We start from the raw sequence: 57,181 nt of genomic DNA on the forward strand, positions 1-57,181 counted from the left end.
CCCGTATAGCCCGGCAAGGCCGAGTTCGTACCCATCTGTTCCTGGGCGGAATACGCTTTCACCAGCGCCTGCGCCTGGGCCGTCAGTGCCTTGGCCAGCACGGCTTTCTTGTTGGTCAGCGTGGTGATGTCCTTGCCCACCGATTGCACTTCCTTGCGGATGATGCTCGTTTCGCCCGTCAGTTCACCGATCTTGCTGGAAAACTGGTCCGCCACGCCCTTGCCGTTATTCGTAAACAGCTTGCTGACGGCGTCCGGATCGGCTGCGATGGCCGCCTTGAGCTTTTTATCGTCGAGCACCAGCTCGCCGCTCTTGCCCAGGGTCACGCCAGCGGTGCCCAGGATGGAAGCGGGCACGCCCGTGCTGGCTGTGCGCAGCACTTGCTCCATCTGTGTACGCACCTGGCCCAGGGCCGTGTCGGACTTCAAATCACCCTGCTGCAGGCTTTGCAGCTTGCTGTTGAGCTCATTGTAGGCCGTGACGAAGCTGGCCACGTTGCTGGCGATCTGGCTGCTGTCCTTGGCGATGACGAGGTCGGTCGTGCCTGTTTTCTTCAATTCGATGGTGGCGCCCTCGACGGCCGTCGTCAGGGTATTCGTGGCGCTTTTGATGTCCTTGCCGTCGACGGTGAGCAGCGCGTCCTGTGCGGCGGCCGTCTGTTGCAGGCCCTTGCCGGCGCCGGGCGCATAGCTGAGCAGATTGCTCACGGCCGCGTCGCCGGACACGCTGATGCGCATGCTGCTGTCGGCGCCGCTCTTGCCGTTCAGGGCCAGTGAATAGCCATCCGCGCCCTTCACCACGCTGGCGTCGATGCCCTGCTGCTTCAGCGCGGCAGCGATGCCGTCGAGGCTATTGTTGCTGCTGTCGATGGTCAGCGAAATGATCTTGCCGCTGCCGGGGGTAAATTGCTTGCCGTCAGTCGCACCCACTTCGATCTTCACCAGCGCCGGCGCCCCCGTGCCGATCGCCGCGCTCGAGGATTTCTGCGCTCCGCTGAGCAGGGTCTGTCCCTGCGCCAGCTGCTTGACGTTCAATTCATGACTGCCGCTGACAGCCTTGTCGGTGGTGGTGGCGCTCAGCACATCCTTGGCGCTGGACGTGGCCGCCGTGGCCAGGCCGCTGCCGGCCATGTTCTTGGCCACGGTCTGGAATTTCGCCAGTGCCGATTGCAACTGGCCCAGGCCCGAGAATTTGGCCTGGTCGCGCGCCAGATTGGCATTGAGCTTGACGACGCCCGTGTTCTGCGACTGCATCTGGCGCTCCACCTTCGCATACACATCGGCCGAGATATTGCCCTGCGTCGTTTGCTGCGTGTTGTTGGTGTAGGCCCTGCTATTGATGGTCGAATTAAACATGGTAGGCATTCCCGTCGGGTGTAAGGTCATGGCACACGGTTCAGGTCTTGACCGCGCTGCGCTGGAAACGGACGGCAGGCGCGCGTGGCGCGGCAAGGTCCCTCTTCTGGTTGATAATTATGCAGTATTACCGGAATATCAAAACAGCGAACAGAACAAGTTTTTCCTGACTGCAAACCCATATGCACCATTTTAGCGCAATTACTTGCCACCCCTCTCCGGGCGTGCCTCAGCGCATGAATTTGGAAATGGCGCTGCTGACGGCCATGTCCAGTTGCAGGAAAGTGAGTCCCACCTTGAAACCTGCACTGCTGAAAATACAGTGCGAGACGGACGCGCGCGCCTCGATGATGTGCGCCGAACCATCGTAAAACAACTCGAACAGCACCTTGCCCTGCTTGCCTGTCGGCACCGGTTCAGCGATGACGGCCGCCATGCCGCCCGGCCCCACATCGAGGGTGCGCGCCGCCACGGGACCCGCGCCATCGATTACCAACATTGCCTTGGCACGCAAAATCTTGCGTGCGCCCTGCCTTTGTTCAACTGACACTGTATTCCGCTTCTCTAGCTATGCATTGTCGATGCGGATTCATGAAACGAATCCATCGGACAAATATTATAGTTCTAAACGGAAATTCTGTTTGACTTGTCTCAAGCTTGGCATTTAAACCATACCAACTTTTACTCCAAATCGCGCAGTTTGTTGAACGCCTCGTCGATGCGCTCGACGCCGATGACCTTGAGGCCCTCGATGGCTTGCTTGGGCAAATTGGACTTGGGCACCACGGCCAGGGTAAAGCCCAGCTTGGCCGCTTCGCGCAAACGCTCCTGGCCCCGTGGCGCGGGACGGATCTCGCCGGCCAGGCCCACTTCGCCAAACACCACGAGTCCCCGTGGCAAGGGCTTGTTGCGCATGGACGAGTTAATCGCCAGCAACACGGCCAGGTCGGCCGCCGGTTCCGTGATCTTCACACCACCCACCGCGTTGATAAAGACATCCTGGTCGAACGCGGCGATGCCCGCGTGGCGGTGCGCCACGGCCAGCAGCATGGCCAGGCGGTTCTGTTCCAGGCCGACGGACAGCCGGCGCGCATTCGGCAAGTGGCTGGTATCGACCAAAGCCTGGATTTCCACCAGCAAGGGACGCGTGCCTTCCTGCGTCACCATCACGCACGAGCCGGGCACTTGATTGTCGTGCTGCGACAGGAACAGGGCGGACGGGTTCGACACGCCCTTCAAGCCCTTTTCCGTCATGGCAAACACGCCCAGTTCATTGACGGCGCCGAAACGGTTCTTGATGGCGCGCACCAGGCGGAAGCTGGAATGGGCGTCGCCCTCGAAATACAGCACCGTGTCGACGATGTGTTCGAGCACGCGGGGGCCGGCCAGCGCACCCTCTTTCGTCACGTGCCCCACCAAAATGATGGTCACGCCCGTCTGCTTGGCCGCCCGCGTGAGCTGCGCCGCGCATTCGCGCACTTGCGCCACGGAACCGGGCGCCGAGCTGAGCGCGTCCGAATACACGGTCTGGATCGAGTCGATGACCACCACTTCCGGCTTCAGGTCGGCCAGGGTGCCGAGGATTTTTTCCAGCTGGATCTCCGCCTGCAATTTCAGTTCCTTGGCATCGATGAGCAGGCGCTTGGCGCGCAGGGCGATCTGCGCGCCCGATTCCTCGCCACTCACATATAGCACGCGCTTGTGGTGCGACATGTTGGCCAGCGCCTGCAGCAGCAGGGTCGACTTGCCGATGCCGGGATCGCCACCGATCAGCACCACGCCGCCGGCCACCATGCCGCCGCCCAGCACGCGGTCGAATTCCTCGATGCCCGTGCCGAAGCGCGGCACGTCGATGGCGTCGATATCGTCGAGCGACAGCACGGGCGCCGTCTGCGCCAGCGACATGTGCTGCGGGTTCGAATAGCGGTTGTTGCCGCCCGTCTCGGGCAGGGTTTCCACCATGGTGTTCCACTGATTGCACGAGGTGCATTGCCCCATCCATTTATTACTGATGGCGCCGCAATCGCTACAGGTGTAGATGGTCTTGACTTTTGCCATGGTGTATTTTGCTCGGGTAAGGTGAAACCGCTGTTTATATGTACAGTGAATTCACAGTATATACAAACGGCGGGCCGGCGTCACTGTGTCGCTTCGACCACGGGCACGCGGGGCGCCAGTGCGCACATCAGCTCGTAGCCGATGGTGCCGGCGGCCAGGGCCACCTCGTCGATCGGCATGCCCTGGCCCCACAAGGTGACCGAACTGCCCACTTTTGCGCCCGGCACGTGGGTCAAGTCCACCATCAGCATGTCCATCGACACCCGGCCGATGAGCCCCGTGCGCACGCCGTCGACCAGCACGGGCGTGCCTTCGGGCGCTTGGCGCGGGTAGCCATCCGCATAGCCGCAAGCCACCACGCCCACCTTGACGTTGCCGGCCGCTTCGTAGCGGCTGCCATAACCCACCACCTCACCGGCGGCGATATCCTGGATGCCGATGATGCTGCTGCGCAAGGTCATGCTGGGCAGCAGGCCGAACGCCTGCGCCGACGTGCCGCCGGGCGCGCCGCTGGGCGTGCCGCCATACAGCATAATGCCGGGGCGCACCCAATCGCTGTCCAGATGGTGCAGCAGCAAGCCGGCCGAATTGCACAGGCTGCGCGGCAAGGCCGTACCGATGCTGGCCGCCCCGGCCTCGAAGCGCAGCATCTGCTGGGTCAGCGGCAAGCGCGTGGGCGCCGCCTCGTCCGCATTGGCGAAATGCGTCATCACGGTGATCGTGCCGATATGTGGCATGGCGCGCAGGCGCGCATACGCGGCGGCGATGGCTTGCGGCGTAAAGCCCAGGCGGTTCATGCCCGTGTTCATCTTCAGGTGCACATCGATGGCGTGCGGCAGACGCGCCGCTGCCAGCATGGCGATCTGTTCTTCGCAATGCACGCTGCCATTCAAGCCGTATTGCGCCATGACAAGTAAATCGCTGGCGTCGAAAAAGCCTTCCAGCAGCAGGATGGGCTTGGTCCAGCCCAGTTCGCGCAAGCGCACGGCATAGTCGACCTCGACCAGCGCCAGGCCATCGGCGCCGGCAAAGCCCCGCATGGCCCGCTCCAGGCCGTGGCCATAGGCATTCGCCTTGACGACGGCCCACACCTTGGCGCCGCGGGCGCAGGTGCGCGCGCGCGCCAGATTCTGTTGCATGGCATCCAGATGGATGGTGGCGATGAGGGGCCTGGGCATATGCGTCGTTCACGGCGGGTGGGAAAGCCGTATTTTACCGGATGGGCACGATGCGGGGCGGCAAGCCTGCAAGGTGGACGGGCGCGGTGGTTCGCGATAGTCACCCACGACAGCATGTATAAAATGCTCACATGTGTGTGTATTTTTCTACGGCAGAAAAATTAAGCTTCGCTTAGGCAAGACTATGCAAAGCGACCCCGCCCAAACTTGGGGTTTGCCGTTTTTTCGTGGTATAAAGCAAGCCAGATATGATTTCAGGCAATCCAGAATGAATCGTGGTTTTTATACCATCATGGCGGCGCAGTTCTTTTCCTCGCTGGCAGATAACGCCCTCTTTTTTGTCGCCGTCGATTTATTGGTGTCCATGAAATCCCCGGCGTGGATTACGCCGCTGCTCAAATTGTCGTTCGTGCTGTTTTACGTGCTGTTAGCCGCTTTTGTCGGCGCCTTCGCGGATGCATTACCGAAAGGCAAGGTCATGTTCATCGCCAACATGGTCAAGATCTTCGGCTGCGCCCTCGTCTTCTTCCATGTACACCCGCTGCTGGCCTACGCCGTCGTGGGTTTTGGCGCGGCCGTGTATTCGCCCGCCAAGTACGGCATCCTGACGGAACTGCTGCCGCCGGAAAAACTCGTGGCGGCGAATGGCTGGATCGAAGGCTTGACCGTCACCTCCATCATCCTGGGCACCGTCATGGGCGGCGCACTCGTCAGCGGCCACGTGTCCGACATGCTGCTGTCCATCGACATCCCCCTGATCGACACGGGCATCACCGGCAAGACGGAAGCGGCCTTGTGCGTGGTGGTGGGCATTTATGTGCTGGCAACCCTGGCCAACCTGAAGATTCCCGACACGGGCTGCGTGTATCCGCACCAGGAACGCAATCCTATCAAACTGATCACCGATTTTGCCAATTGCTATTCCATCCTGTGGAAAGACAAGCTGGGCCAGATCACCCTGGCCGTGACCACCCTGTTCTGGGGCGCTGGCGCCACCTTGCAACTGATCGTGCTGGAATGGGCCAAGCAGTCGTTGAACATGCCGTTCGACAAGGCAACCAGCCTGGTGGGCGTGGTCGCCATCGGCGTGGCCGTCGGCGCCGTGCTGTCGGCGCGCTTCATTCCGCTGCGCAAGTCGCTGACCGTCATTCCGCTGGGCATCGCCATGGGCGTGATCGTCATGATGATGACGCAAGTACACTCCGTGTGGATCGCCTACCCGCTGCTGATACTGATCGGCGCCCTGTCCGGCTTTTTCGTCGTGCCCATGAATGCCTTGCTGCAACACCGCGGCCACGTGCTGATGAGCGCAGGCCATTCCATCGCCGTGCAGAACTTCAATGAAAACCTGTCGATTCTCACCATGCTGGCCGTGTATTCCATCATGATCCGTTTGCACCTGCCGCTCAATATCATCATCACCCTGTTCGGCCTGTTCGTCGCCGGCACCATGTACATGATCATGCGCAGGCACAAGCTCAACCAGGCCGAGCACGACAATCTGTCCTTGATCGGCGAGCATAAACACTAAACCCAAGCAAGGGCTGGGGTCAGACGGGGACGCCGAGTCCCTGAGGGTCTGAGCCCGGATTTGGTTTTGGGTTGAGAATTTTCGACCTACGCAGGTAGCGTGCCAGCCAGCCGCCGCGCGGCAGCCTGCTGCGTCCAGTCATGGGGCACGACAAAGCCGCGCGTGCGCTCCACTTCCCAGCCGTCGACATGCTCCACCGTGGCCACCATTACCGGTTGCGCCAGATCAAACAACTGCGAGCGCAAGGCATCGAGGTCCAGCACTTCCACGCCTTGCCCCTTGAACGGCGCCAGCCATTGCAAGCGCGGCAGCACAATATAGCGCTGCTCCGACAGTTGGGCTGGCGTGCACCAGAAGCCGTGTCCATGTTCCGGGGAAATGCCGTCCATGCCGGGCGTGGCGCCCGCCGCATAAAACAGCCAGCCCTTGACCAGCGCCTGCGCCGCGCGCACGGGGTGCGCCAGCAGGCTTTGCGCGGCCGGATGGCGAGACAAGGCAAGTTGCTTGTCGAGAATCTTGCGCATCTTCAAGCCCAACGTATCGGCCAGGTTGGGGCCGATCAAGTGGTTGAACACGCCGGGATCGGGCGCGCCTTCGAGCAGGTAAAACTTGGTGGCAAATTCCCAGTGCAGCAAGCCATCTCCGTCACGCAGCAAAAAATCGAACTCGCCCACCGTGTCGTTGCGGTTCACCTGCACTTGCAAGCCATGCGCTTGCAATACCCCACGCTGCTCAAAATAAAAGGCCAGCAGCTTTTCAGCGTACAGGCCCAGGCGGGAATAGAATCGGGGACCGAGCGCCGCATCGAGCGGTGATGGGTCATCTTGCAGCGCTCCCAGCCAGGCCGCCACGGCAGGCGTGACGGGTTCCAGGCTGGCGATGCGCCCGCCCCAGTGGGCGCTGGCCGGGTCCAGCAAATCGGGCGAATCGAGCAGCCAGGCCAGCGCACGCACGCGGGGGTGCGTCAAATGCCCCCAGCGGCGCTCGAAACGGGCCTGGAAGGTGCCGACGGCCGTATCAATCACCGTGCGTGCTTTTCGCCAGGCACAGGTCGGCCCAGGCGCGCGCCTTGGCCTGGCCCGTCTCATCCTGCAGCAGCATTTCCGGGTGGAAGGTGGCGACAAGCGAGGCATGGCCCAGCTTGCGCACCTTGCCGCGCACGGGTTTTTCACCGGGATTGATGCCGGCGGCGGCCATCGAGCCCAGTGTGACGATGGTGCGCGGCTGCAGCAGGGCCAGTTCGCGCTCGAAGTACGGGCGACAGGCGGCGGACTCTGATGCGGTGGGCAAACGTTCCTGGCCCACCTCGTCGAGCGGACGGCATTTCAGCAAGTGGGTGATGTACACGTCGCTGCCCGCATCGACAGCAATGGCTTTGAGCATATTGTCGAGCAATTTGCCCTGCTCGCCCGGCAAGGCTCGCCCTTCGCGTTCTTCCAGGCGCGAGGGGCTGCTGGCCAGCATCAGCCAGGCGCCCTGGCGGTCGCCACGGCCCATGACGACGCCCTTGCGCGTCTTGCACAAGTCGCAGCGCGCGCACTTGGCCACGGCGGCCGTCAAACCATCCCAGTCGAGGACGGCGATCTCGGCATCGCTCAGCTGTTTGGCCGCTGGCGGTGGCGGCGCGTCGTCGAACCAGGCCGTGTCGTCAGGCACGGCGGCAGGGGCAGCAGTAGCAACTACTGGCGTAGCGGCGACGGCGACAGCGACGGGCGCCTCGGCCTTCACCTCGGCGACTACCTCGGCAACGACCTCAACCACTGCTTCAACGGCTTCGGCCACAGGCTCCGCCACGGCGACTTCCATCTCCACAGGGGCCTCGACAACGGCGTCAACGGGCTCGGGCGCAGCCCCCTGGCGCAAACGCCACAGGGGACCGACGCCCATCTCATCGAGGAAAACGGCGCTGCGGCTCATAAGGTATAACGCATCACGATGGCGTCCTCACGTTGCGAGTTGCTGGCCGGATAGTATCCCTTGCGCCGGCCTATCTGTTCAAATCCATAGCGCTGGTAAATATCGAGCGCGCGCACATTCGACGGGCGCACTTCCAGCAGCATCGACTCCATGCCCAACTGGCGCGCGCAGGCGCACGACTGGTTCAGCAGGAAACGGCCCAGGCCCTGCCCCTGAATGGCGCCCTCGACGGCCACGTTGAGCAGGTGCGCCTCATCGACGACCAGCATCAGCAGAAAATAGCCAAGCAGGGTGCCGTCCACGTCGCGCAGCACCCAGGCCGGGTAGCCGCTCTTGAGCGAGTCGACAAAGTTGCCGTGCGTCCAGGGATGCGGATACACGCGCTGCTCCAGCGCCAGCACTTCGGCCAAGTCCGCCTCACCCATCGGCTGATAGTCGAGGCGCAGCAAGTCCCAGTCTGCCGCGCTGTCGTCCTGCGTCACTGCGTCCTTGCCCTCCTCCATCATTGCGCCGACTCCGCAGCGGCCTTGGCCAGTTGCATCTCGTGCCGTTCCGCGCTCGTGTAAGCGATCTTGTTGCGCAAATACAAAGGCTGCGCCTCGGCCGCCGTCACAAAATGGCCGGCCGCAAAGGCAATGCGCGCCAGTTGTCCCACCTGCACGGCGTGCGGCATGATGGCGACGTCGGCCGTGGCGGCGCACGGCAGCGCGGCCAACGCCTCGGCATACGCGCCAAAGCCGTTGCCACAGCCGACGACGTCGCCTTGCGGCGCCACGCCGGCCGGCGCACTCAGGGCCGGTGGCAGGACAGCCTGCAAGCCATTTTGATAGTCATATTGCGCCCAGTACACTTCGCCCATGCGGGCGTCGAGCACGGTCACGATGCGCTGCGCGCCATGCTGCTGGTGGCACGCCAGCGCCATCGCGTCGAGGGTGACGACGGGCACTACGGGCAAATTGGCGCCGTAGGCCAGGCCTTGTGCGATGCCGCAGGCCGTGCGCACGCCCGTAAATGAGCCGGGGCCGGAGCCGTAGGCGATGGCGTCCACGTCGGCCAGGGTCACGCCCGCTTCGGCCAACAATTCCTGCACCATCGGCAGGATGGACTGGGAATGGGTACGCACGCCCGACGAGGCGCGGGACAGGACGACATCGCCGCGCAACAAGGCGCAGGAGGCGAGTTCGGACGAAGTTTCAATAGCAAGCAGGGTGGGAAGTAAGGTAGGCATGGCGTATTTTACCTTGCCGCGCCATGGCGCGGCACTCCCCGCTGCGGCATGCCGGCACCAGCCTGGCAGCGATCAGGCCGATGCGGCTTGCACAGCGGGCCCGCGAGGACGGCTATAATGAAAGACGCAACTGATTATTTGACCGGCATCAAGTCTGCCGCGCCAAGCAACTGTTCAGTAATCACGTAGCAGCAATCACTTAACAACATCGTCTTACCACTCTTGCCCTGGTCCGTTCCGTGAATCCACTTCTTGCTAAACTGCAACCATATCCATTCGAAAAGCTGCGCCAGCTGTTTGCCGGCGTGACGGTCAATCCCGAATATGCACCCATCAGCCTGGGCATGGGCGAACCCAAGCACCCGACGCCAGCCTTCATCGAGCAGGCATTGGTCGACAATATCCACGGCCTGGCCAGCTATCCGACCACCATCGGCTCGGAAGCCTTGCGCAGCGCCATCGCCGGCTGGCTGGAGCGCCGCTATGACATCCCCAAGCTCAATCCTGCCACGCAAATCCTGCCCGTGAACGGTTCGCGCGAAGCGCTGTTTGCGCTGGCGCAAACGGTGATCGATCCGTCGGCCGGTTCGCTCGTGATCAGCCCGAATCCGTTTTACCAAATCTACGAAGGCGCGGCCTACCTGGCCGGCGCCGAACCGTATTTCGTCAATTCCGACCCGGCGCGCAATTTCGGCTGCGACTACGACGCGGTGCCCGCGTCCGTGTGGGAAAAGGTCAAGCTGCTGTTCCTGTGTTCGCCAGGCAACCCGACGGGCGCCGTGCTCACTCTGACGGACTGGGAACACCTGTTCGCCCTGTCCGAGCGCTACGATTTCGTCATCGCCGCCGACGAGTGCTATTCCGAGATTTACCATGGCGATACGGCCCCGCTGGGTGCACTGCAGGCGGCGCACATGCTGGGCCTGTCAACCATCGAACGCCCGTATGCGCGCCTGGTGGTGTTTTCCAGCCTGTCGAAACGCTCGAACGTGCCGGGCATGCGCTCGGGCTTCGTCGCCGGCGACGCGGAAGTACTGAAAAAATTCCTGCTCTACCGAACCTACCACGGCGGCGCCATGAGCCCCGCCGTGCAGGCGGCCTCCGTCGCGGCCTGGAACGACGAAACCCATGTCGAGGAAAATCGCGCCAAGTACCGCGCCAAGTTCGACGCCATCACGCCGCTGCTGCAAGCGGTGATGGACGTGCAATTGCCGGACGCCGGCTTCTACCTGTGGGCCGACGTCAGCCGCACGGGACTGTCCGACACGCAATTCGCGCAACGCCTGTACGCCGAATATAATGTCACGGTACTGCCTGGCAGCTACCTGGCGCGCGACGCGCACGGCATCAATCCGGGTCGCAACCGCATCCGCATGGCCCTGGTGGCCGAAACGGCCGAAGGGCTGGAAGCCGCACTGCGCATAGTAAAATTCTGCCAGCAGCTTTCCGCATCCGCATCAACTCACTAATTAATAAGACATCATCATGAGCCAACAACTGCAAACCATCATCGACCAGGCCTGGGAAAACCGCGCCGAGATCAATCCGCGCAATGGCACGGCCGAACTGCGCGATGCCGTCTCCCACGTCATCAATGGCCTGGACAACGGCAGCATCCGCGTGGCGGAAAAAACCTCGGGCGACTGGGTCGTCAACCAGTGGGTCAAGAAAGCCGTGCTGCTGTCGTTCCGCCTGGAAGACAACGTCGTCCTGCCATCGGATGGCACGATGCAGTTCTACGACAAGGTGCCGACCAAGTTCGCCAACTACACCGCCGAAGACTTCGCCAAGGGCGGTTTCCGCGTGGTGCCGCCAGCCGTCGCCCGCCGCGGCAGCTTCATCGCCAAGAACGTCGTGCTGATGCCGTCCTACGTTAACATCGGCGCCTACGTCGATGAAGGCGCCATGGTCGACACCTGGGCCACCGTCGGTTCCTGCGCCCAGATCGGCAAGAACGTCCACCTGTCCGGCGGCGTCGGCATCGGCGGCGTGCTGGAACCGATGCAAGCGAACCCGACCATCATCGAAGACAACTGCTTCATCGGCGCCCGTTCGGAAATCGTCGAAGGCGTGATCGTTGAGGAAAACTCGGTCATCTCGATGGGCGTGTACATCGGCCAGTCGACCAAGATCTACGACCGTGCCACGGGCGAAGTCACCTACGGCCGCGTGCCAGCCGGCTCCGTCGTGGTCTCGGGCAACCTGCCATCGGAAGACGGCAAGTACTCGCTGTACTGCGCCGTCATCGTCAAGCGCGTGGATGCAAAAACCCGCGCAAAAACAGGCATCAACGAGCTGCTGCGGGGTATTTAATCACTGCGCCGCAAGGCGCGCGCAACACCCTGAATGTCCCGCCCCGGCGGGACATTTTCATTTCAAAATCGCAACTTCAATCGTCCCGCTGCCCTCTTCCATCCTGTCCTATACTGGATGGCATGAATACTCCTCCCGTATTGATCGTCGGCGCCGGTCCTACCGGCCTCATGCTTGCCTTGCGCCTGGCGCGCCATGGCGTCGATTGCCGCATCATCGACAAGAATAGCGGTCCGGGCCAGGCGTCGCGGGCCATGGCCGTGCATGCGCGCACGCTGGAGTTTTACCAGCAACTGGGCTTTGCCGATGAGCTGGTCGGCCTGGGCATCAAGATCAATGCCATGCACATCCACGAAGGGGGCGAGGAGCTGGTGAAACTGGCGCTGGGCGAGATCGGCGAAGGGCTGAGCCCCTACCCTTTCGTGCTGAGCCTGCCGCAGGACGAGCATGAACGCTTTCTCATCAGCAAGCTGGCGGCGGCCGGCGTGCATGTGGAATGGAATGTCACGCTGGACCTGTGGACGCAGGACGATAGCGAAGTGCAAGCCATCCTGCTCAACAATGACGAAAGGCAATATTGCACTTTTGACTATATCTGCGGCTGCGACGGCGCCCGCAGCGCCGTGCGCGAGATCGCCGGTTTCGACTTTTCCGGCGGCACCTATGACCACCTGTACTACGTGGCCGATGCGCAAGTGGCTGGCAACAATACGGATTTGCACGCCCACCTGGGCGCGAACGCGTTTGCGCTGATGTTGCCCATGCGCACCAGCGGCATGCAGCGCCTGATCGGCATCCTGCCCGACCGTCCAGACGGCGCGCCGGCGCCCGTGTTTGACGACGTGCGCGGCGACGTGGAAACCCTGCTAGGCATCCAGGTTGAACACGTGAACTGGTTTTCCACCTATAAAGTGCATCACCGGGTGGCGGGCCAGTTTCGCGAACGACGCTGTTTCATCCTCGGCGATGCGGCCCACCTGCACAGCCCCGTAGGTGGCCAGGGCATGAACACGGGCCTGGGCGACGCCGTCAACCTGGCCTGGAAACTGGCGCAAAAGCTGCACGGCCAGAGCAACGACGCCCTGCTCGACACCTATGAAAGCGAGCGCATCGTGTTTGCCCGCAAGCTCGTCGCCACCACCGACCGCGCCTTCCAGGCCATCGTCGCGCAAGGCATGGCCGGGCAATTCCTGCGGCGCTGGCTGGTGCCGCATGCGCTGCCCTTCCTCTCCGGCTTCGGGCGCGCGCGCCGTTTGCTGTTCCAGACCGTGTCGCAAATCCAGATCAGCTATGAAGACAGCGTCCTCTCTGCGGGCCACGCGGAATATTTGCGCGGCGGCGACCGCCTGCCGTGGTTCTCGGATGGCACGCAAGACAATTTCACGGCCTTGCGCAGCATGGATTGGCAATTGCACATTTATGGCGTGCCGGCGCCCGAACTGCTGGACGAGGCGCGCGTGCTGAAGCTGCCCGTGCATTGCTACACCTATAACGTGGCCGCCAAGCTGGCCGGCCTGGGCCGCGACGCGGCCTACCTTGTACGCCCCGACGGCCATATCGCGCTGGCCCTGCACCTGCAGGAAAGCGGCGGCTTACGCGCCCTGGCTCTGCGTCTGGGCCTGCATTTCGGCCCGGCAGAAATAGGCAAGGCAGCGCCACGGCCCGTGTAGAGGAAATCGCTGGGCCGTGTTGCAGCGCCGCATCGACTGCCGCATCAACTGTATAATGGCGGCTAACATCGCATTTTGCTCCGGCGCAAGCGCCGCGATCAAGCGAACCGCATTCATACCCCCTTAGCCCTACCCATGACGACCATTACACTCTACGGTATCCCCAATTGCGATACCGTCAAAAAGGCCCGCACCTGGCTGGCCGCGCAGCAACTCGACTTCACCTTCCACGACTTCAAGAAGCAGGGACTGGAACGCGCTACTGTCGAAGCGTGGCTGCAGCAATTGCCGTGGGATGTGCTGGTCAACAGGAAGGGCACGACCTGGCGCGCCCTGTCCGACGAGCGCAAGGCATCGATCACGGATGCCGCCAGCGCTGTGGAACTGATGCTGGAAAACCCCTCCATCATCAAGCGCCCCGTACTGGACAAGGATGGCAAGTTCAGCGTGGCGTTTTCGGATGCACAGTACGCAGCCATTTTCGGGCTGTAATTTTTACTTAAACAGAAGCACCCCGCTCTACACCATGACCACCTCCAAAACCCTCGCCCTGACCGAAAAACTGATCGCCCTGTCTTCGGTCACGCCCGATGACAAGGGCTGCCAGCAGCACCTGATCGACCTCCTCACGCCGCTGGGCTTTGTCTGCGAGACGATACAGTCGAACGACGTCACCAACCTGTGGGCGCGCCGAGGATTGACCTCGCCCGTGTTTGTCTTTGCCGGCCATACGGACGTGGTGCCCACCGGTCCCGTCGAGCAATGGCGTTCGCAGCCGTTCATCCCCACGCAGCGCGACGGCAAGCTGTACGGCCGAGGCGCGGCCGACATGAAGACCTCGATCGCCGCCATGGTGGTGGCCTGCGAGGAATTCATCGCCGCCACGCCCGAGCACACGGGCTCGATCGCCTTCCTGATTACCAGCGACGAGGAAGGTCCGGCCACGGACGGCACCGTCATCGTCTGCGAGCAATTGAAGGCGCGGGGCGAGCAGATCGATTATTGCCTGGTGGGCGAGCCGACGTCGAGCGCGCAACTGGGCGACATGATCAAGAATGGCCGTCGCGGTTCGCTGTCGGGCCGATTGACGATCAAGGGCGTGCAAGGCCATATCGCCTACCCGCACCTGGCAAAAAACCCCATCCACGAAGCGGCGCAGGCGCTGGCCGACCTGGTCGAGGAAAAGTGGGATGCGGGCAACGAATACTACCTGCCGACGTCGTGGCAAATGTCCAACATCAATGCGGGCACGGGCGCCAACAACGTGATTCCGGGCGACATGGTGATCGACTTCAATTTCCGCTTTTCCACGGCCAGCACGGCGGAAAGCCTGCAGGAGCGCGTGCATGCCATCCTCGACCGGCATGACTTGCAATACGATTTGCAGTGGACCCTCAGCGGCCTGCCCTTCCTCACGCCGCGCGGCACCCTGTCCGATGCGCTGTCGTCCGCGATTCACGCGGAAACGGGCATTGTGACGCAGTTGTCGACCACGGGCGGCACCTCGGATGGCCGGTTTATCGCGCAAATCTGCCCCCAAGTGATAGAATTCGGGCCGCCCAATGCAAGTATTCACAAGATCGACGAGCACATCGAACTGCGCCACATCGATCCCCTGAAGAATATTTACCGGCGCACGCTGGAGCATTTGCTGCCCGTCTGAACCAGAATACCGAGGCCCGTCACGGCGGGCCAGAACACCGTCTTTTCGAGAATGCCATGACCCCGAACCCGTTTTCCACGCCACGCGACCTGCTGCGCTACGCCGTTACCCGTTTTAATACCGCCAAGCTGTTTTTCGGCCACGGCAGCGCCGAAGCGTTCGACGAAGCGGCCTATTTGATCCTGCACACCTTGAAGTTGCCACTCGACAAGCTCGAACCGTTCCTCGACGCCAAGCTGCTGCCGTCGGAAATCGCCAGCGTGATGACGGTCATCGACCGCCGCAGCATCGACCGCGTGCCAGCGGCCTACATCACCAAGGAAGGCTGGCTGGGCACGTACAATTTTTATGTCGACGAACGCGTGATCGTGCCCCGCTCCTTCATCGCCGAGCTGATCCCTGAATACTTCTCGCCGTGGGTGGCGGAACCGGAAGCCGTGGAAAACATCCTGGAACTGTGCACCGGCTCGGGCTGCCTATCCATCATGATGGCCGACGCCTTCCCGAACGCCACAGTGGACGCGGTGGACATTTCAGCCGACGCGCTGGCCGTGGCCAAGCGCAACGTCGACACGTATAAATTGCAAGACCGCGTCAACTTGATCGAATCGGACCTGTACACCAACGTGCCGGCCAAGAAATACGACTTGATCATCAGCAACCCGCCGTACGTGAATTCCGCGTCGATGGGCGCCCTGCCCCAGGAATACCTGGCCGAACCGCAAATCGCCCTCGACGGCGGCAGCGACGGCATGGACCTGGTGCGCAAGATCATCGCCGGCGCGGCCGAACGCCTGACGGACGACGGCATCCTGATGATAGAAATCGGCAACGAACGCGCATACGCGGAAGCGGCCTTCGGCGAGCTGGGCCTGACCTGGCTGACGACGAGCGCCGGCGACGACATGGTATTCCTGCTGACGGCCGAGCAGCTCAAGCTGGCATAAGCGCTGGCGTAAGCGGCGCAGCGCCTTAATTTACAACACAAAGAAAAAAATGATACGTTTCCTACAAGTAAGCCTGATGCGCGGCATCAAACCGTTGCTCGAACAAGTCGATGTCACGCTCAACCCAGGCGACAAGATCGGCCTGATCGGCGCCAATGGCGCGGGCAAATCGAGCCTGTTCGCCATGATGCGTGGCGAACTGCACCCTGACCAGGGCGAGATCGATTTCCCGGCCAAGTGGCGCGTGGCTTACGTGGCGCAGGAAACGCCGCCGCTGGACCGTGCCGCGCTCGACTACGCCATCGACGGCGACGCCACCTTGCGCAAACTGGAAGCGGAACTGGCGCATCTCGAGTCGCAACCGGAAAGCACGGAAAACGGCATCGCCATCGGCAACATGTACAGCGCGCTGGCCGATGCCGACGCCTACACGGTGCAGTCGCGCGGCGAGCAGTTGCTGCTGGGCCTGGGCTTCACGCTGGACCAGATGCAGCAACCGGTAGCCAGCTTCTCCGGCGGCTGGCGCATGCGTTTGAACCTGGCGCAAGCGCTGATGTGCCCGTCCGACCTGCTGCTGCTCGATGAACCGACCAATCACCTGGATCTGGACGCCATCATCTGGCTGGAAGACTGGCTCAAGCGCTACGCCGGCACCTTGCTGATCATTTCGCATGACCGCGACTTCCTCGATGAAGTGGTCAACGTCGTCGTGCATATCGACGAACGCAAACTGAAACGCTACTCGGGCAACTACTCGAGCTTCGAGCGCCAACGCGCGGCGCAGATGATCCTGGCCGCCGGCGCGCTGGAAAAGCAGCAGCGCAAGCGTGCCCACCTGGAATCGTTCGTGAACCGCTTCAAGGCGCAAGCCTCGAAAGCCCGTCAGGCGCAAAGCCGCATGAAGGCGCTGGCGAAAATGGAAGAACTGGCGCCATTGCGCGCCGCCGCCGAATTCTCGTTCGAGTTCCGCGAGCCGCTGTCGGCACCGAATCCATTGATGGTGATGGAAGACGTCGATGCGGGCTACAAGATCGAGAACGAAGCGACGGGCGAGATCACGCATAAAACCATCGTCAACGGCATCAAGTTTTCGCTGCAGATCGGCCAGCGCATTGGCCTCTTGGGCCAGAACGGCGCCGGCAAATCGACCCTGATCAAGACCATCGCCGGCGAACTGATGCCGCTGACGGGCGACGCCACCATGGGCAAGGGCCTCAACATCGGCTACTTCGCCCAGCACCAGGTGGAAATGCTGCGCCATGACGAATCGCCGCTGTGGCATCTGGCCAAGATCGCCCCGACCGTGCGCGAGCAGGAACTGCGCAACTTCCTGGGCGGTTTCAACTTCCCCGGCAACATGGTCACCGCCTCGATCGCGCCGTTCTCGGGCGGCGAAAAAGCCCGTTTGGCGCTGGCCCTGATCGTCTGGCAGCGTCCGAACTTGCTGCTGCTCGATGAACCGACCAACCATTTGGATCTGGAAACGCGCGAAGCGCTGACGGAAGCGCTGGCCCAGTTCGAAGGCACCCTGGTCGTCGTATCCCATGATCGCCACTTGCTGCGCGCCACCACGGACGAATTCATCATCGTTGCCGACGGCAAGCTGCAGCCGTTCGACGGCGACCTGGACGACTACAAGGATTGGCTGTTCAAGACCAAGCTGGGCAAAGGCACGGACGTGCTGCCGGCCGCCGGCAAAGCCAACAAGACCGACTTCCCTGTGACTTCTTCCGTACCTTCGCCGGTAGCGGCCGCCCCTGCAGCGCCCGTGCGCGACAAGCGCCAGGAAGCGGAAGACCGCCAGAAGGCAGCCGCCTTGCGCAAGCCGATCGAAAACAAGATCAAGCGCCAGGAAGAGCAGATCGCCAAGCGCAACGCGCAAAAGGCGGAAACGGAAGCCAAGCTGGGTGAACCGACCATCTACGACGCGGCCAACAAGGCCAAGCTCAAGCAATTGCTGGCCGACCAGACCTTCTTCACCAAGGACCTGGCGCAGCTGGAAGCGGAATGGCTCGATTTGCAGGATCAGTTAGAGAAACTCGGCTAACGCACAACACAAAGACGACCCCAGGGTCGTCTTTTTTTCAGGCTGCCTGCATGGGGCTGGGGCTGCGAATCGCCATCAGGCGGTCGATGTCGACGAGGATCAGCCTGCGCCCGGCTACCGTGCCCAGGCCCAGCAAATAATCGGCTTCCGCCTCGCCCAGGCCGGGCACGGCGGCGATGTCGGCGGGCGCCAGGCTGACGATATCGGTGACGCCATCGACCACCATGCCCATCACGCCATTGCTCAGCTGCAAGATGATCACGTCGGTGGACGGATCGGGCACGCCCCGGGCGCTGCCGAAAGCGGCGCGCATGTCGACGATGGGGATGATCACGCCGCGCGAGACAGCCACGCTGTGCAGCACTTCCCCTTCCGAGGAAAAACGGTCGAGCTCCTTCAGCGGGCGCAATTCCCGCACGCAGCGGTAATCGAGGCCGTATTCCAGGCCGCCCAAGCGGAAGCTCAAGTACTGCGTCAGGTATTGCGCGGTGCTACGTTCCGCCGTCGCTGCGGTGCCAGGCGTCGTCGTGGGCTGCATGATGTTCCTTTCATCCGGTAAGTGCTGCCAGGATGCGCAGTGGCGCAACGTTGGCCCCATGCTAACCAGCATCGCCGCAGGCGGCGTTGAGAAACATCAACTTTCCAGGAAGACATCATCGGCCGACCGGCCCAGCCTTGCGCCGGCGCAGCCATCTTCCCTTACAATACGGGCATCGTTTCCCCACAGGCAGGCCATGCAACACCTCGTCAATCCCGCTGAAGTTGAATTCTCCGCCATCCGCGCCCAGGGCCCGGGCGGGCAGAACGTCAACAAGGTATCCAGCGCCATCCATTTGCGCTTTCCCATCGCCGCTTCGTCGCTGCCGGAAGCGTACAAGGAACGGCTGCTGGCCCTGCGCGACAGCCGCATCAGCAAGGATGGCGTGCTGGTGCTCAAGGCGCAGCAGTCGCGCAGTCAGGAACAGAACAAGGAAGAAGCCTTGCGGCGCTTGCAGGAAATCATCGACAGCGTGACCTTCCTGCCCGCCGTGCGCCGCGCCACCAAGCCCACGCGCAGCTCGCAGCGGCGCCGCCTCGACAGCAAGAGCACGCACAGCGTGCTCAAGCAATCGCGCGGCAAAGTTATGGACTGATCAGGGTGGCGGCTGGTAGATCCAGTCCAGGCTGCCACTGCTGTCCGCAAACACGGGCTGCGTGGCCGGCGTGGCGCTGCGCAACAGCGCCTTGATCTCTTTCGGCGGCCGGTCGTAGACCTTGGCCGGCCCGGGCGGCACGACCATGGCGCGCACCGCCGTTTCGCCGTCGACCAGGCCCAGGCTGCAGCGCGACTGGCCGGCCGTCGCTTGCCGCTGCTGGCGCAGTTGCTCCACCAGCGCCAGCATTTGCGCCTGCAGGATTTCCGACTGTTTCACCTCCACGCGCAGGCGCGCCACTTCCTTCAACACGGGGCCGATACGCGCGGCCAGCTTGTCGTACTGCAGTTGCTGCGCCGGCTGCAGCTGCAACTCGCCGCGCCGCAGCTGGCCCGCCAGGGCCAGGTAGTTGCGCACCTCGGGCAATTGCGCAATGGCATCAATTTCCTGCTGGCGCTTGTGCTGCGCCTGCTGGTGCTGCGCCGCCTTCTCCAGGCTTTCCGCAATTCTCTGCTCCAGCGCGCTCAAATCGGGCACCAGCGGGAACAGCAGCATCTCCACCTGCTTGCGCGGACCGGCGCTGCCGATGCGGATGGTGCGTGCCGCCACGGCGCAGCCTTCGGCCAGCTCGATGACGACCTCGTCGGCGATGATCTCGCAATTGCTGGCATGGTCGATCACCACGCGCTTGCCGGCGATGACGCAGCTTTCCGCGCGCTTCACGTGGACTTCGCCACTCAGCGCCTGCAGCACGGAACCGGAAGCGACACCCTCGACGCGCACGTCGCCATACTCATTGAAGGCCGTACCGCCCACCAGATTACGCTGCAGCCATATTAATCCGCCATGCGAGTGCAGATGGCCATACACATCGCCATGGATGGTGATGTCGCTGCCGTCGAGCTGGCGCTGCTCCTGCACTTCGCCATATTCTTCGTACGCGGCGCGCAGCTTCAAATTGCCCGTGGTGCGGCTGCTGACGCCTTCGCGGCTGACGATCTTGTTTTCGATGGAAATCTTGCCGTGTTCATCGACATTCACATAGCCATCCTGGGTGGCCACGACGTAATCGCCATCGCTGAAGCGCTCGACCACCGTGCCCGGACCTGCCACCGCCACCGGGTCCAGCTCCAGCGGCGCGGGGGGCGGCAGCAGCGTGCCGGCCAGGTCGTAGCCGGGCAAGCCGGGCGCACCGGGCAGCAGCCGCAGCAGGCGCGCGCGTTTTTTCACTTGCGGAAAACGGTTCTTGAAACTGAGCAAATCCAGGCGGCCATCGTAGCGTTCGCGCGGCGCGTCGTTGCGGTGGATGCCTTGCGACACTTCCAGCAGCTGCGCGTCGCGCCCCGGCTGCGGTGGCAGTGCGCGCGCCACCGTGATGCGCTCGGCTTTGCCGCTGCCCAGAATGGCGCGCACGGCCACGCCATCGATGCCATAGTGCACGCCCTTGCACCACAGGTCGGCCACCAGCTCGTCAAACTCGCGGCGGGCCGGCACCTGGCCATCCGCGTCAGGCGACAGCGCTTCGAAGTAAAACTCGGCGCTGTCGCCGCAGATCTTGATTTGTTTATACAGCGCGCGGCGCTGGGGCGGGAATGGCGCCACGCGGGCGGCGATGCGCAGCAAGGCGTCGCCCTTGGGCGCGGCGCGGGGCGCGGGGGTATGGAACAGGGTCAACAGGAACAAAGCGTAATCGAGACCCGCCAGCAACTGCCCCGACTGGAACAGCTGGTCGACGGCGGCACGCAACTGTGCGGGCGCCAGGGACAGGTCGAGCCACACGCCCTCGTCGCGCTGGACGAAGCCGTGCGGCAAGCTGCCCGCTTGCGCAGCATCAGGAACGGGTGTGTCGTCGTCGCTCACCACTTGCCTCCCCCAGCAACACATTCAGAGAATTGCCTCAGTGCACTGGAACAATATCACGGGGCGTGGCGGCGTGCCTGACTCGGCAAAAATGTGCTTGCCAGATGCAAACAGGGCCATGTCTTGCGAGATGGCCCTGTCGGATGGGGTGCGCGATGCCCAAGTAACTAGCGGCGCGGGGGATTCGAATAAATATCCTGGCCCACTTCGTTGATCTGGCGGCGCAGGTCGCGGCGCTCGTCGGGCGTCATGCGGCCCGTGCGGCGCGAGGCGTCGGCGCCCTCGTTGGCGCGGCGCTGCTCTTCGGCGCGCGTGTCGAAACTGCGTGCGTCACGCTGTTCGCGCAGTCGCGTATCATTGCTATTGCTGCGCTGTACCTGTTCATAGCGCTGGGCCTGCACTTGCGGCTGGTCGTCACGGCGTGGCGGCGGCTGGTTTTGTGCCAGCGCCAGGCTGGCGGCAAACACGGAGCAAACGGCAAATGCGGACAGTACAGTCGTACGTGCGGCAATAGCTGCGCTGGGAGCGGCGTGAATTTTTTTAGTAAAGATATTCATTGAGTTCCTCTTCCGCGATGCCGTATAAACTTAAAGCTGATTTCCACTGTGGCCCCAGTGTATGATGCTTTACACGGTGCAGTAAGAGTAATTGGGTAAAGTTTGTAACACTTTGTAATGGGTCGCCACAGCCCCTTGCCGACGCTGCGCGAGGCGTTACTATAGCAACTAATATAAGATAACACGACACCTTAAATGACCACAACCTCCACTTCCGGCAGCAATACGACTACGCAATCGATCCACGGCCACCAGGCAAAAATCATGGTGGTCGATGACGATGTGCGACTGCGCGATCTGCTGCGCCGCTACCTGACTGAACAGGGTTTCAATGTCTTCACGGCTGAGAGCGCTACGGCCATGAACAAGCTGTGGCTGCGCGAACGCTACGACTTGCTGGTGCTCGATTTGATGCTGCCCGGCGAAGACGGCCTGTCGATCTGCCGCCGCCTGCGCGGCGCGGGTGACCAGACACCGATCATCATGCTGACGGCCAAGGGCGAAGACGTGGACCGCATCGTGGGCCTGGAAATGGGCGCCGACGACTACCTGCCGAAACCGTTCAACCCACGCGAACTGGTGGCCCGCATCGGCGCCGTGCTGCGCCGCAAGGGTCCCGATGAAATCCCGGGCGCGCCGTCGGAAACGCCGCAAACCTTCGAATTCGGCGACTTCGTGCTGGACCTGGGCACGCGCACCCTGAAAAAGAATGGCGAAACGGTGCCCCTGACAACAGGCGAGTTTTCCGTGCTGAAAGTGTTTGCCCGCCATGCGCGCCAGCCGCTGTCGCGCGAGAAACTGATGGAACTGGCGCGTGGCCGCGAATACGAAGTATTCGACCGCAGCCTGGACGTGCAAATCTCGCGCCTGCGCAAGCTGATCGAACCCGATCCGTCGAGCCCGCTGTTCATCCAGACCGTGTGGGGCTTGGGCTACGTCTTCATCCCGGACGGACAGCCGCGCTGATCGCAGGCAAGGCATGATGAAGCTTGTTCCCGATATCAGCCTGGCGCGGCTGAAAAGCGGCCTGTTCTGGCGCACCTTTTTGCTGCTCGGCACCTTGACCACGGTCAGCATGATCACCTGGATCGGCATGATTTCCGTCATCCAGCGCGAGCCGCAGGCGCAGCAGATTTCCGCCCAGATCATTTCCGTCGTCACCATCACACATGCGGCACTGACGCACTCGGCACCCGAGTTGCGGCGCGAACTGCTGTTCGACCTCGTCAGCAATGAAGGCATCCGCATCTTCTCGCTGGAAGAGGACGACCGCATCGAGCCGCCGCCCGACAATTACCTGATGCCCGAGATCGAGGCGCAGGTGAAAGCCAAGCTGGGCAAGGACACGCGCTTTTCCGCGCGCGTCAACGGCGTGGCCGGTTTCTGGGTCAGCTTCAAGATCGACGACGACGAGTACTGGCTGATGCTGGACCGCGAGCGTTTGCGCGGCCTGACGGGCTTCCAGTGGCTGGGCTGGGCCAGCCTGGTCTCCCTGCTATCGCTGCTGGGCGCAGCCATCATTTCCAGCCTGATCAATTTACCGCTGTCGCGTTTGACGGCGGCCGCGCGCGACATCGCCAAGGGCAAGCAGCCGGCGCCGCTGCCGGAAAAAGGCCCGATCGAAATCATCGAGGCGAACCGCAGCTTCAACCAGATGGTCGATGATTTGAAGCAGGTGGAATCGGACCGCGCCGTGATTTTGGCCGGCATTTCGCACGATTTGCGCACGCCGCTGACGCGCATGCAGCTGGAAGTGGAAATGGCGAACCTGTCGGATGAGGCGCGTGTAGGCATCCAGTCCGATATCGGGCAAATGGACGCCATCATCGGCCAGTTCCTCGACTATGCCAAGCCGACGGAAGCGTCGAGCTTTACGAACGTGGACCTGAGCGGCTTGCTGAGCGACATGACGCGCGAAGCGATGCGCCTGCCGGACGTGAAGATGAATGCCACCATCGCGGAAGGCGCGCATGCGATGGGCAATCCCACCGACTTGCGCCGCGTGCTGAACAACCTGGTCGAGAATGCACGCCGCTATGGCAAGACGCCGGGCAGCGACATGACGGAAATCGATATCGCCTGCCAGGTGCGCACCAGCCACGGCGTGAAAAAGGTGATTATCGAGGTGCAGGACCACGGCACGGGCGTGCCGGCGGAAAAGATCGAGCAACTGTTGAAACCGTTCACCCGCCTCGACACGGCACGCGGGCAAGCCAACGGTGCCGGCCTGGGCCTGGCCATCGTCGACCGCGTGCTGCTGCGCCATGGCGCTGACTTACAAGTGCGCAACCGCGAAGGTGGCGGCCTGGCGTTTCAGATCAGCTTGCCAGCGGCGTAAGCTAACACACCGGGGTCAGTCCCGTCGGGCCTGACCCCGGTGATTAAACCGACGCCTGCTCCGGCGCCAGCAATTTATTCATCAACAATTCCGTCGCCCCGTAGCCGTACAGCGAATCGCTTTCCATGCCCGGCGTATCGAAGGGTATCGATTCCTCACGGTTCAACTTGGCAGGGTCCGCGTCCGCATAGATGGCGCGCCAGGCGCGCTGCAAGGATTCATTGCGGCGGATAAAGGCCGGCATGGGCCAGGCATCGCGCTCCCAGTGGTGGCTGTCACCCAGCAGGGGCCAGCGCTCGTTGAGCAGGGCCATGTCGCCCGTGCGCAGGCGGCGCACGGCCTGTTCCGGCCGCAAGCCTTCCAGTTCGTCCAGCGCAGGCAGGCTGTCGCGCTTCGGCCCGAACATGTACGCCAGCATGATGCGCCCGGAAGGCGCCCTGCGCGCCACCACGCCGACGGCATAGCCGCCGCCCGGCAGGGGCACGGCAAACCAGCTGCCTTCTCGGTATGGTAATGATCTCATCGTTGCAAACTCTCCCAAAAACGTGTTCGGGGCACAGTCTACGCGATGCAAGGCGAAAGTGGCGCATGGTACGCCACGGCAACAAACCAATAGTTACACTATTTTCTCGTCATAATGATACTGGGCAACAATCGGCCCCGCCTTGAACAGCGCTTCCTTCATGGCCGTGTCCAGGCGCGCGTCGCGGCGGCGCATCCATTCGAGCAGCATGGCCGCTTCCTTGCGGCTGGTGTCGCCTGCATGCGCCAGCACGCGGCGCAGTTCCGGGTCCGTGCACGCCTCGAAACGCTGGCTGTTCAAATCCAGCGCCTGCAGCGCGGCGATGGTGGCGCCGATGGCGCGGTGCATGTCGAGTGCCGTGGCCGGCAAGCCCGCTTCTTCCAGTGGGACGGTGGTCATGCGCATTCCTTTTCGCGTGGTGGTGACATCGGCTGCATTCTCCACCGCGCGGGCGAAAAGCTCAAGCGTCCACGACACGTTTCCACCCGTTCGGCCATAATCATGGCTCAGCAACAGCCTAAACTTCAGCGGCAGGAGCCCCATGTTCAATTTCGACTTTTACAATCCAACGCAAATCCTCTTCGGCCAGGGCCAGATCGCCGCCATCGCCGGCCTGATCCCGCCGCAGGCGCGGGTCCTGATGACCTACGGCGGCGGCAGTATCAAGCAGAACGGCGTCTACGATGAAGTCAGGGCAGCGCTGGCCGGCCATACGGTGCTCGAATTTGCCGGCATCGAACCCAATCCCAGCTATGAAACCCTGATGCAGGCCGTGGCCATGGTGAAAAACGAGCGCATCGACTTCCTGCTGGCCGTCGGCGGCGGCTCCGTGGTCGATGGCACCAAGTTCATCGCCGCCGCCGCCCTGCACGAGGGAGATGCCTGGGACATCCTGGCGAAAGGCGGCAAGATCGTCGAAGCCGCCCTGCCCTTCGGCACGGTGCTCACCTTGCCGGCCACGGGTTCCGAAATGAATGGCTCGGCCGTGATCACGCGCAAGGCCACGCAGGAAAAGCGCTCGTTCATGAGCCGCAAGGTCTATCCTAAATTTTCCGTGCTGGACCCGTCGAAAACGTTTACCTTGCCGCTGCGCCAGGTGGGCAATGGCGTCGTCGATGCGTTTGCGCATGTCATGGAACAGTATCTGACCTACCCCGTCAATGCCTCCGTGCAGGACCGTTTCGCCGAAGGCATTCTGCTGACGCTGATCGAGGAAGGCCCGAAAGCCCTGTCGCACCCGGACGACTACGATGTGCGCGCCAACGTGATGTGGAGCGCCACCCTGGCCTTGAACGGCCTGATCGGCGTGGGCGTGCCGCAGGACTGGTCCACGCATGCCATCGGCCACGAATTGACGGCCCTGTATGAACTTGACCACGCGCAAACCCTGGCCATCATCCTGCCCAGCATGCTACGCGTGCGCAAGCAGGCCAAGCGCGCCAAGCTGCTGCAATATGCGGCCCGCGTGTGGGGCCTCGATGGCGGCGACGAGGATGGCCGCATCGAGGCGGCCATCGCGCGCACGGAATTTTTCTTCCGCCACATGGGCGTCAAGACGCGCCTGGCCGACTACGGCCTGAATCACGCCAGCGTGGACGCCGTCGTGGCCGCCCTGGAAACGCACGGCATGACGGCGCTGGGCGAACAGCGCGACATCACGCCAGCCGTCAGCCGCAAGGTGCTGGAACTGAGCTTGTAGAAGCTGCCCACACTGTTGTAAAACGGTCAGCCAGTTGGGACAGCTGGCCGTGCTTCATGCTAAGCTGTCAACCGCTAGGGGTCCTGGAGCAGTCATCCGGGTGAGAGATACCCTTCGTACCTGATCTGGATAATGCCAGCGAAGGAAAGCGCAAAGTACCTCCCTCCTTTGATAGCTCCTGCGTTGGCGCCAGCCGAACAAGCAGCCTGCCGTGCTCTTTCGCAAGAGACGGCTTGAACCACGAGCAATCTATGTCCACACCGAATTTATCTGTTTCCATTTTGACCCTGGCCATCCTGCACGCGTTTGCCGCGCCCGCCCTGGCCGCGATTGACACCGCCGAAGCGCAGGCCGACACGCAAAGCATGGCCGAAGTCGTCGTCACGGCCAGCAAGGCACCGGCCGCCAAGCGCGCCTCCGTGGGCGGTTTTTCCGACGCACCCCTGCTGCAGACGCCGGCGTCCGTCACCGTCATTTCGCAAAAAGACATGCAGGACTTGCAAATCCGCAATCTCAGCGATGCCGTCAAGCTCGACACCAGCATCAACGACGCCTACAACGCCGTCGGCTATGCGGAGCAATTTTCCATCCGCGGCTTCAAGCTCGACAATAATTCCAGCTACCGCAAGGATGGCGTGGCCATTCCTGGCGACACCCAAATTCCGCTGGAAAACAAGGAGCGCATCGAAGTCCTGAAGGGCCTGGCCGGCTTGCAGGCAGGCGTGGCCGCGCCCGGTGGCGTGATCGACTTCATCGTCAAACGCCCCACCGCCGCGCCATTGCGCACGGTCACCGTGGAAGCGCGCGAACGGGGCACCCTGTACGGCGCCGTCGACCTGGGCGGCCGCCTGGAAGACACGCGCTTCGGCTACCGCGTCAACGTGGCAGCCGAGCGCCTGCGCTCTTACATCAAGGGCGCGGACGGCAACCGCAAGTTCATTTCCGGCGCCTTCGACTGGCAAATCTCGCCGCAAGCGCTGCTGCAACTGGACGCCGACTACCAGGACAAGGCGCAGGCGACGGCGCCCGGCTTCCAGCTGCTGAACAATAAAACCTTGCCAACCGGCATCAGCGCCGACGCCATGCTCAACCTGCAGCCGTGGACGCGCCCCGTGGAAACGGTCACCAGCAATATCGGCCTGCGCTTCCAGTATGCATTCAATGACGACTGGCACGCCACCTTGTCGGCCAACCAGCACTCGTTCAAGCGCGACGACTACACAGCCTTCCCGTATGGTTGCAGCGGACAAGACCTGTACCCTGGCTTCTGCGGCAATGGCGACTACGACGTGTATGACTACCGCAGCCTGGGCGAGACGAAAAAGCCCCTGAGCGCGCAAGCCATGATCCAGGGCAAGTTCGCCACCGGCGCCCTGCGCCACGAATTGACGGCCGGCGTATCGACCTTCCGCCGCAAGGACCGCGCCGGCCTGTACGTGTACGACTGGGTGGGCGTGAGCAACATCTATCAGCCGCAAATCGTCGGCACCTCGCCCGGCGTCACGGGTCCCGTGCGCCTGGTGCGCAAGGATACGGAAAACGCCGTCTTCGTGCAGGATATCGTCAGCCTGGCGCCGAACTGGAAGCTGCATGGCGGCTTGCGCCATATCAATGTCGACGGCTACCAGTATGTGTTGAAAGCCGACACGGAAATCCGCGCCAAACACGACTTCCTGCTGCCCAACGTAGCGCTCGTCTACACCCCGCTCGACAATGTCTCCGTGTATGCGGCCTACTCGCAGGGCATGGAACATGGCGGCACGGCCGACCGCAAGGCGATGAATGCCAACGTAGAGCTGACGCCCAGCCGCTCGAAGCAGATCGAATTCGGCGTGAAGATGGATGTGACGCCGGACTTCATGGTCGCGGCCAGCCTGTTCCAGATCCGCAAGGGCCTGGAATTCCAGAACGCCGCCGGCTACTTCGTGCGTGAAGGCCAGGCGCAGCACCGTGGCCTGGAATTATCCGCGCAAGGCAAGGCGACCCGCGACCTGAACCTGGGCGTCTCGCTCACGGCCCTGAACAGCCAGCAATCGAACACGGGCGAAGCGTCGCTTGACGGCAAGCGCGTGCCCAACGTGCCCGCCTTCAAGGCGGCCGTGCATGCGGATTATGCCGTACAACAGGTGGCCGGCTTGAGCGTCAACGGTAGCTGGGAATATGCGGGCAAGAAAGCGTTTGAGTACAACAACACCACTTTCGTGCCGTCGTACCACGTGTTCAACCTGGGCGCCGCCTACGCCACGCGCATCGCCGGCAAGACAGCCGTGCTGCGCGCCGCCGTCAACAACGTGGCCGACAAGTTCTACTGGCGCGACGTGACGCCGGAGTCCGATGGTTATCTGTACCCGGGCGCCAGCCGCACGTTCAAGGTATCGGCTCAGTTTGACTTTTAATTGAGGGAAATGGCAGGCGCTGCAGCGAGCGCCTGCTGTAACAAAGGCGCCGCCTGTTCCAGGCGCGCCTCCAGGTTGTCGTGCAAGACGTGGTAGACGATGCCGCGCGCGTCGAGCTCGTCGAGCAGATAGCGGTAGATCAGCTGGCGCACGGCTTCCGACTCGCGCTGCAAGCCGTCGGCCACCCACGGGCTGTCGGGCGCCGTCACCAACGTCACGTCGTACTGCGTGGCATCGGCCAGCGCCGCCAGCTGCGCGTCCGCACCATCAAAATAATGGCGGCTGTAGACCACCGTCATCAAGGGCGTCGTGTCACAAAACAGGAATTGTTTGGCTTGCGCGGCGGCGGCCGCTTCGCGTTCGACTTGCGTAAGCGCAATACCATACTGGTCGGCTGCGACAGGCACCCTGCCCTGCGTCTCGACGAATTCGCGCAAGTATTCCGGCACCCAGACGCTGCCGTAGCGCTCGGCCAGGGCGGCCGCCAGGGTCGACTTGCCCGACGATTCCGCGCCCAGGATCGCCACGCGCACGCAAGGCGCCATCACTTGAGGACCATGGCATCGGGCGCGGCCGGTGCCGACTTTCTCCACGCCAGCAAACCGATGATGGCCATCACGACGAAGAAGGCATACAGCACAGCCGTCAGAGTCAGGCCCTTGTGCAGGTACAGCCAGACATACAGCACGTCGACGATGATCCAGGCGATCCAGTTTTCCAGCTTCTTGCGCGACAACAGGAATTGCCCCACCAGGCTGCCTGCCGTGAGGAAACCATCCGCATGGGGCACGTCCGTGTCCGTCGTCGTCAGCAGCCAGGCGATGAGCAGGAAGCCGACCAGCCAGCCAGCAGCGCAGGCCAGCCAGCCGCGTCCATTCAGACGCGTGACGGGCAGGGTCTTGCCGCCGCTGGCCGGATGCAGCCACTGGTACCAGCCCCAGAACGAGACGCTGATGAACAGCAGTTGCAAGGCCATGTCGCCATACAGGCGCGACTCGAAAAAGACGAAACCGTAGGCAGCCGAGGAAATGATGGCGAACAGCCACGCCCAGTGATTCTGGCGGATATTCAGCGCAACGGTTGTCAGTGCCAGGACAAAGGAAATCAGTTCAAGCGGCGTGGTGGCAAAACCCAGCAGGAGAAGCGTATCGTTCATGGGAATCGTGATGAGGCTGGTGGCGCAGTATGCAATACCGGCCATGAATAAGCAAGATTGCCCGCAGCGTCACGCCCCTTTCTCCCTCAGGCAAAGCCCCCCCTGACGGCGCGCGCCAGCGAACGCTGCACGATCAGCTTGTGGAAAGGCCGGATCAGCAGGATGTAAGCGCGTCCCACCCTATTGTGGCAATGCACGACGCTGGACACGGTGACGCTGCCATGCCGCCCCGCGCCCCGGTTGCGCAGCACCGACAGGCGGAAATCCAGGTGGCTGTCATCTTCACCCACGATGATTTCATCCGCGCTGCGCGCATAGATGCGGAAGATGCCGATGCGCTCGCCTGGCTTGGCTTCCATCTGCCTGGCCGTCTTGATGCCGAAGCGCGCCACGATGACGTCGCGCAGCACCATCAGGCTCTGCGCCCAGTCCGGCTGGCTGCCCAGCAGGATGCGCGCCAGGCTTTCCATGTCCAGCTCGCGGGCGCGCGCGTTCGGCAGGTCGACGGCATACGCATCGGCCAAGTTGCTGCCCGGGTACAAGGGGGCGATGCTGGCGCCGGGCGGCAAGGCCACGGCGCGGACGGCGATGTTCATCTCTTGCATGTGCTCTCCATGTGTTCAGTGATAACATGAACATCATACACGACAATGTGAACAGCGATAACATAGAATGACAACAACGAGTACCTATCATCACGGCAACTTGCGCGACACCCTGGTCGCCACCGCCATCGCGCAACTGGCGCAGCAGCACGACGCCGCCCTCTCCCTGCGCGAACTGGCGCGCACGGTGGGCGTGTCGATCGCCGCTGTCTACCGGCACTTCCCCAGCAAGGAAGCCTTGCTGGCCGACGTGGCGGCGGCTGGCTTCGCCAGCCTGATCGTGAAATGGGAGGCAGAACTGCCGCCGCCGGGCAGCCTGCCCGCCGAGCAGCGTTTTCAGCTGCTGGGCCAGCAATACATCGAATTCGCCCTGGCCGCGCCTGCCCACTACCGCCTGATGTTCGAACACCAGGATGTGCGCCAGTTCCCTGCCCTGCTGGAAGCGGCGCAAACGTGCTTCCAGTATGTGCTGCAGACAGCCGGCGCGGCCGTGCGCGAAGCAGGCCTCGATGCGCGCTGGGACAAGGCCGCCGCCAGCGCCGGCTGGTCGCTGGGCCACGGCTACGTGATGCTGCTGCTGAGCGGGCGCCTGGCCATGGCGGACAGCGGCGACGACCTGTCGCCAGCAATGGTGCCGCGCTTTTTCCAGTTGCCGGTGGCGGCGCTGCGGCAGGCGCATCAGCAAGCGGAAGAAAAGCCGTTATGACTGCAGCAATAGACATCGCCAGAGGAGTCGACTGATAATGCAGGAAATGCAGGATCCCATGGAGTCATCTACTATCCCGGGCACCGAGGGCTATGCAGAAAACGCAGCGCAGCTCATTGCACGATACGACAACGTTACATTCCTTGATAAATACCGGCCCGTCAGTCATCTCTTGCCGACGATATCGAGCGCCGTGCTCGACATCGGCGCCGGGACAGGCGGCGACGCGGCGTGGCTTGCAAGCTCAGGCCACAAAGTGACCGCGCTTGAACCCGTTGCAGCCTTCCGCGAGGCGGGCATGAAGGCGCATGCCCTGGCCAACATCGAATGGGTGAACGACAGCCTCCCCGCTCTTTCCACGCTGGGAGCGCGCCCTGCCAGGTATGACCTTATTGTCGTCGCGGCCGTCTGGATGCATCTGGCAGCGGAAGAAAGGATCGAGGCGATGGGCAATATCAGCAAGTTGCTCAAGCCCTTCGCCATGCTCGTCATATCCCTGAGGCATGGCCCAGCCCCTGAAGGCCGTCGCATCTTTGATGTCTCTGCCAATGAAACGGCAGACCTCGCGATGCGATACCAGCTCAAATTGATGTTGAGTACGCAGGCGCCATCCGTTCAGCAGCAGAATCGCCAGGCGGGGGTAAGCTGGTCCTGGCTTGTCTTTGAGAAATGATTCGAGCTGAAGCAGCGTGCGCCAGGGCGTTGACAATGCGCGCATTCAGCCGAGGCTAGCCATTATTTTTTTGAAACACCATTATTTATGCATGACATATCGATAGATACGCTCTCCGTGATTGCCAGGCAATGCATTGCCGTGACGTGTCTGCAACGCTTTTGCCGGCGCTTTGACATTCATCATCCGGCACTGTCCGCGTTCGCCGGGCACGTGTGGGAAGTGGCGCAGGTCCAGCCTGGGGATTTTGCAGCCTGGGAACGCGGCTTTGCATCCTTGGCAGTGACGGGCATGGGAGACCCCTGGCCGGAGGACGTACGCATGGCCATACCCGGGCACCTGCTTGGCGCGCTGGAGGAACTTGTTCAGCACGATGCGGCGCTGGGGGGGCGGCTGGGGGCCGACGCTGACGGACGGGGAAATCATGCGCTGGAAAGCCCTGATATAGAAGGCCGCCGGCAATGGCGGCGGATGCTCACGTCAGGAGGCGCCGGCGCACCTGGTCGAGCAGGCGCTCCTCTTCATCGGTATCGGCATCGACTTGCGTGACCACGGTCCAGAAACGCGCGCATGTCCTGATCTGTTCGAAAGCATGGCTCGTTTCAAGCCGCACCATCGTTTTCCTGAGGCTGTGCAGATAGCCCTCTTCGATGGCGCAGAGCAGCTCGTCATCGGCGGTGTCAATCAGCTCGAGCAGCGCGCCTTCGATCCTTGCATGGCCGTCCTCCCAGAGTTGGCCCATTTCCGGCACATCGACTTCCATGCACTCGTTCGACCAGTCCGGCGGGTAATCATTGCGCTCCCTGTTATCGGGATCGGTGTCAAAACTCAAGGAAATGGATGGAAACGATACGGCGTTGAAAGCAAAGGCTGTAAATACCTGATCCTTGAAAGCGGATGCGCCAAGCACTGCCAGCGATGCGCTGGCCAGCTTGAACCAGGTCTCTTCGACGGCGTATGCCGTTTCAAACGCGTGCCAATCAAGCTGCGAATCGGGAGTCAAGGGCATGGCGGGGCCTGTCGGAAAAGAATAACGGTGGATGGTGAGGGGAATTATACGTGGCCCCCCCCCCGAGGCGGCAGGCGACTGCCACGTGTGCAGTGCGGGCGATGTGGAGACCACAAACCGGCGCATAAATGCGGCTGCTCTCCCCTGCACCGCCGCAAAAAAGCCGCATCGGCCCTGCGGCGGATGCGGCTATGCGCTAGCGCAAATTAATGCTTACTTCTTCGCGGCTTTTGCAGCCTTCGGATACTTGATCGTCATTTCCTTGAGCAAGTTATCCGCGTGGTCCACTTCCTGCATCACCCACAGCATGTAGCGGATGTCGAGGTGGATGGCGCGCGTGATGGCCGTGTCGAAGTACCAGTCCTTGGTGATCGATTCATACGTCGAATCGAAGTTCAGGCCGATCAGCTCGCCACGCTTGTTCATCACGGCCGAGCCGGAATTGCCGCCCGTGGTGTCCGCGCTGGTGAGGAAGTTGACGGGAACCGTGCCCAGCACCGGGTCGCGGAACTGGCCGTAGCGTTTTTCCTTGACGGCGTCGAGCAGCGCTTGCGGCGCTTCGAACGGGGCCTTGCCCGTGAATTTCTCGACGATGCCTTCCACGGTCGTGAACGGGCCCTTGGTGATGCCGTCGCGCGGCGAGTACGGCGATACCGTGCCGTACGTGACGCGCAGGGTCGAGTTGGCGTCAGGATACACCGGCTTGCCTTGCGATTTCTTCCAGGCAATCACGGCTTGCATGTATTGCGGAATCACGCGTTCCAGGTTGCCGTCGATTTCCTTGCGGCGCTCTTCCAGCGCCGCCTCGACCGGCTGCAACTTGATGGCCAGCTGCATGAAGGCGTCGTCGGACTGGGCAACAGCGGCCTGGTCCTTTTCCAGCCAGGCAAGGCGCTTGGCCGTGTCAGCCAGTTGCGTCTGCTGGTACAGGGCCGCTACGGCGCCTGGCGCCGGCAGCAGCGCGTCCAGGCCTTGCGGATGGCTCTTCGCCGCCAGCTGCGCGTAACGCTTCAGGCCCGCTTCAAAACGCGCCTGGTCGACCTTGTTGACATACGACTGCTCCAGACGCGCCAGACGGGCCTTGATGAAGGCCAGATCGCGCTGCTGGAAGCCCGATTCGCGCTCGGCGTCCGCTTTCTGGCGCTCCAGCGACAAACGGTAGATGGTGCGCGCGCTTTTCAGCAAGTCGCTGTTGGTGGCCACCGACCAGGCGAACTCTTCTTCGCTCAAGGCCATGTCGCTGGCGATCGCCGCATCCAGTTCGGCCAGCAGGGTGGTCGAGACGTTCGGCTGCTTCGCATACCAGGCGCGGAATTCGGCATCCTGCACATCCTTGATGGCGGCGATGTCCTTGCGGGCGAAACCGTCGAGCAAGCCCTGGGTTTTCTTCAGTACGTTGTTGATGCCTTTCACCACGCTCGCATAGCGCACGGCAGCGGCCGCATCACCATTCGTGGCGTCGGCCATCACGGCCAGGTCAGCTTGCAGTTCGGATACTTTCAGGGGAAAGGCCGTGTCGCGCGCGAAGCGGATTTCCGCCGGCAGCTTGTAGCGGCTGGTGCGGCCGGGGTAGCCCGCCAGCAAGATGCCGTCACCGGCTTTCAAGCCTTCGGCCGAGACCACCAGGAAGTCCTTCGATTTGTACGGCACGTTATCGGGCGACGGGTCGGCCGGACGGCCATCCTTGCCCACGTAGGCGCGCAGGAACGAGTAGTCGCCCGTGTGGCGCGGCCATTCGTAGTTGTCGATGTCGCCGCCGAAGTTGCCGATCTTGTCCGATGGCGCGTACACCAGGCGCACGTCGCGTATCATCATCTGGCGGATGCGGTAGTACTCGAGGCCGCGGTGGAAGGCGGGCACGGAGCAGCGGTACATCTTGTCCGTTTCGCATTCGGCGATCAGGTCCTTGACGCGCTTTTCCACGGCTTCGTGGCGCGCGCGGCCGCTCATGTCGGCCGTCAAGCCTTTCAGCACGCGCTCGCTGACGTTCTCTACCTTGTCCGTCACATACACCAGGCTGTTCGGACCGCCCGGCAGCTCGCTGGCGCGCGTCTTGGCCAGGAAGCCGTTGGTGATGTAATTGTGTTCTGGCGTGGAATTGCGCTGCACGGCGCCGTAGGCGCAATGGTGGTTCGTCACCACCAGGCCTGCGTCGGAGACGAAAGCGGCCGAGCAGCCACCCAGCGACACGATGGCGCTCATCGGGTGCTTGCTCAGGTCGGCCAGTTTTTCTGCAGGAATGTCGATGCCGACCCGTTTCAGTTCGGCTTTCAGCTGTGGCAGTTGGTGTGGTTGCCACTGCCCTTCGTCGGCGTGTGCGCCGGCGAACGCGCCCAGTAAGGCGACTGGTAAAACTATTGTTTTGAACAAGATATGCCCCTCCATAAATAGCAGGCGAAAGTATAGCCTGTCCAGGGGGCCTGAGTCGCCAAAAATTAACCCATTGCAATTTCTGTATCAGGCGGCCGGCCGCCCCGCCCCCGGCAAGGGAATCTGCAGGGACAAACGGCAACCGGCGCCCGACGCCGGCAGGCCCACCTCGAAGTGGCCGCCCAGCGCCGTCACCCGCTCGGCAATGCCGATCAGGCCAAAGCACTGCTTTTTGCGCTGCTGCTGCGGCGTGATGCCGATGCCGTTGTCGCTGATGGCCACGTACACGGCGCAGGCATCCGAACTGAGCTCGATCTCGACCTGGCTGGCCTGGGCGTGGCGCATGACGTTGCTGAGCGCTTCCTGCACGATGCGGAACAGCACGATCTCGACCTGGCTGCCGATGGTGGCAAACAGGGCCTCGTCGCGTATCAGCAGGCGGCAAGCGACGCCGCTGCGCTTGCGGAAATCGCCCACCTGCCATTCGATGGCGGCCTGCAAACCCAGGTCCAGCGCCATCGGGCGCAGCTCGTTCATGATGCCGCGCACGCTCTTGATGGTGGTGTCGACATTGCTGAGCACAGCGCCGACCCGGCGGTGCAGGCGCGGATGGGAACCTTCGGTGCGCGCGCTGAGCATGGAAATATCGATGCGCAGCGCCAGCAGGTTTTGCCCCAGTTCATCGTGGATATCGCGCGAGATGCGCTTGCGCTCGTCTTCCTTGGCCGTTTCCAGATGCAGCGCCAGCTGGCGCAGCTGCGCATGCGACTGGCGCAGGGCGCCATCCATCAGCTTGCGTTCGGTAATGTCCGTGTGCGCCACCACCACGCGCAGCGGCTCTTCGCCAAGGAAACGGCTGATCCTGGCCTGCGACCAGCGCGGGCCTGAGCGGGTGGCAAATTCATACTCGAGCGCAAACGTGTCGGCAGTGCCGGCAATGACGGAACGGATGCCGGCGGCCAGCTCGCGCCCGGCGCTGCGCTGCCAGCGCGGGTCCGTCTCGCAAAATTCCAGGTACTGCAGCGGCCGTGGCGTTTCCCCGACAAAGGCCAGGCACGCCTGGTTGGCATGCACGACGCTGCCGGCCCGGTCCAGCACCAGCACCCGGTCCGTCAGCGAATCGATGGTGGCGTGAAAGAAACGCTCGGCATCGCGCAAGGCTTCCTGCGCCCGCTCGCGCTGGTGCACTTCCAGCTGCAGATGCTGGTTGGCTCGCAGCAATTCGGCCGTGCGGTCGATGACGCGCTGGTCCAGCTCGCGATGCAGTTCGCGCAAGTCCGCCTCGGCCAGCTTGCGCTCTGTGATATCGGAAAACACGCCGACAAAATGGCTGATGTCGCCATCCTGGTTGCGCATGGGCGTGATCGACAGCGATTCGACGAAGCGCTCGCCACTCTTGCGCCGGTTCACCAGTTCGCCATACCAGCTGCCATTCTGGTGCAGGCTGCGCCACATGGCTTTATAGAAATGCGGCAAATGCGTGCCGCCGCCGAGGAAGGACGGATCGCGTCCGATGGCTTCCTCCGCCTGGTAGCCGGTGATGGTGGTAAAGGCGGGGTTGACGGAAATGATGCGGTTGCCACTGTCGGTCACCAGCACGCCTTCGCGTATGCTGTCGAGGATGACGAAGGCGCGTTGCAAGGCCGATTCGCGCGCATGCTCGTGGCCCAGGTCCATCACCACCATGCGCGCCGTGGCGCTGGCTGCGTCGACATTGGCTTCGATGCGCACCATGCGACCCGTGCGGCCCGCTACGCCTTCGAACAGTTGCACCTCGATTACCTGACGCGCGCCGCTGCTGAAGACGGCGTCGAGGAAATGGCGGAAACCAATCTGCACCTGGGGCGCGACAAATTGCTCGAAACGCCGTCCCAGCAGCTGGCTCTTGTCACGCTGCAACAAACCGCAGGCAGCCATGTTGACACGCGTGATGATGCTCTCGCGCGCCACTGAAAAATAGCTGACGGGCGCCTGTTCATACAGCTGCGCATAAAGGTCGCGGCGGCTTTCAAATTCAGCCCTCATCTGTTCCAGTTCGCCCGGGGCCGCACTCTGCATTTCCAGTTCGATCTGCCTGAGCTGCAGCTCTTGCGTCTGACGCATCACCTCATCATTCGACTGCGGCGGCGGTATCTGCTGGCGCTGCTGCGCCAATTGCTCGGCCTGCGCCCGCAATCTGGCCGGCATGCTACCGTCGTCGAATGGTTCGCTCATGACGCCCTCTTTCCTGCTTTCCCGTCTGCTAGGGCGCCGGACTGGATCTGGCGCAGCCGGGCTTCGTGTATCTTCGCCGATTGCAACTTTTCATTGCTCACTTGCCATTCCTTCTTAGCCGGTTTGACTTCGTTGCGCGAGGTCTGGATGTCATTGCAAACAGCATGAATGTCATTGCGTGCCTGGATCAACTGCTGCGCCGGTTCCAGCACCCTGGGGTTCGGCTGCAGGCCCCGGCGCGGGGTAGCCGCCAGCGACACGTCGGCAAGCTGGTGCGCAAAGTTGTCAGGGCGCCGGGACAGCCTGGCGGATGCCGTCAGCGGTGCGAACGGCTCTGAAGAATGTCCAGGCGTGTCGGCGCTGCCCAACAGCAAAACGCCATCGCGGTTCAAGGCGTAAAGAAACAGGGGCATCAAACGCTGCTGCAGCTTGGATTTGAGGTAAATCAAGAGGTCAGGCCGGCAATTGACAATTTTGCATTCTAGCACTCAAGCCACGCGTGAAAACGCGAATTTGGCGCAGGAGTTTTAGCCTGCGCCCGCCTGCCGTCTACTGCGCCTGCGGCACATGCCAGCCGCCGCCCAGAGACTGGATCAGGGCCACGGCCGTCGTCTGGCGGTCCGCCTGCGCCTGCACCAGCGAACGGCGTGCCGACAACGCCGTCACCTGCGCCGTCACCACATCCGTATAGCCGACCTGGCCCGCGTTGTAGCGATTCAGCATCTGCTGCTCGACCTGGTCGGCGGCCGATGACGCCTGCTGGCGCAAGGCCAGCTGCTCGGCCAGCGCGCGCGTGGCCGACAACTGGTCTTCCACGGCGCCAAAGGCGGCCAGCACCGTCTGACGGTAGCGCGCCACGGCCGCTTCGTGGCCCGCCTTGGCCGCATCCACGCTGGCCGTGGTGGCGCCAGCATTGAACAAGGTTTGCGCGGCCGATACGCCCAGCGACCACAAACTGGACGATGCATTGAACAGGTCGCCCACCTTGCTGGCGCCGGAACCGTAGGAACCCGTCAGGTTCAGGCTCGGATAGTAGGCGGAGCGGGCGATGCCGATCTGCTCGTTGGCCACGGCCACCCTGCGCTCGGCGGCGGCGATATCGGGGCGGCGCTGCAGCAGGGTCGACGGCACGCCCAATGGCACCTCGGGCACGGTCAGGGTCCACGGCGCCACGGCCAGGCTGAAGTCCGACGGCGCCTTACCCAGCAGGATGGCGATCGCGTGTTCCAGCTGGGCGCGCGCGCGCGTCTGGCTGGACAAATCGATCTGCGCATTGGCCAGCTGCGTCTGCGCCTGCAGCAGGTCGGACTTGGCGGCGATGCCGGAGTTAAAACGGTTGCTGGTGATGTCGAGCACGCGCTTGTAGCCATCGATGGTGGCGTTCAGCAGCGCGATCTGCGCATCGCTCTGGCGCAGCGAAAAGTAATTCGTCGCCAGTTCGCCCTGCGCCGACAGGCGCGCAGCGGCCAGGTCGGCCGCACTGGCGGCTGCGCTGGCGTCCGCCCCCGTCACGCCGGCGCGCAGGCGGCCCCAGATATCCGGTTCCCACGAGGCGCCGATGGCCGCCTTGAAATTATTGTTCGTCTGCTGCTCGCCCCCGCCACCGGAACGGGCGCCGCTGCCCGTCAGATTCACGGTAGGGAACAGCGAAGCGCGCTGTTCGCGCACCAGCGCGCGCGCCTGCTCGTACGAGGCAACGGCCTCAGCCACGTTCTGGTTCGAGATGTCGATGCTGTCGGCCAGCTGGTTCAATTGCGCGTCGCCGAACAGGGTCCACCAGGGACCCCGTTCTAGGGTATCGGCCGGCACGGCCGGCTGCCAGCCGGCCGCCTCCTTGAAGGTTTGCGGCGCGGCGGCCGTCGGCGTTTCATACGTGGGACTGACGGCGCAGCCGGCCAGCAGGACAGCAGCGGCCAGCGCCAGCAAGTGGCGTGCGGGGACGGCGGATGGAATAGGTTTTACTTGCTTCATGATTGTGTGCTCGGGTTATCTGGCCCAGGAATGCGGCTCAATTGCTGCTCGTCGGCACTGCGCGTGCGCAGCTTGTCGAGCAGGATGTAGACCACCGGGGTGGTCAGCAATGTGAGTAACTGGCTGGCAATCAGGCCGCCGATGATGGCGACCCCCAAGGGCTGGCGTAGCTCTGACCCCTCGCCGAAACCGATCGCCAGCGGCAAGGCGCCAAGCGCCGCCGCCAGGGTGGTCATCAGAATGGGGCGGAAACGCAGCAAACATGCCTCGCGCACCGCTTCCACCGCTGTCAGTCCGCGCGAACGCTCGGCCTCCAGCGCGAAGTCGATGATCAATATAGCATTTTTCTTGACGATACCGATCAACAGGAACACGCCGATCAGGGCAATGATGGAAAACTCCATGCGGAACAGCAGCAATGCCAGCACGGCGCCCACCCCCGCCGACGGCAAGGTTGACAGCACGGTGATCGGATGGATCAGGCTTTCGTACAGGATGCCCAGCACGATGTAAATCACCACGATGGCCGCCAGGATCAATAGCGGCTGCTCCTTGTTGCTGTCCTGCGCACTCTTCGCCGAACCCTGGAAGCTGCCGCGCACATTCACCGGCATGCCGATTTCCGACTCCGCCTGGGCCACGGCCGCCTGCCCGTCGCTGAGCGGATAGCCGTCGACCAAGTTGAACGACACGGTGGTGGCCAGTTCCCCGCCCTGGTGATTGATGGACGTCGCCGTCGAGCTTTCGGCAAAGCTGCTGAACGACGACAGCGGCACCATCGTCGCCAGGGTGGTGCTCAATGCCGAGCCGCTGGACGGATCGCGCGCCGCCGTCGTGTTCGAGGTGGTGGCAGTCACCGCCGAGGTGGCGGCGGCGGTGGTCGTGCTGACGCTGGTGCCGGTGACAGCGGCGACGGCGACGGCCGCCGCATTCGACGCCGGCACATACACGGAGCGCAACGCTTCCGGGCTTTGCGCGTAGCGCGGCGCCACTTCCATGATCACGTGGTACTGGTTCAGCTCATCGTAGATGGTCGCCACCTGGCGCTGGCCGAAGCTGTTGTACAGCGCATTGTCGATGTCGCGCACCTGCACGCCCAGCTGCGTGGCGCGGTCCTTGTCGATGGAAACATAGGTTTCCACGCCATTTTCCGCCTGGTCCGTGTCGACGTCGATCAGGGCCGGCTGCAGCTTCATCTGGTCGGCCAGTTTCGCCGCCCATTTCTTCAGGTCCGCCTGGTTGTCGCTGATCAGGGTGTACTGGTAGGTGGAATTGCTGGAACGCCCGCCCATGCGCAAATCCTGCACGGGGTTGAGGAACAGCGAAATGCCCGTCACCTTGGCCAGTTGCGGGCGCAGGCGCGCGATCACGGCCTGGCCCTTGTCGGTGCGCTGCGAGGCGGGTTTGAGGTCGATGAACATGAAGCCGCCCCCTGCCCTGCCCCCGCCGGTGAACCCCACGACGGTGGCGACGGCAGGATCTTCCTTGATGATATCGACCAGCTGGCGCAGCTTGCCCTGCATGGCCTGGAACGAGATGCTCTGGTCGGCCCGCATGCCGCCATTGATCTGGCCCGTGTCCTGCTGCGGGAAAAAGCCCTTGGGCGCGGCCGCGAACAGATACACATTCAGCCCGACGACGAACACCAGGATGGTCATCACCAGCGCGGCGCTGGACAGGGCCCAGTCCAGGCAGTGTTCATACACTTTCAGCATGCGCTCGAAGCCCCGTTCGAACCAGCGCGCCACGGCGCCGGGCGCCTTGTGATGCTCACCGCTTTTCAGCAGCCAGGCGCACATCATCGGCGTGGTGGTCAGTGAAATCACCAGCGAAATCATGACGGCGGCCGACAGCGTGACGGCAAACTCGCGGAACAAGCGCCCCACCTGCCCGCCCATGAACAGCAGCGGGATGAAGACGGCCACCAGCGACAGGCTGATCGACAGCACGGTAAAACCCACTTCGCGCGCCCCCAGCAGGGCCGCCTTGAAACGGTCCATGCCCGCCTCGATGTGGCGCTGCGTGTTTTCCAGCACCACGATGGCATCGTCGACGACAAAGCCGGTGGCCACCGTGAGCGCCATCAGGGAAAGGTTATTCAGGCTGAAACCCAGCATGTACATCACGCCGAAAGTGCCCAGCAAGGAGACGATGGTGGCCACGGCCGGGATGATGGTGGCGCGCACGCTGCGCAAAAAGGCGCTGACCACCAGCACGACGAGCACGATGGAGAGGATCAGCGTGAACTCGATCTCGTGCAGCGACGAGCGGATGGAATTGGTGCTGTCGGACGCCACTTGCAGCTTGATGTCGCCGGGCAGCTGTGCCTGCAATTGCGGCAGCAGGGCGCGCACGCCGTCCACCGTGGCGATGACGTTGGCGCCCGGCTGGCGCGTGATCAGCACGATGACGGCCGGGTCGCCATTGAACAGGCCCAGGGTATTCGTGTTTTCCACGCCGTCGACCACTTCGGCCACGTCGTCGAGACGGATGGCGGCGCCATCGCGCCAGGCCACCACCAGGCTGCGGTAGTCGGCCGCGCTGCGCCCGCCCGAGGCGGTGCTGGCGCCCGAGTAGATCTGCAGGCTGCGCGCGTCGCCGGAGATCGCCCCCTTGGGCCGGTTGGCGTTGGTGGCCTGGATGGCCGCGCGCACGTCTTCCATCGACACGGCATAGTGATTGAGCTGGTAAGGCAGCAGTTCCACGCGCACGGCCGGCAGCGAGCCGCCGCCCAGCTCCACGTCGCCCACGCCTTTGACTTGCGCCACTTTCTGCTGTACCAGGTTCGACACGGCATCGTAGATCTGGCCCGGCGTGCGCGTCTTTGACGTCAGCGCCAGGATGATCACGGGCGCGTCGGACGGATTGGCCTTGCGATATGTCGGATTGCTGCGCAGGGTGGCCGGCAAGTCCACGCGCGAGGCGGAAATGGCCGCCTGCACTTCGCGCGCGGCCGAATCGATCTTGCGGTTCAGGTCGAACTGCAGGTTGATGCGCGCCGAGCCCGTGCTGGACGACGACGTCATCTCGTTGACGCCCGAAATCACGCCCAAGCGCCGCTCCAACGGCGTGGCCACCGAGGTCGCCATGGTCTCGGGGCTGGCGCCGGGCAGGCTGGCGCTGACGGAAATGGTCGGATAATCGACCTGCGGCAGCGGCGAGACGGGCAGCACGAAGAAGGCGCCGACACCCGCCAGCGCGATGCCGATGGTCAGCAGCACGGTGGCGATGGGGCGCTTGACGAACGGTTCGGACAGATTCACGCGGCGCTCCCCGGCTGAGAATGGTCCCCGGGTTTATCCAGGTTCACCGCGCCGCCCGTCTTGCTGCCGAAACGGCGGCCCAGGCGGTCGAAGCCCAGGTAGATGACGGGCGTGGTAAACAGGGTCAGCACCTGGCTGACGATCAGGCCACCGAAGATGGCCAGGCCCAGCGGACGGCGCAACTCGGCGCCCTCCCCCCAGCCCAGCATCAGCGGCACGGCCGCGAACAGCGCCGCCAGGGTGGTCATCAGGATCGGGCGGAAACGCAGCAGCGCCGCCTGGTGGATGGCCTCCTGCGGCCCCTTGCCCTCGTCGCGCTCGGCCTCGATGGCGAAGTCGATCATCATGATGGCGTTCTTCTTGACGATGCCGATCAGCAGGATGATGCCGATGATGCCGATCACGCCCAGGTCCTGCCCGGAAATCATCAGCGCCAGCAAGGCGCCCACGCCGGCCGACGGCAGGGTCGACAGAATCGTCAGCGGGTGGATGTAGCTTTCATACAGCACGCCCAGCACGATGTAGACGCAGACGACGGCGGCCAAAATGAGCCACAGCTGGTTAGACAGCGAATTTTCATACGCGCCGGCCGCGCCCAGAAAGGTCAGTGTCACCGACGGCGGCATGGCGATGTCTTTCGCCGCCGCGCGGATGGCGTCGACGGCGCTGCCCAGCGCCACGCCTTGCGTCGTATCAAAGCCAAGTGTCGTGGCCGGGTACTGCGCCACGTGCGTGATTTGCAGCGGCGCCTGTTTTTCGCTGACGCTGGCAAAGGCGGACAGCGGCGTCGACTTGCCGGAACCCGTGCGCACCTGCAGTTCCGACAGGTCGGCCGGCGTGGTGACGATGCCGGGCTGCGCTTCGAGAATCACGCGGTACTGGTTGGTTTCCGTGAAAATGGTCGAGATGATGCGCTGGCCGAAGGCGTTATACAGCGCGTCGTCGACGGTGGCCGTGGTGACCGACATGCGCGCGGCGCTGTCGCGGTCGATGGCCACCACGACGGCGGCGCCCGTGGCGCCTGCGTCCGTGACCACGTTGCGCAGCTGCGATTTTTCACGCATGCGCGCCGCCAGCTTGCCGGCCCACTCGGTGACGGTGGCCGTATCGGCCCCTTCGAGCGAGACGCGGTACTGCGTCGGCCCCGATTCCGCATCGATGGTGAGATCCTGCGTCGGCTGCAGGTACAGGGTCACGCCGGCCACCTTGGCCACGCGGTTGCGCAGGCGTTCCATGATGTCGTCCTGATTGCCGCTGCGCGGACGCTTGAGATTGATCAGCATGCTCCCCGTGTGCAGCATGGTATTGTTGGCCGCATCGACACCCACCAGGGAACTCAGCGTATCGACAGCGGGGTCTTCCAGCAGCGCGCTGGCCGCCGCCTGCTGCAAGGTGGCCATGCGCTCATACGAGACGGCTTGCGAGGTTTCGATGCGCGCCTGCAGCTGGCCCGTGTCCTGCGTGGGGAACAGGCCTTTCGGAATGGTGATGTACAAAATCACCGTCAGCAGCAAGGTGGCCAGGGCCACCAGCAAGGTCAATCCCTGGCGTTTGAGTACCCACACCAGCGCATGGTCGTACTGCACGATGACCTTGTCGAGGAAAGCCTGGATGCGCTGGCCCGTGGCGCTGACCTTTTCATCTGCATGGCTTTTCAGCCAGCGCGCCGACATCATCGGCACCAGGGTCAGCGACACCACGGCGGAAATCAAGATCGTGATGGCCAGGGTCATGGCAAATTCACGGAACAAGCGGCCCACCACGTCGCCCATGAACAGCAAGGGAATCAGCACGGCGATCAGCGAGACCGTCAGCGAGATGATGGTAAAGCCGATCTGCGACGCGCCCTTCAGGGCGGCCGCCATCGGCGTTTCGCCCTCTTCGATGTAGCGGGCGATGTTTTCGATCATGACGATGGCGTCGTCGACGACAAAGCCGGTGGCGATCGTCAGCGCCATCAGCGACAGGTTGTTCAGGCTGTAGCCGAGCAAGTACATGACGCCGCAGGCGCCGATCAGCGAGATCGGTACGGACAGGCTGGCGATCACGGTGGCGCGCATGCTATGCAGGAAGGCAAAGATCACCAGCACCACCAGCAGCACGGACAATAACAGTTCCATTTCCACATGTTCGACGGAGGCGCGGATGCCCGTCGTGCGGTCGCTCAGCACGTCGAGCTTCATGGCCGCCGGCAGGCTGGCTTGCAGGTCGGGCAGCAGGGCCTTGATGGCGTCGACCGTCTTGATGACGTTGGCGCCGGGCTGGCGCTGCACGTTCAGGATGATGGCCGGCTGCTTGCCCGACCAGGCGCCCAGGCGCGTGTTTTCGGCGCTGTCGACCACATTCGCCACATCGGACAGGCGCACGGGCGCGCCGTTTTTATAGGTGATGATCAGGCGCTTGTAGTCTTCCGCCGTCACCAATTGATCGTTGGCGTTGATGGTAAACGAGCGCGTGGGGCCGTCGAAACTGCCCTTCGCGCTGTTGACATTGGCCCCCGCGATGGCCGTGCGCAGGCTGTCGAGGCCCAGGCCGTACGAGGCCAGCAATTTGGTGTCGCCCTGGATGCGCACGGCGGGACGCTGGCCGCCCGACAGCGACACCAGGCCCACGCCGTTGACCTGGCTGATCTTCAGCGCCAAGCGCGTGTTGACGATGTTCTGCACCTGCGTCAGCGGCATGGTGTCGGAAGTGATGGCCAGGGTCAGCACGGGCGCGTCGGCCGGGTTGATCTTCGCGTAGACGGGCGGCGCCGGCAAGTCGGTGGGCAGCAACGAGCCGCCCGCGTTGATGGCCGCCTGCACTTCCTGCTCGGCCACGTCCAGGGTCTGGCCCAGCGTGAACTGCAAGGTGATGAGGGAGACGCCGGCGGCGCTGGTGGAACTCATGCGCTGCAAGCCCGACATTTGCCCGAACTGGCGCTCCAGCGGCGCCGTCACCGTCTGCCCCATGACTTCGGGACTGGCGCCCGGGTACAAGGTCTGCACCTGGATGGTGGGAAAGTCCACCTGCGGCAAGGCGGCCAGCGGCAGGAACTTGAAGCCGACCAGCCCCGCCAGCACGATGGCCAGCATCAGCAGCGCTGTGGCGACCGGGCGCTTGATGAAGGGAGTCGATGGACTCATTGCGCAGCGCCCTTCGCTGGAGCGCTAGCTGGCACTGCGGCAGGCGCGGATGCAGAAGCGGAAGCCGATGCGCTGGCCGCGCCGTCAGCCTGCTGGCGGCGGTGGCGGCGTTCGCCGTTCGCGCCAGTGGCACCGCCGGCGGCACCGCGCGCGCCGGCCGGCTTGTCGCCCGCCAGGGTGACTTTAGCGCCTTCCTTCAGGCGGTCGGCGCCTTCCGTGATGACTTGCTCTCCCGCTTCCAGGCCGGCGCGGATTTCCACCATATCGGTGGTGGCCTGGCCCCGCGTGACCATGCGCACGGTGACGGTCTTGTCGGCTTTCAGCACATACACAAAGTCGCCATTATTGCTGTGGCGCAGGGCCGTCACGGGCACCAGCACGGCGCCCGTGATATTGCCCAGTTCCAGGCGCACGTTGACAAACTGGCTGGGGAACAGGGCCATCTTGTCATTCGCGTAGCGGGCCTTGGCGCGCACGGTGCCCGTCTGCACATCGACCTGGTTATCGAGCGCGCTCAGGCTGCCCTGGTCCAGGGTATGCGTGCGCGTGCGGTCCAGCGCCAGCGCCGCCAGGGCCGTGCCGCCATTCAGGCGCTCCTGGATGGTCTGTACCTTATCCTGTGGCACGGAAAACTGCACGTCGATGGGCGACAGTTGCGTCACCACCACCACGCCGCCCGCGTCGCTGGTGCTCACCAGGTTGCCGATATCGACCACCTTCAGGCCCGCGCGGCCGCTGATCGGCGACACCACCTTGGTATAACCCAGGTTCAGTCTGGCCGTGCCTTCGGCGGCGCGGTCCGTCATGACGGTCCCTTCCAGCTGTTTGACCAGGGCGGCCTGCGTATCGACATCCTGGCGCGCAATGGAGTCCTGGCCCAGCAGGGTTTGATAGCGTTTCAGGGTCAGGCGCGCGTTTTCCAGCTGCGCTTCATCGCGCTGGCGCTGGCCCGTGGCCTGCATCAGCGCCATCTCGAACTGGGCCGGGTCGATCTGCGCCACCACCTGGCCCGCCTTGACCATGCCGCCTTCCTTGAATTTCAATTCCTTGAGGATGCCCGACACTTGCGGGCGCACCGTCACGGTGGACGCCGCCGTCACCGTGCCCAGCGCATCGAGCACCACGGGCAGGTCGGACTTCACGGCCGTGGCCACGCCAACGGTAGTCGAGGGAGCGCCGCGGCGCCCGCCGGGGCCGCCTGGTCCACCCGGACCGCCGGGTCCGGCCATGCCGGCGCCGCCCTGGGCGCTGGTGCCGGAGTGGGTCAGGTACCAGGCACCGCCCCCAAGTGCAGCCATCACGGCCAACGCGATGACCGTGCCGACGATTTTCGAGCGGCGGCTGCGCCGTGGGGTGTTGGGTGTTGTCTGCGAATCCATCGCTTATCCTTGTATAGGCCGCTGGCACGGCGAGTTTGTGGCGCCGGCCGAGGTGGAATACACTCAGGCCGGACGACCGTTTTTCGGGGTTGTTTCGGTACAAAGCCTGGGGAGTCAAGAGCTGAAAGTCAGCTGAAAAAACATCGCTCCCTAGCGTGAAACGACTCTAGCATAGTCATGTAACTGTTTCATTTCTACTTGAAACAATTATCCATGGCTTGCAGTGCGGGGCCTGGGCACGCACGCCTGTGGGCATGCCGCCACTGTGGGGGAGTGGTGGAAAAATCAGGCTTGCGGGGCGTCGTGCCCCGGCGCCAGCGGCGCGCGGGCGACTCGCATGCAGATACAAACTCGCTACAAATCTCCCGCCATCGGCCTTGACCTGGCGCCACGCGGGTGCTCAGGCGGCGACAGACGGCAGCGATTCTTTACCCGGATTTACAGCGTCATGCCGAGAATCACATCCTGGTAATCGGTGCGGCCCACACGGAAAGTGCGCCGGCCCACCTGCGCAAAGCCGCAGCGCGCATAAAACGCCAGCGCGTCGTGGTTTTCCGCGTACACGCCCAGCAGCACGCGCCCTGCCCCGCCGGCGCGCGCCTGCTCCACGGCCGCCTGCATCAGGCGCTGCCCCACGCGCTGGCCCTGGAAGCGGTGCAGCAGGTAGATGCGCTTGATTTCCAGGTCATTCGGTCGCGGATCCGCCACCGGCAGGCTGGCGGGACTGAGCACCAGGTAGCCGACGGGGGCGCCACCGGGTGTGGCTTCGGCCAGCCACAAACGCATGGCCGGCAGCGCCAGCCAGTCGCGGTACAGTTGCGCGTCGTGCTGGCGCTGGCAATGGGCGATGACGTCGGCGCCATCGAGGATGCCGGCAAACGCCTCCAGGAAGGTCGATTGCCCCACCAGCGCCAGCGCCTGTTCATCGCCCTGCACGCAAGGGCGAATGGTGATCGCCGTGTCAGTGTGGATACTCATGTCGTTTGCCATGCATAGCTCCTGATATGAAACAAGCCGGGCGAAGCCGGCTTGGGTATGCTGTTGATGTTGCTGTTACTTGCCGCCCAAAGGCACCTCGCACAGGCAGTGCGTGAGGGCCATGAACGGTTTATGTTCGCGCGTGATGCCCGAAAGCCAGCTCAGGTCCTGTGCCATGCCCAGCGCCGCATCGGCCGGCAAGCCCGTGCTGGCCAGGCCCAGCTTCACGTGCTCGCCCAGCCCCAGCGAGGCCATGGCCTTGGAGCCGAACATGCCGATCAAACGGTCCACGTTCGACGTTTCCTGCTCCAGGTAGGTCACGCGGTAGTCGCTGCCCAGCTTGGCGCGCTTGGCGGCCGAGGCCAGCGCATCGCCATAGCTGCCGATGCGGTCGACCAAATTGCGCTCTTTCGCCTGCAAGCCCGTCCAGACGCGGCCCTGCGCCACTTCATTGATCTTTTCCGGCGTCGTCTTGCGCGCCTTGGCGGCCAGGTTCAGGAAGTCGCCATACACGTGGTTGATCGAGCCCTGGATCACTTGCGCGAAGCGGGGATCGAGCGGGCGCAATGGGTTGCCCGCGTCGGCCAGCCAGGTGGTCGGCGAGCCGGCCGTATGGATGCCCAGCTTTTCCACCACCTTGTCGGCCGTCGGCAAAATCGCGAACACGCCGATGGAGCCGGTGATGGTGGCCGCGTCGGCGATCACTTCATCGGACGAGGTGCTGATCCAGTAACCGCCCGAAGCGGCCACGTTGCCCATCGAGACGACCACGGGCTTGCCGGCGGCGCGCGTCAGTTCCAGTTCACGGCGGATCAATTCCGAGCCGAAGGCGCTGCCGCCCGGCGAATCGACGCGCAACACGATGGCCTTGATCGATTTGTCTTCGCGTGCCTGGCGGATCAAACGCGAGGTGGACAGGCCGCCGATGGCGCCCGGTGGCGCGATGCCGTCGCCGATTTCACCGGAGGCGATGACCACGCCGACGGCGTCGCCGACGTGCACGGGGCGCAAACGCGCCAGGTAATCGGTGTAATTGATCTGGCGGAAGTTCGTGCCTTCCGTGTTCTTGGCGCCGCGCGCCATCATGAACTGGCGCAGTTCATCGCGCGTTTTCAGGCCGTCGACCAGCTTGGCGTCCAGCGACAGCTTGCCCAGGTCGCCGCCAGCGGCCGTCATCAGCGCGGGCAGCGCATCGATAGCCTGCATGATGGCGCCGGCCGGCAGCTTGCGCGCCTTTTCCACGTCCGTCGTGTAGGTGGTCCACAGGCCGTTGTTCAGGTAGCGGTCCGCTTCGGCCGCCGCCTCGGACGGGCCGTTGGCGATGAAAGGCTCGGCCGCGCTTTTATACGTGCCCACTTTCAGCAGGTTGACCGTCACACCCACCTTGTCGAGCGCGTCGCGGTAGTAATTGCGGTAGCGGCCAAAGCCCTCCAGCATGACGCCGCCCATCGGGTGCAGGAATACCTCGTCGGCCTTGGCCGCCACCAGGTACTGGCGCTGGTTGTAGCTCGAACCCCAGGCCGTGACTTTCTTGCCCGTGGCGCGGAAGCGCTCCACGCCGGCCGCCACTTCGCGCAGCGACGCCAGGCCGCCGCCCTGCAATTCGTCGAGCAAGATCACCATGGAGCCGATGTTCTTGTCCTTGGACGCCGTGTCGAGCACCGCCAGCACGTCGCGCAGCTGCACGTTTTTCTTGACTTCGCCGCTGACATTGGCCAGCACCGCCTCGCGCACGCCACCCGGCGTTTCCTCGACCAGCGGGCCTTGCAAGTCCAGCACCAGCGTGGTCTTTTCCGCCAGGGGCTTGGCGCCGCCGCCAAAGATGGCGATCAGGATGGCGATGACGATCAGCAGGAAAATCAGATTGATGACCGCGCGGCGGGTGGCGTCCAGCGCGCGCCAGAATGCGTCAAAGCCGCGGCGCAGCGGCGGGAAGGGGTTGAGTGACATTGATGCTCCGTGGGGTTATGTACCGAAAGGAAATCAATATAGCTGAAAATGGCCGCGGTCGTCTTGGGATTCGTCTTATTTTGACAAGTATTGCGCGCCTTGGTCGCCCTGCCCTGCCGGCGTGGAAATGAGGAACAGGCCGCCCAGCACCAGGGCGCCATTCAGGATCAGCAATTCCAGGCCGATGCGGTAATGTGCGAACAACAGCGCCTGCTCCCCTTCGATCAGCGCGCACAGCAGTGGCCCGGCCACGGCCACCAGCGGCACCCAGCGGTCGCGCACGCCGCGCCGGCTGATCAAGCCAAAGGCGAACAAGCCCAGCAGCGGACCATAGGTATAGCTGGCCAGCTTCAGGATGACGACGATCATGCTGGGGCTATCGATCCACTTGAAGGCCATGATCAGGATCAGGAACAGTGCGGAAAAACCCAGGTGAACGCGGCGGCGCCAGCGCATTTGCGTGGCGGCACTCAGATCCTGCCTGCGCTGCAGGCCCAGAATGTCGATGCAAAAGGTGGATGTCAAGGCAGTGAGCGCCCCGTCCACGCTGGGAAACAGGGCGGAAATGAGGGCGATGAAGAAAATAAGCTGCACCACGGCGGGGAAATGCCCGAGCACCACGGCAGGGAACAGTTTATCGCCCGTGGCCGTCACGCCCGCCAGCGGCGCATACAGGTGCAGCAAGCCGCCCAGGAACAGGAACAACAGCAGCACGCCAGTCAGCACCACGGTCAGGCTGAGCATATTCTTTTGCGAGTCGCGCAAGGTGCGCACGGAAATGTTCTTTTGCATCATTTCCTGGTCCATGCCCGTCATGGCGATGGTGATGAACATGCCGGCCACGATGTGCTTCCACACATAGGCTGGGCTGTCCGGGTCGACATTGAACATGCGCGTGAGTCCCTGCGCGCGCATGCGCTCGAGGCTATCGATGAGGGACAGGTCCATCTCGCGCAGCAAAAACACGCTGCAAATCACCAGCCCCGCCAGCATGCAGGCCGTTTGCAGGGTATCGGTCCAGACGATGGTTTTCACGCCACCCTCATACGTGTAGAGCAAAATCAGCAGCAGCACGACACCGGCCGTCAGCCAGAACGGCACGCCCAGGCTGTCGAGTATCGTCGCCTGCAGGATATTGACCACCAGATACAGCCGCGCCGTGGCGCCCAGCAGACGTGACAGGATGAAGAACGCCGCCCCGCTCTGGTACGAGCGGCGTCCCAGGCGCAATTCCAGGTAGCGGTAAATCGACGTCAACTGCAGCCGGTAGTACAGCGGCAGCAAGATGAAGGTGATTGCCAGGTAGCCGAGGACATAGCCGATCATCAACTGGATGTAGCCGAAGCCGTTGCTCCCCACGGCGCCCGGCACGCTGATGAAGGTGACGCCCGTGAGCGTGGTGCCCACCATGCCGAAGGCCACCAGCATCCAGTTGCTGTCCTTGTTGCCGATGAAAAAACTGTCGTTGGTGGCGTGGCGCGAAGTGCGCCACGCCACGCCCAGCAGGATCAGGAAATACGCGAGGACGATGGCAAACAGGATGGTGGGGGACATGGGCGATGCGCTGGCGGCAAAGAGGAACAGGGGCAGCAATATACAACAAAGCGTACAGCAATGCCCCCGGTCAATCAGGCATCAGCAGCCGGTCCGTTTCACGCGCTCCACTTCCAACCCGAACCACGGACGCAAGCGCGTGCCGACGACGTTACCGATGAAAGCGCACACCAGCCACAACCAGCCGTGCAAGCTGCCCGAGACGATGCCGCTGAAATACGCGCCGATGTTGCAACCGTAGGCCAGGCGCGCACCATAGCCGAGCAGCAAGCCGCCCACCACGGCGGCGATGATCGAGCGCAGCGGGATGCGCCACACGGGCGCATAGCGGCCGGCCAGCGCCGCCGCCAGCATGGCGCCCAGTACAATGCCGATATCCATCACGGAGGTCTTGTCTTGCGTCAACGGCGCGGCCAGGGCGGCGGCATTGGCTTTGGTCGACCAGTAGGCCCAGCTGGCCGTGTCGATGCCGACCACAGACGCCGCTTTCGCGCCCCACAGGGCAAACGCGGACGTCACGCCCCATGGCTTGCCCGACAGCGCCAGGGTGGCGAAGTTCAGCACGACGAGCGCGATGGCGCCCGCCACCAGCGGCCACGGGCCATGCAGCCAGGGCGATGCCTGCGTTGGCCGCAGCGGCGTCGCGACGAGCTTGCCGTGGCGGCGCTTTTCAACGAATACCGTAATGCCGGCGATCAGCGCGAAGACGATCCAGTTCAGCGCCAGCGCGGGTACCAGGCCCAGGGTCGTGACGAGAGAAATGGGCTTGAGCTGCGGCAGCGAGGTCCAGAACGGCATGTGCGCCGTGCCAATCACGGAGCCGACGATGAAGGCGGCCAGGGTGACGAGCATGCGCGTGCTGCCGCCACCCACCGTGTACAAGGTGCCGGAGGCGCAACCGCCGCCCAGCTGCATGCCGATGCCGAAGATGAAGGCGCCGAAGATCACCGAGGTGCCGGCGGGAGAAACCAGGCCCGCAACGGGCGTGCCGAACAGGGTGCCGGCCGACAGCGCGGGGAAAAACAGCGCCACGCCGACGGCCAGCATCAGCATTTGCGCGCGCAAGCCGTCGCCGCGGCCATCGGCAATGAAGACGCGCCAGGCGGACGTAAAACCGAAGGCCGCGTGATACAGCGTAATGCCCAGCAAAGCGCCCACCACGTACAGCGCGGATTGCGTGGCGCCCACGGTCAGGGCCAGATACCAGGCGCCCAGCGCGATAAGCAACAGGGCAATGCCCAGCGGTTTGGGATTGATATCTGCGCGCAGGCGCAGGGGGGAAGTGGCGGTATCGGACATGGGGGAATGGGCAAAAGGAAGGTAAGCCTTATTTTAAGCCATACTCTCGCCCGTTTTGGTGTTTTCTGCCAGCAACTTACTTGCAGGCCAGGCCGGCCGGGGCGCTGCGGCCCCGGCCTCGTTCAAGCCAGCTTACAGCTTAGTGCCCCACCGCATGAATCGATTTTTCACCACCAGCACGCACGGGAATGGGATTGAGGCGGTCCAGGCGGCCGCTCAGGGCCGTCAAGCCGAATGCACCCAGCACCACCAGGGCACCGATCCAGCCTGTGTGCACCAGGCCCAGGTGTTCGACGATCAAGCCACCACCCCAGGCGCCACCGGCGATGCCCAGGTTGAAGGCGGCAATATTCAAGCCCGAGGCCACGTCCACGGCGCGCGGCGTGAAGTGTTCGGCTTGCTGCACCACATACACTTGCAATCCGGCCACGTTGCCGAAAGCGACGGCGCCCCACAGCAGCGCGGTGATGACGACGAGCGCGGGATGCGGCGCCGTGAAGGTCAAGACCAGCAGCACGGCCGCCAGCAGCAAAAAGATCAGTTTCAGGGCACGCACGGGACCCTTCTTGTCAGCCAGCTTGCCGCCCCAGATATTGCCGAACGCCACGGAGACGCCATACACGAGCATCACCGCGCCCACGGCGCCGGCGCTGAAACCCGCCACCTGCTGCAGAATCGGCGCCAGATACGTGAAGGCGATGAAAGAGCCGCCATAGCCGACGGCCGTCATCGCGTACACCAGCAGCAGCCGGGGCTGGGCCAGCACCTGCACTTGCTGCAGCAAGGAGGCAGGCTTGCTGTGGGCAATATTCGATGGCACGTACAGCAAGCTGCCGACAAAGGCGACCAGTCCCAGTGCCGAGACGGCGAGGAAAGTTTCGCGCCAGCCGAAATGCTGGCCAATGAAGGTGCCCAGCGGCACGCCCGTCACCAGGGCCACGGTCAGGCCCGTAAACATGATGGCGATCGCGCTGGCCGCCTTGTCCTTCGGCACCAGCGAGGTGGCGATGGTCGAGCCGATGGAAAAGAACACGCCGTGCGCCAGCCCCGTCAGGATACGGGCGATGACGAGGGTTTCATAGCCGGGCGACTTCCAGGCCAGCAAGTTACCCAGGGTGAACAAGACCATCAAGGACAGCAGCAGGGTCTTGCGGGGGATCTTGCCCGTCAGGGCAGTCAGCACGGGCGCACCGACGGCGACGCCCAGCGCATACAGGCTGACCAGCAGGCCGGCCGATGGCAGGTTGACGCCCAGATCCGCGGCGATGGTGGGCAACAGCCCCACGATGACAAACTCGGTGGTTCCGATGGCAAATGCGCTGAGGGTCAGCGCGAGCAAGGCAATGGGCATGACAAACTCCGATAAAAGATGTAGTCATGCAGTATCGGGGTTTTCTTTGTGGCGAAAAATACCTCATCATGCAGAAGATACTTGCGCTGAAATCAATAATATACAGATCTGCTACACTGGCCCGATCGAAACCGGAGCTGTTGCATGAATTCAGAAAAACTGGCGCTGCTGGTCACGCGCGAAATGCCATATGGAAAATATCAGGGACGGCTGCTGGCCGACTTGCCGGGACACTACCTGGGCTGGTTCGCGCGCGAGGGCTTCCCCTCGGGCGAACTGGGTAGTTTACTTGCGCTGATGTACGAACTCGACCACAACGATTTGCGCGGCTTGCTCGACCCCTTGCGCACGCGCAAGTCGCCGTGGCGGCCGGGCGAGTAAGGAGCGTAAGGCAGGTCTTAAAACTGGCGCACCTTCTTCGCCAGCATGGCGCTGAACTCGCCATTTTCCACCAGTTTTTGCAGTTCGCTGGCGCCGCCGATGAGCACGCCATTGACAAAGACCATGGGGAAAGTCGGCCAGCCCGTCCACATTTTCAAGGCATTGCGGCGGTGCCACTGGTTCAGATAGCTGCCGTATTGCAGGTACTGGTAAGGCGTGCCCAGCACGTCGAGGATCTTGCGCGCCTTGCGCGGAAACGGATTGAGCGCCATGCCGACCACCACCACCTGGTGCGCGGCGATGGCAGCCTGCACCTCGCGCACGATGTCCTTGTGCTTGCTGCCGATCAAAGGGCGGGCAGCGGGATGGATCTGGGCTTCGTCAAGGATGGCGCGGGTCATGAAAGTCCTGGGATGAGTGGCATGCGGATCACGCATTGTGCCACGCACACAGGCTGGCGTGGGCGACACTGCGCTTCTTTTCCCCTTCGCGTGAAATATAGGCAAGGAATCAATGCCATATCTGAGTGCTGAGTGCTGAGTGCTGAGTGCGACAGCGCCGCCTTACATGATCGTGGCCGTCGAATACGGTGACTGGGTATGCCAGCCCAGGCTCGCATACAGTTTCAAGCCCTCCTCGGTTGCCACCAGCACCCGGCGCGCGCTGCCCGATTTCTGCCTGGCCCCCAGCGCGGCGATCAGTGCTCGCCCCAGCCCCCGGCGCCGGTGCGCGGCTTCGGTGACGATGCGGTCAAAAACAAAGACGCCGGCATGTTCCACGGCATGGCCGCTGGCGGCAACAGCACCATCGCCAGTGAAAATACGCGCCGTGGTGATGGCCTGCGACGTGGCAACGTCAAGCCGGTAGCCGGCCGGCAAAGCTGGCGCATGCAGACTGCCTTCATGGGTCATGAAAAAACCGGTAGGGCACAGTTGCCACCGAGGCGGCAAAAGGCGGAGCAATTGCTCCCCAGAACCACACATCTTGATGAAGATATGCGGATGGTGAATCGAAGCTGCCAACGCGCTGATGCCTGGAACAGGTCGCGAAAAAACGTAGCGCCGGATTTCCTTGGGCAAGCCCGTCTCGACGCGCCACCCGCCATGATCGGGCACGGGCAGCGCCAAGCCACGGGCAATGGAACGTGCGGCCAGCCAGGCTGCAAGAAGGCCAGGCTCCGGCAGATGCGCATTTTCTTGCATTCAGAACAGCTCATCGAGCAGCAAATGAAATTGCAGCTTGCCTTGATCGGCATCAAGGATCCCATATTGCTGCACAAACCTTTGCTGTAGCAAGGCGTCCAACTCACCGAGACTACGCCAGACGATGGCCAGGTCCTGGTAGCGGTCGGCAACGCCCGCCCGCCCCACATCGATGCAGCCGACGACGGCGCCTTCCTGCAGGAGGATATTCTCCAGCGAAAAATCGCCATGCGTCACGACGAGGTCGGGCACCAGGGGCAGACAATCCTGCAGCGCCGCCCACACCTGCTCTGCCGTCCAGCCTTCCCGCCCGGCATCGAAATCCTCGGCATCGACCAGGCCCGCATCGATGCGCTGGCGCGCCTGGGCCAGCCGAACAGCATGGCCGGCGTCGAACGGGCAGTCGCTCACGGGAAGCGCGTGCAGGCGGCGCAGAAAGGCCGCCAGCGCGTCGACCACGGCGGAGCCCAGCGCGGGGTTCGCTTGCAGCACCGCGGACGCCGTCGTGCCAGGCAAGGCAGTCATCAGCAGCCATGCCTGGTCCGGGTCTGCCACGCGGGCGAACTGCACCACCGTCGGCACGGGCAGGTACTTCGTCAGCCAGCGCAGCCGCGCCATTTCATCGGCAATATCGGCAGCAATGGCATTCTTGCCGTGTTTCAGGAACCGGTCCGGCGCACCGTCCTTGCCCTGCAGCCGGTAGACGGCGGCGTCCGACTCACCGACGCTGTCGCGCGCCCACGCATACGCTGCCAGTGCGGCGCGCATGTGGGCGGGCATGGTGGCCATCACGGCGGCTTGTTTCTTTTTGGAGATAGTCATTTGCCTGGACTTTGCCCTATCCCAGCGGCACGTGCAAGCCCATCTTGAGGCAGGTCAATGCCACCGAGGTGCGGTAGCGCCGGATATTGTCATCGCCGCCGAACAGGCGTTCCGTCAGCGCCTCGTATTCGGCCATGCTGCTGGCAGTAATGATCAGCAGATAGTCGGACTCGCCCGTGATCCCGTAGCACTGCTGGATGGCCGGTTCGGCCATGATGCGTGCGCGCATGCCGGCCGTGCGCAGCGGGTGCTCGTCGTGCAAATGCACTTCCACCGTCAGTATCAGGGGGCGGCCCAGGCGGCTCGCGTCGAGCACGGCCACTTCATGACGGATCACGCCGCTCTCGCGCAGGCGGCGGATGCGTCGCTGCACGGCGGGTGCGGACAAATGCACGGCCCGGGCGATTTCGCGCTGCGAGGTCGTATTGTCGCGCTGCAAGATGTCCAGGATCGCCAGGTCGAATGCATCGAGGGGGATGGAAGGCGTGAGCGAAAGTTGCGTCATGAGGGTCAAAATACAGTGCAAATATCAGATCAGACACAATAAACTTTCATGCTTCCGATATCAAGCCATACTCGCCATGCCACAACACCGCTACTCTTCTTTTATCCCCTTGCTGGCCATCCTCGGCTCCGTCACCTGCCTGGGACTGGGCACGTCGTGGGCCAAGCACAGCCTGTTCCCGCTGGTAGGCGCACAGGGCACGACGGCCGTGCGCGTGGGCTTTTCCGCCTTGTTGCTGCTGCTGTTCTGGCGGCC

The 57,181-nt window shown here is 63.3% G+C and carries 51 protein-coding genes and 1 riboswitch (2 of these 52 running past the window's edge); of the genes, 18 read left to right on the forward strand and 33 right to left on the reverse strand.

Annotated elements, in window-relative coordinates; all coding sequences use genetic code 11:
• Positions 1–1,355, reverse strand: partial view of a flagellar filament capping protein FliD gene (gene fliD, locus ACQ4W0_RS11340; RefSeq protein ID WP_436576813.1) — the 5' portion only. 31 nt of this gene lie to the left of the window's left edge; 1,355 of the gene's 1,386 nt are visible here — the first part of the coding sequence; the start codon lies at positions 1,353–1,355; its stop codon lies beyond the left edge, outside the window.
• A 28-nt stretch (positions 1,356–1,383) separates the two neighbouring features.
• Between fliD and ACQ4W0_RS11345 the strand changes: the two genes are divergently transcribed.
• The gene (locus ACQ4W0_RS11345) at positions 1,384–1,551 is read left to right on the forward strand and encodes a hypothetical protein (RefSeq protein ID WP_436576814.1); all 168 of its coding nucleotides are present in this window, start codon (positions 1,384–1,386) and stop codon (positions 1,549–1,551) included.
• A 33-nt stretch (positions 1,552–1,584) separates the two neighbouring features.
• Here the strand turns inward: ACQ4W0_RS11345 and ACQ4W0_RS11350 are convergent, their stop codons facing one another.
• The 3 genes from ACQ4W0_RS11350 to alr all read right to left on the reverse strand — a co-directional run bounded on the left by ACQ4W0_RS11350 (position 1,585) and on the right by alr (position 4,591).
• Complete coding sequence (locus ACQ4W0_RS11350; protein ID WP_436576815.1) at positions 1,585–1,905, reverse strand: PilZ domain-containing protein; 321 nt, start codon at positions 1,903–1,905, stop codon at positions 1,585–1,587.
• 131 nt (positions 1,906–2,036) lie between these two features.
• On the reverse strand, positions 2,037–3,413 hold the full coding sequence (gene radA / locus ACQ4W0_RS11355) for a DNA repair protein RadA (protein ID WP_141170089.1): 1,377 nt from the start codon (positions 3,411–3,413) through the stop codon (positions 2,037–2,039).
• An 80-nt stretch (positions 3,414–3,493) separates the two neighbouring features.
• A complete protein-coding gene (gene alr / locus ACQ4W0_RS11360) occupies positions 3,494–4,591 on the reverse strand; it encodes an alanine racemase (protein WP_436576816.1) in 1,098 nt (365 codons plus the stop codon).
• 268 nt (positions 4,592–4,859) lie between these two features.
• Between alr and lplT the strand changes: the two genes are divergently transcribed.
• Positions 4,860–6,122: a lysophospholipid transporter LplT gene (lplT, locus tag ACQ4W0_RS11365; RefSeq protein WP_436576817.1), complete on the forward strand. Its 1,263-nt coding sequence runs from the start codon at positions 4,860–4,862 to the stop codon at positions 6,120–6,122.
• 86 nt (positions 6,123–6,208) lie between these two features.
• Here the strand turns inward: lplT and ACQ4W0_RS11370 are convergent, their stop codons facing one another.
• From ACQ4W0_RS11370 to tsaB, 4 genes are read right to left on the reverse strand one after another with little or no spacing between them, the layout of a single operon-like run.
• Positions 6,209–7,144 (reverse strand): DUF1853 family protein, encoded by a 936-nt coding sequence (locus ACQ4W0_RS11370; protein WP_436576993.1) that lies wholly within the window; start codon positions 7,142–7,144, stop codon positions 6,209–6,211.
• Positions 7,140–8,039, reverse strand: a complete 900-nt coding sequence (locus tag ACQ4W0_RS11375; protein WP_436576818.1) for a uracil-DNA glycosylase — start codon at positions 8,037–8,039, stop codon at positions 7,140–7,142. The genes ACQ4W0_RS11370 and ACQ4W0_RS11375 overlap by 5 nt, the downstream gene beginning before the upstream one ends.
• A complete protein-coding gene (rimI, locus tag ACQ4W0_RS11380; RefSeq protein ID WP_436576819.1) occupies positions 8,036–8,545 on the reverse strand; it encodes a ribosomal protein S18-alanine N-acetyltransferase in 510 nt (169 codons plus the stop codon). The genes ACQ4W0_RS11375 and rimI overlap by 4 nt, the downstream gene beginning before the upstream one ends.
• Positions 8,542–9,267: a tRNA (adenosine(37)-N6)-threonylcarbamoyltransferase complex dimerization subunit type 1 TsaB gene (gene tsaB, locus ACQ4W0_RS11385; protein WP_436576820.1), complete on the reverse strand. Its 726-nt coding sequence runs from the start codon at positions 9,265–9,267 to the stop codon at positions 8,542–8,544. Before tsaB ends, rimI begins: the two co-directional genes overlap by 4 nt.
• Positions 9,268–9,506: 239 nt before the next feature.
• Here tsaB and dapC point away from each other — a divergent pair, with 239 nt between their 5' ends.
• The 7 genes from dapC to ACQ4W0_RS11420 all read left to right on the forward strand — a co-directional run bounded on the left by dapC (position 9,507) and on the right by ACQ4W0_RS11420 (position 17,907).
• Positions 9,507–10,736: a succinyldiaminopimelate transaminase gene (gene dapC / locus ACQ4W0_RS11390; protein ID WP_436576821.1), complete on the forward strand. Its 1,230-nt coding sequence runs from the start codon at positions 9,507–9,509 to the stop codon at positions 10,734–10,736.
• A gap of 16 nt (positions 10,737–10,752) precedes the next feature.
• Positions 10,753–11,580 carry a 2,3,4,5-tetrahydropyridine-2,6-dicarboxylate N-succinyltransferase gene (gene dapD / locus ACQ4W0_RS11395; protein WP_070223998.1) on the forward strand — a complete coding sequence of 276 codons (828 nt, stop codon included), beginning with the start codon at positions 10,753–10,755 and terminating at the stop codon, positions 11,578–11,580.
• A 122-nt stretch (positions 11,581–11,702) separates the two neighbouring features.
• A complete protein-coding gene (locus ACQ4W0_RS11400; RefSeq protein ID WP_436576822.1) occupies positions 11,703–13,250 on the forward strand; it encodes an FAD-dependent oxidoreductase in 1,548 nt (515 codons plus the stop codon).
• A 135-nt stretch (positions 13,251–13,385) separates the two neighbouring features.
• Positions 13,386–13,742: an ArsC family reductase gene (locus ACQ4W0_RS11405; RefSeq protein WP_436507594.1), complete on the forward strand. Its 357-nt coding sequence runs from the start codon at positions 13,386–13,388 to the stop codon at positions 13,740–13,742.
• A 34-nt stretch (positions 13,743–13,776) separates the two neighbouring features.
• A complete protein-coding gene (dapE, locus tag ACQ4W0_RS11410; RefSeq protein ID WP_436576823.1) occupies positions 13,777–14,913 on the forward strand; it encodes a succinyl-diaminopimelate desuccinylase in 1,137 nt (378 codons plus the stop codon).
• 56 nt (positions 14,914–14,969) lie between these two features.
• Positions 14,970–15,860: a 50S ribosomal protein L3 N(5)-glutamine methyltransferase gene (prmB, locus tag ACQ4W0_RS11415; RefSeq protein WP_436576824.1), complete on the forward strand. Its 891-nt coding sequence runs from the start codon at positions 14,970–14,972 to the stop codon at positions 15,858–15,860.
• Between the two features lie 49 nt (positions 15,861–15,909).
• On the forward strand, positions 15,910–17,907 hold the full coding sequence (locus ACQ4W0_RS11420; protein ID WP_436576825.1) for an ATP-binding cassette domain-containing protein: 1,998 nt from the start codon (positions 15,910–15,912) through the stop codon (positions 17,905–17,907).
• Between the two features lie 37 nt (positions 17,908–17,944).
• Here ACQ4W0_RS11420 and ACQ4W0_RS11425 read toward each other — a convergent pair whose 3' ends face one another.
• A complete protein-coding gene (locus ACQ4W0_RS11425) occupies positions 17,945–18,445 on the reverse strand; it encodes a chemotaxis protein CheW (protein ID WP_436576826.1) in 501 nt (166 codons plus the stop codon).
• A gap of 196 nt (positions 18,446–18,641) precedes the next feature.
• On the opposite strand from ACQ4W0_RS11425, the gene arfB reads away from it, so the two are divergent.
• On the forward strand, positions 18,642–19,040 hold the full coding sequence (gene arfB, locus ACQ4W0_RS11430; protein WP_436576827.1) for an alternative ribosome rescue aminoacyl-tRNA hydrolase ArfB: 399 nt from the start codon (positions 18,642–18,644) through the stop codon (positions 19,038–19,040).
• On the opposite strand, the gene ACQ4W0_RS11435 is transcribed toward arfB, so the two are convergent.
• Both ACQ4W0_RS11435 and ACQ4W0_RS11440 read right to left on the reverse strand, forming a co-directional pair.
• Positions 19,041–20,900, reverse strand: coding sequence for a flagellar assembly protein A (locus ACQ4W0_RS11435; protein ID WP_436576828.1), 1,860 nt, complete (start codon positions 20,898–20,900; stop codon positions 19,041–19,043). It lies immediately after the preceding gene.
• A 167-nt stretch (positions 20,901–21,067) separates the two neighbouring features.
• Complete coding sequence (locus ACQ4W0_RS11440) at positions 21,068–21,457, reverse strand: hypothetical protein (RefSeq protein ID WP_436576829.1); 390 nt, start codon at positions 21,455–21,457, stop codon at positions 21,068–21,070.
• 264 nt (positions 21,458–21,721) lie between these two features.
• On the opposite strand from ACQ4W0_RS11440, the gene ompR reads away from it, so the two are divergent.
• Complete coding sequence (ompR, locus tag ACQ4W0_RS11445; protein WP_223278807.1) at positions 21,722–22,423, forward strand: osmolarity response regulator transcription factor OmpR; 702 nt, start codon at positions 21,722–21,724, stop codon at positions 22,421–22,423.
• Between the two features lie 13 nt (positions 22,424–22,436).
• The gene (locus tag ACQ4W0_RS11450) at positions 22,437–23,795 is read left to right on the forward strand and encodes a sensor histidine kinase family protein (protein WP_436576830.1); all 1,359 of its coding nucleotides are present in this window, start codon (positions 22,437–22,439) and stop codon (positions 23,793–23,795) included.
• Positions 23,796–23,838: 43 nt separating this feature from the next.
• On the opposite strand, the gene ACQ4W0_RS11455 is transcribed toward ACQ4W0_RS11450, so the two are convergent.
• Positions 23,839–24,318 (reverse strand): Imm26 family immunity protein, encoded by a 480-nt coding sequence (locus tag ACQ4W0_RS11455; protein WP_436576831.1) that lies wholly within the window; start codon positions 24,316–24,318, stop codon positions 23,839–23,841.
• Between the two features lie 93 nt (positions 24,319–24,411).
• Positions 24,412–24,717 carry a ferritin family protein gene (locus ACQ4W0_RS11460; RefSeq protein WP_436507582.1) on the reverse strand — a complete coding sequence of 102 codons (306 nt, stop codon included), beginning with the start codon at positions 24,715–24,717 and terminating at the stop codon, positions 24,412–24,414.
• Between the two features lie 142 nt (positions 24,718–24,859).
• Between ACQ4W0_RS11460 and ACQ4W0_RS11465 the strand changes: the two genes are divergently transcribed.
• Together ACQ4W0_RS11465 and ACQ4W0_RS11470 are read left to right on the forward strand one after the other, a co-directional pair.
• On the forward strand, positions 24,860–26,017 hold the full coding sequence (locus tag ACQ4W0_RS11465) for an iron-containing alcohol dehydrogenase (protein ID WP_436576832.1): 1,158 nt from the start codon (positions 24,860–24,862) through the stop codon (positions 26,015–26,017).
• Positions 26,018–26,083: 66 nt separating this feature from the next.
• Positions 26,084–26,181: riboswitch (TPP riboswitch) on the forward strand.
• Between the two features lie 87 nt (positions 26,182–26,268).
• Positions 26,269–28,413, forward strand: a complete 2,145-nt coding sequence (locus ACQ4W0_RS11470) for a TonB-dependent siderophore receptor (RefSeq protein WP_436576833.1) — start codon at positions 26,269–26,271, stop codon at positions 28,411–28,413.
• Here ACQ4W0_RS11470 and ACQ4W0_RS11475 read toward each other — a convergent pair.
• The 3 genes from ACQ4W0_RS11475 to ACQ4W0_RS11485 all read right to left on the reverse strand — a co-directional run bounded on the left by ACQ4W0_RS11475 (position 28,410) and on the right by ACQ4W0_RS11485 (position 30,174).
• Positions 28,410–28,958, reverse strand: a complete 549-nt coding sequence (locus tag ACQ4W0_RS11475; protein WP_436576994.1) for an AAA family ATPase — start codon at positions 28,956–28,958, stop codon at positions 28,410–28,412. The genes ACQ4W0_RS11470 and ACQ4W0_RS11475 overlap by 4 nt on opposite strands.
• Positions 28,958–29,569 carry a nicotinamide riboside transporter PnuC gene (gene pnuC, locus ACQ4W0_RS11480; protein ID WP_436576834.1) on the reverse strand — a complete coding sequence of 204 codons (612 nt, stop codon included), beginning with the start codon at positions 29,567–29,569 and terminating at the stop codon, positions 28,958–28,960. Before pnuC ends, ACQ4W0_RS11475 begins: the two co-directional genes overlap by 1 nt.
• A gap of 86 nt (positions 29,570–29,655) precedes the next feature.
• Entirely contained in the window at positions 29,656–30,174 is a 519-nt protein-coding gene (locus ACQ4W0_RS11485; protein ID WP_436576835.1) for a DUF2867 domain-containing protein, read from the reverse strand.
• A 67-nt stretch (positions 30,175–30,241) separates the two neighbouring features.
• Between ACQ4W0_RS11485 and ACQ4W0_RS11490 the strand changes: the two genes are divergently transcribed.
• Positions 30,242–30,880, forward strand: a complete 639-nt coding sequence (locus ACQ4W0_RS11490; RefSeq protein ID WP_436576836.1) for a TetR/AcrR family transcriptional regulator — start codon at positions 30,242–30,244, stop codon at positions 30,878–30,880.
• Between the two features lie 58 nt (positions 30,881–30,938).
• Positions 30,939–31,553, forward strand: coding sequence for a class I SAM-dependent methyltransferase (locus tag ACQ4W0_RS11495; RefSeq protein ID WP_436576837.1), 615 nt, complete (start codon positions 30,939–30,941; stop codon positions 31,551–31,553).
• 475 nt (positions 31,554–32,028) lie between these two features.
• On the opposite strand, the gene ACQ4W0_RS11500 is transcribed toward ACQ4W0_RS11495, so the two are convergent.
• The 13 genes from ACQ4W0_RS11500 to ACQ4W0_RS11560 form a co-directional block, all read right to left on the reverse strand.
• Positions 32,029–32,562 carry a hypothetical protein gene (locus ACQ4W0_RS11500; protein WP_436576838.1) on the reverse strand — a complete coding sequence of 178 codons (534 nt, stop codon included), beginning with the start codon at positions 32,560–32,562 and terminating at the stop codon, positions 32,029–32,031.
• Between the two features lie 213 nt (positions 32,563–32,775).
• Positions 32,776–34,932 carry a S46 family peptidase gene (locus ACQ4W0_RS11505; protein WP_436576839.1) on the reverse strand — a complete coding sequence of 719 codons (2,157 nt, stop codon included), beginning with the start codon at positions 34,930–34,932 and terminating at the stop codon, positions 32,776–32,778.
• Positions 34,933–35,019: 87 nt separating this feature from the next.
• The gene (locus tag ACQ4W0_RS11510; RefSeq protein WP_436576840.1) at positions 35,020–37,146 is read right to left on the reverse strand and encodes a PAS domain-containing sensor histidine kinase; all 2,127 of its coding nucleotides are present in this window, start codon (positions 37,144–37,146) and stop codon (positions 35,020–35,022) included.
• The gene (locus ACQ4W0_RS11515) at positions 37,143–37,562 is read right to left on the reverse strand and encodes a hypothetical protein (protein WP_436576841.1); all 420 of its coding nucleotides are present in this window, start codon (positions 37,560–37,562) and stop codon (positions 37,143–37,145) included. The genes ACQ4W0_RS11510 and ACQ4W0_RS11515 overlap by 4 nt, the downstream gene beginning before the upstream one ends.
• A gap of 133 nt (positions 37,563–37,695) precedes the next feature.
• The gene (locus ACQ4W0_RS11520) at positions 37,696–39,117 is read right to left on the reverse strand and encodes an efflux transporter outer membrane subunit (protein WP_436576842.1); all 1,422 of its coding nucleotides are present in this window, start codon (positions 39,115–39,117) and stop codon (positions 37,696–37,698) included.
• Positions 39,114–42,380 carry an efflux RND transporter permease subunit gene (locus ACQ4W0_RS11525; RefSeq protein WP_436576843.1) on the reverse strand — a complete coding sequence of 1,089 codons (3,267 nt, stop codon included), beginning with the start codon at positions 42,378–42,380 and terminating at the stop codon, positions 39,114–39,116. Before ACQ4W0_RS11525 ends, ACQ4W0_RS11520 begins: the two co-directional genes overlap by 4 nt.
• Positions 42,377–45,505 (reverse strand): efflux RND transporter permease subunit, encoded by a 3,129-nt coding sequence (locus tag ACQ4W0_RS11530; RefSeq protein WP_436576844.1) that lies wholly within the window; start codon positions 45,503–45,505, stop codon positions 42,377–42,379. The genes ACQ4W0_RS11525 and ACQ4W0_RS11530 overlap by 4 nt, the downstream gene beginning before the upstream one ends.
• Positions 45,502–46,884, reverse strand: a complete 1,383-nt coding sequence (locus ACQ4W0_RS11535; protein ID WP_436576845.1) for an efflux RND transporter periplasmic adaptor subunit — start codon at positions 46,882–46,884, stop codon at positions 45,502–45,504. Before ACQ4W0_RS11535 ends, ACQ4W0_RS11530 begins: the two co-directional genes overlap by 4 nt.
• A gap of 438 nt (positions 46,885–47,322) precedes the next feature.
• Positions 47,323–47,862, reverse strand: coding sequence for a GNAT family N-acetyltransferase (locus ACQ4W0_RS11540; RefSeq protein ID WP_436576846.1), 540 nt, complete (start codon positions 47,860–47,862; stop codon positions 47,323–47,325).
• A 75-nt stretch (positions 47,863–47,937) separates the two neighbouring features.
• Entirely contained in the window at positions 47,938–49,812 is a 1,875-nt protein-coding gene (gene sppA / locus ACQ4W0_RS11545) for a signal peptide peptidase SppA (protein ID WP_436576847.1), read from the reverse strand.
• A 75-nt stretch (positions 49,813–49,887) separates the two neighbouring features.
• Positions 49,888–51,366, reverse strand: a complete 1,479-nt coding sequence (locus ACQ4W0_RS11550) for a sodium:solute symporter (RefSeq protein WP_436576848.1) — start codon at positions 51,364–51,366, stop codon at positions 49,888–49,890.
• Between the two features lie 81 nt (positions 51,367–51,447).
• A complete protein-coding gene (locus ACQ4W0_RS11555; RefSeq protein WP_436576849.1) occupies positions 51,448–52,665 on the reverse strand; it encodes a YeeE/YedE family protein in 1,218 nt (405 codons plus the stop codon).
• 139 nt (positions 52,666–52,804) lie between these two features.
• Complete coding sequence (locus tag ACQ4W0_RS11560; RefSeq protein WP_436576850.1) at positions 52,805–54,016, reverse strand: MFS transporter; 1,212 nt, start codon at positions 54,014–54,016, stop codon at positions 52,805–52,807.
• A 144-nt stretch (positions 54,017–54,160) separates the two neighbouring features.
• Here ACQ4W0_RS11560 and ACQ4W0_RS11565 point away from each other — a divergent pair, with 144 nt between their 5' ends.
• Complete coding sequence (locus tag ACQ4W0_RS11565; RefSeq protein WP_436576851.1) at positions 54,161–54,397, forward strand: DUF3820 family protein; 237 nt, start codon at positions 54,161–54,163, stop codon at positions 54,395–54,397.
• Positions 54,398–54,414: 17 nt separating this feature from the next.
• Here the strand turns inward: ACQ4W0_RS11565 and ACQ4W0_RS11570 are convergent, their stop codons facing one another.
• From ACQ4W0_RS11570 to ACQ4W0_RS11585, 4 genes are all read right to left on the reverse strand, one after another.
• Entirely contained in the window at positions 54,415–54,798 is a 384-nt protein-coding gene (locus ACQ4W0_RS11570; protein ID WP_070282182.1) for a glutaredoxin domain-containing protein, read from the reverse strand.
• 162 nt (positions 54,799–54,960) lie between these two features.
• A complete protein-coding gene (locus tag ACQ4W0_RS11575; RefSeq protein WP_436576852.1) occupies positions 54,961–55,599 on the reverse strand; it encodes a GNAT family N-acetyltransferase in 639 nt (212 codons plus the stop codon).
• Positions 55,600–56,421 (reverse strand): APH(3')-I family aminoglycoside O-phosphotransferase, encoded by an 822-nt coding sequence (locus ACQ4W0_RS11580; protein ID WP_436576853.1) that lies wholly within the window; start codon positions 56,419–56,421, stop codon positions 55,600–55,602.
• 16 nt (positions 56,422–56,437) lie between these two features.
• Positions 56,438–56,926, reverse strand: coding sequence for an Lrp/AsnC family transcriptional regulator (locus ACQ4W0_RS11585; protein WP_436576854.1), 489 nt, complete (start codon positions 56,924–56,926; stop codon positions 56,438–56,440).
• 76 nt (positions 56,927–57,002) lie between these two features.
• On the opposite strand from ACQ4W0_RS11585, the gene ACQ4W0_RS11590 reads away from it, so the two are divergent.
• Positions 57,003–57,181, forward strand: the 5' end (the start) of a protein-coding gene (locus ACQ4W0_RS11590) for an EamA family transporter (protein WP_436576855.1). Its footprint extends 718 nt past the window's final position; the window shows 179 of its 897 coding nt (coding positions 1–179); the start codon lies at positions 57,003–57,005; the stop codon falls past the right edge of the window.

The organism is Janthinobacterium breve (assembly GCF_051380895.1).
Lineage (GTDB): Bacteria > Pseudomonadota > Gammaproteobacteria > Burkholderiales > Burkholderiaceae_D > Janthinobacterium.

Bases quoted from the DNA above. Each gene is read 5' to 3' on its own strand.
- ACQ4W0_RS11345 (WP_436576814.1), top strand. From the start codon at position 1,384: ATGGCACACGGTTCAGGTCTTGACCGCGCTGCGCTGGAAACGGACGGC.
- radA (WP_141170089.1), bottom strand. From the start codon at position 3,413: ATGGCAAAAGTCAAGACCATCTACACCTGTAGCGATTGCGGCGCCATC.
- alr (WP_436576816.1), bottom strand. From the start codon at position 4,591: ATGCCCAGGCCCCTCATCGCCACCATCCATCTGGATGCCATGCAACAG.
- lplT (WP_436576817.1), top strand. From the start codon at position 4,860: ATGAATCGTGGTTTTTATACCATCATGGCGGCGCAGTTCTTTTCCTCG.
- ACQ4W0_RS11375 (WP_436576818.1), bottom strand. From the start codon at position 8,039: ATGAGCCGCAGCGCCGTTTTCCTCGATGAGATGGGCGTCGGTCCCCTG.
- rimI (WP_436576819.1), bottom strand. From the start codon at position 8,545: ATGATGGAGGAGGGCAAGGACGCAGTGACGCAGGACGACAGCGCGGCA.
- tsaB (WP_436576820.1), bottom strand. From the start codon at position 9,267: ATGCCTACCTTACTTCCCACCCTGCTTGCTATTGAAACTTCGTCCGAA.
- dapD (WP_070223998.1), top strand. From the start codon at position 10,753: ATGAGCCAACAACTGCAAACCATCATCGACCAGGCCTGGGAAAACCGC.
- ACQ4W0_RS11400 (WP_436576822.1), top strand. From the start codon at position 11,703: ATGAATACTCCTCCCGTATTGATCGTCGGCGCCGGTCCTACCGGCCTC.
- ACQ4W0_RS11405 (WP_436507594.1), top strand. From the start codon at position 13,386: ATGACGACCATTACACTCTACGGTATCCCCAATTGCGATACCGTCAAA.
- dapE (WP_436576823.1), top strand. From the start codon at position 13,777: ATGACCACCTCCAAAACCCTCGCCCTGACCGAAAAACTGATCGCCCTG.
- prmB (WP_436576824.1), top strand. From the start codon at position 14,970: ATGACCCCGAACCCGTTTTCCACGCCACGCGACCTGCTGCGCTACGCC.
- ACQ4W0_RS11420 (WP_436576825.1), top strand. From the start codon at position 15,910: ATGATACGTTTCCTACAAGTAAGCCTGATGCGCGGCATCAAACCGTTG.
- ACQ4W0_RS11425 (WP_436576826.1), bottom strand. From the start codon at position 18,445: ATGCAGCCCACGACGACGCCTGGCACCGCAGCGACGGCGGAACGTAGC.
- arfB (WP_436576827.1), top strand. From the start codon at position 18,642: ATGCAACACCTCGTCAATCCCGCTGAAGTTGAATTCTCCGCCATCCGC.
- ACQ4W0_RS11440 (WP_436576829.1), bottom strand. From the start codon at position 21,457: ATGAATATCTTTACTAAAAAAATTCACGCCGCTCCCAGCGCAGCTATT.
- ompR (WP_223278807.1), top strand. From the start codon at position 21,722: ATGGTGGTCGATGACGATGTGCGACTGCGCGATCTGCTGCGCCGCTAC.
- ACQ4W0_RS11450 (WP_436576830.1), top strand. From the start codon at position 22,437: ATGATGAAGCTTGTTCCCGATATCAGCCTGGCGCGGCTGAAAAGCGGC.
- ACQ4W0_RS11455 (WP_436576831.1), bottom strand. From the start codon at position 24,318: ATGAGATCATTACCATACCGAGAAGGCAGCTGGTTTGCCGTGCCCCTG.
- ACQ4W0_RS11460 (WP_436507582.1), bottom strand. From the start codon at position 24,717: ATGACCACCGTCCCACTGGAAGAAGCGGGCTTGCCGGCCACGGCACTC.
- ACQ4W0_RS11465 (WP_436576832.1), top strand. From the start codon at position 24,860: ATGTTCAATTTCGACTTTTACAATCCAACGCAAATCCTCTTCGGCCAG.
- ACQ4W0_RS11470 (WP_436576833.1), top strand. From the start codon at position 26,269: ATGTCCACACCGAATTTATCTGTTTCCATTTTGACCCTGGCCATCCTG.
- ACQ4W0_RS11475 (WP_436576994.1), bottom strand. From the start codon at position 28,958: ATGGCGCCTTGCGTGCGCGTGGCGATCCTGGGCGCGGAATCGTCGGGC.
- pnuC (WP_436576834.1), bottom strand. From the start codon at position 29,569: ATGAACGATACGCTTCTCCTGCTGGGTTTTGCCACCACGCCGCTTGAA.
- ACQ4W0_RS11485 (WP_436576835.1), bottom strand. From the start codon at position 30,174: ATGCAAGAGATGAACATCGCCGTCCGCGCCGTGGCCTTGCCGCCCGGC.
- ACQ4W0_RS11490 (WP_436576836.1), top strand. From the start codon at position 30,242: ATGACAACAACGAGTACCTATCATCACGGCAACTTGCGCGACACCCTG.
- ACQ4W0_RS11495 (WP_436576837.1), top strand. From the start codon at position 30,939: ATGGAGTCATCTACTATCCCGGGCACCGAGGGCTATGCAGAAAACGCA.
- ACQ4W0_RS11500 (WP_436576838.1), bottom strand. From the start codon at position 32,562: ATGCCCTTGACTCCCGATTCGCAGCTTGATTGGCACGCGTTTGAAACG.
- ACQ4W0_RS11510 (WP_436576840.1), bottom strand. From the start codon at position 37,146: ATGAGCGAACCATTCGACGACGGTAGCATGCCGGCCAGATTGCGGGCG.
- ACQ4W0_RS11520 (WP_436576842.1), bottom strand. From the start codon at position 39,117: ATGAAGCAAGTAAAACCTATTCCATCCGCCGTCCCCGCACGCCACTTG.
- ACQ4W0_RS11530 (WP_436576844.1), bottom strand. From the start codon at position 45,505: ATGAGTCCATCGACTCCCTTCATCAAGCGCCCGGTCGCCACAGCGCTG.
- ACQ4W0_RS11535 (WP_436576845.1), bottom strand. From the start codon at position 46,884: ATGGATTCGCAGACAACACCCAACACCCCACGGCGCAGCCGCCGCTCG.
- ACQ4W0_RS11540 (WP_436576846.1), bottom strand. From the start codon at position 47,862: ATGAGTATCCACACTGACACGGCGATCACCATTCGCCCTTGCGTGCAG.
- sppA (WP_436576847.1), bottom strand. From the start codon at position 49,812: ATGTCACTCAACCCCTTCCCGCCGCTGCGCCGCGGCTTTGACGCATTC.
- ACQ4W0_RS11550 (WP_436576848.1), bottom strand. From the start codon at position 51,366: ATGTCCCCCACCATCCTGTTTGCCATCGTCCTCGCGTATTTCCTGATC.
- ACQ4W0_RS11555 (WP_436576849.1), bottom strand. From the start codon at position 52,665: ATGTCCGATACCGCCACTTCCCCCCTGCGCCTGCGCGCAGATATCAAT.
- ACQ4W0_RS11560 (WP_436576850.1), bottom strand. From the start codon at position 54,016: ATGCCCATTGCCTTGCTCGCGCTGACCCTCAGCGCATTTGCCATCGGA.
- ACQ4W0_RS11565 (WP_436576851.1), top strand. From the start codon at position 54,161: ATGAATTCAGAAAAACTGGCGCTGCTGGTCACGCGCGAAATGCCATAT.
- ACQ4W0_RS11570 (WP_070282182.1), bottom strand. From the start codon at position 54,798: ATGACCCGCGCCATCCTTGACGAAGCCCAGATCCATCCCGCTGCCCGC.
- ACQ4W0_RS11575 (WP_436576852.1), bottom strand. From the start codon at position 55,599: ATGCAAGAAAATGCGCATCTGCCGGAGCCTGGCCTTCTTGCAGCCTGG.
- ACQ4W0_RS11580 (WP_436576853.1), bottom strand. From the start codon at position 56,421: ATGACTATCTCCAAAAAGAAACAAGCCGCCGTGATGGCCACCATGCCC.
- ACQ4W0_RS11585 (WP_436576854.1), bottom strand. From the start codon at position 56,926: ATGACGCAACTTTCGCTCACGCCTTCCATCCCCCTCGATGCATTCGAC.